The sequence below is a fragment of the Maritimibacter fusiformis genome, from assembly GCF_008086115.1.
In the GTDB taxonomy this organism is placed as follows: domain Bacteria; phylum Pseudomonadota; class Alphaproteobacteria; order Rhodobacterales; family Rhodobacteraceae; genus Muriiphilus; species Muriiphilus fusiformis.
Genome location: NZ_VSIY01000003.1, coordinates 1 through 56,502 on the forward strand (window position 1 = coordinate 1; position 56,502 = coordinate 56,502).

Sequence of the window (56,502 nt, forward strand, 5' to 3'; positions counted from 1 at the left end):
TCTTGTGGTTCAGACCGGTCAGGGCCGCCGCGCGATCGGCCGTGATATCGAGCGCAAAAAGACGCAGAAGATCGCGGAACTTCCGCTCCGAAATTCTCCCCCGAAACAGATAGCGGTTTTTCTGAGCCATAAGAGCACCTTAACATGCTCTCAGGAACACTCAGCTGGAATAGACCCTTGGATCAAGATGAAGGCAGGTGCGGCGCGCTTGCGGCCGGGGCCGTTAACCTTGATGCGGGGTTAACGCGCCGCCCGGACAAACGCGATCAGTTGCGCGGTGGAGCCATCCTTGCCCGCGGCACTCGCGTCGCCCGCGACCACGGGTTCAAGCGCGCGGGCCAACTCCTTGCCCAGTTCCACGCCCCATTGATCGAAGGAATTGATGCCCAGCACCGCACCCTCGACGAACACCCGGTGCTCGTATAGCGCCAGGATCTGCCCCAGCACGAACGGCGTGAGCTTTGGGTAGGCCAGCATGGCCGAGGGCCGGTTGCCGGGAAACACCCGGTGGCGGGCCTGGCGGTCCAACTCGTCCCCGCTCAGCCCCTGCGCCGCCATCAGAGCGCGCGCCGCCTCGAGCGAGCGGCCTTTCATCAGGGCCTCGGCCTGGGCCAGGCAGTTGGCGATCAGCAGGCGGTGCTGGTGGGCAAGCGCGGGTTCGTGCCCCTCGGCGGCGATCATGAATTCGCAGGGCACCACGCCGGTGCCCTGGTGGATCAACTGGTAGAAGGCGTGCTGGCCGTTGGTGCCGGGCTCGCCCCAGACCACCGGGCCGGAGGGGATGTCGAGCGAATGCCCGTCCATCGCCACCGACTTGCCGTTCGACTCCATCTCGAGCTGTTGCAGATAGGCCGGCAGGCGCGCGAGGCGTTGGTCATAGGGCAGCACCGCCCGGGTCGGGTAGCCGCAGACCTGGTGGTGCCAGATGCCGGTCAGCGCCAGCATCAGGGGCATGTTGTCAGCCCCCACCGCGCGCTGGAAATGCAGGTCCATCGCATGGCCACCGGCGAGGAAATCGTTGAAATGCGCAGGCCCGATGGCGATCATCAGCCCCAGCCCGATCGGACCCCAGAGCGAATAGCGCCCGCCGACCCAATCCTCGAAACCAAACACGCGCTCGGGCGCGATGCCCCATTCGGCGGTCTTGTCGGCGGCGGTCGAGACCGCCGCGAGGTGCTCGCCGACAGCCTCCTCGCCCACCGCGCGCGCCAGCCAGTCGCGGGCGGTGGCGGCGTTGGTCACGGTCTCGATGGTGGTGAAGGTCTTGGAGGCCACGATCACCAGCGTCGCCGCCGGGTCGAGCCGGGCCAGCGTGTCGTGGATATGCGCCCCGTCGACGTTCGAGACATAGTGCAGCCGTGGCCCGTCGTGGTAGGGGGCCAGCGCCAGCGTCGCCATCGCCGGGCCGAGGTCCGAGCCGCCGATGCCGATATTGACCACGTCGGTAAAGCGCCCGCCGCCGGGGGCGCACAGGTCACCGCCGCGCAGGGCGTCGGCGAAATCCGCCATCCGCGACAGCGTGGCGTGGACGCCGGACAGCACGTCTTCGTCGTCGACCATCACGGGGTCAGGGCCGGGGTCGCGCAGCGCGGTGTGCAGCACCGCCCGCCCCTCGGTCTCGTTGATCTTGTGGCCCTTGAACATCGCGTCGCGCCGCGCCGCGACACCCGTCGCCTCGGCCAGCGCCAACAGGCCGGCGCGCGCCTCCTCGTCCATCGTGGTCTTGGAGTAGTCGAACAGCAGCCCGTCCGCGCGGATCGAGAAATCGCGCGCCCGGGACGGGTTGTCCAGGAGCGTCTCGATTCGCAGATCGCCCTGCCCCGAGCGGTGGCGTTTCAGCCCGTCCCAGTCCATGCCGCCTATTCTTTCGCCCAATGCACGGTGAGGTCACGCATCACCGCCGCCACCGGCGCGACATGCCCGTCGCCCGAGGCGCGGGCCTTTTCGAGCGCTTCGCGCTTGGCGTCGCCAATGATGACCAGGTGCTTGTTCATCGCGTCGTTGATCACCCGCGCGGTCAGCGTCACCCGCGCTTCTGGCACGCCCGGCGGATGCAGCGCCAGCAGGGGCGGCGCGTTGGGCGACAGCGCGGTATCGAGGTTCTCGGCACCCGGAAACAGGCTGGCGGTGTGCATGTCCTCGCCCATCCCCAGCAGCACCAGCGTCAGGGGCATCGCCGCGCGCACCTTGTCGGCGGCGACCGGCACGCATTCCTCGGGCGCGCCGGCATCGGACCAGAAGGGTATGAAATTGGCCTTGGCCGCCTTGTCGACCAGCAGGCGTTCGCGCAGCAGGCGCGCGTTCGAGCGCGGGTCGTCCTCGGGCACCCAGCGTTCGTCGGTCAGCATCACGTCCACCCGCTCCCAGTCGAGCGAGGTGGCCGACAGCGCGTCCATCACCGGCCCCGGCGTGGTGCCGCCCGGCAGCGCCAGCGAGGCGCGTTCGCTGTGCATCAGCTTGCGGTTGATCTCGCCCGCGACGATATGGGCGAGGTCCATCATCATCAGCTCGCTGTCGGCGTATTCGATCAGGTTCATGCGCGAAGTTCCTTCCATCGGCGGCCATCCCGGTGCAGCAGGATAAGCGCATCCTCCGGCCCGGTCGACCCGGCTTCGTAGCGGTGCGGCTTTTCCTCGCGTTCCGTCCATCCGGCGATGATCGGATCGGTCCAGGCCCAGGCGGCCTCGACCTCGTCGCCACGCATGAACAGGGTCTGGTTGCCCCGGATCACGTCCATGATCAGGCGTTCATAGGCGTCGGGCACGTCCGCGGCTTCTTCGCCCAGCGCCTCGGCAAAGGTCATGTCCAGCGGCACATCGACCAGCCGCATTCCGCCCGGCCCCGGCTCCTTGATGGTGACGGTCATGTCCATCCCCTCGTTGGGTTGCAGGCGGATGGTCAATTCGTTGGCGCTCTGCCCGGTGTCGTCCTCGAAGATCGAATGCGGCGGCTCCTTGAAGCGCACCACGATCTCGGAAACCCGCGCCTTCATCCGCTTGCCGGTGCGCAGGTAGAAGGGCGTGCCGTTCCAGCGCCAGTTGGCGATGTGCAGCTTCATCGCGATGAAGCTCTCGGTGCGGCTGTCGGGGTTTTCCGCGTCCTCGCGGTAGCCCGGCCCGTCCGGTCCCGGCTGATACTGGCCGCGCACGATGTCATGCGCCGGCACCGGCTCCAGTGCCCGGATCACCTTGAGCTTTTCGTCGCGCACCGCGTCGGGGTCGAATTTCGACGGCGGCTCCATCGCGGTCAGGCACAAAAGCTGCATCAGGTGGTTCTGCACCATATCGCGCATCGCGCCGGACTTGTCGTAGTAGCTGCCGCGCCCGCCGACACCCACGGTTTCGGCCACGGTGATCTGGACATGGTCGATGTATTGCGCGTTCCACAGGGGTTCGAACAGCATGTTGGCAAAGCGCACCGCCATCAGGTTCTGCACGGTTTCCTTGCCGAGGTAATGGTCGATCCGGTAGATCTGCGTCTCGTCGAAATGCAGCGCCAGCGTCTTGTTGAGCGCGCGGGCGGTGGCCAGGTCGTTGCCGAAGGGCTTTTCCACCACGATGCGCGCGCCCGGCCCGGCGATCTTGTGGCTGTGCAACCGCTCGGCCAGGTCGCCGAACAGGCTTGGCCCGACCGAGAAATAGAACGCCTGCACCCGGTCGGGGCGCATCCGCGCGGCCAGTTCGCGCCAGCCGCCTTCGCCCGTGGCGTTGATCGCGACATAGGAAACCAGGTTCAGAAAGGCATCCAGCCGGTCGGCATCGCATTTGCGCGCCGGGACGACCTCGTTGATCGCCGCGCGCACCATGCCGCGAAAATCCTCGTCCGACATCTCGGAGCGCGCCGCACCGACGATCTGCGCGGTTTCGGGCAACTGCCCGTCCCAGAATCGCAGGTAGAGGCCCGGCAGGATCTTGCGGCGGGCCAAATCGCCGGTTCCGCCGAAAATGACCAGGTCGAATGGGTCGACCGGGATGACGCGCGATACCATGTCGTTTCTCCGTTGCCGGGCGCGTTGCCGCCCGGATCTGCCTTCGTTAGCGCTAACGAGCACGTTTCGACCCCGCTGTTATCCTCTTCACCGGGCCGAGTCTAGCACCCCCGCCGCCCTTCACAACCGCGTCACGGATACGTTGAGCGGGTTTTCCGCGCGCCGCTCTTGCGGTAGCCCTGCTGGACCGGCAGACACAGGCGGAGCGACAGGTGGATCAACGAGTAACGAACGCGAACGCGGGCAAGTTCCGTGACCCGGCGGTCACCGCCGATGGTTCGCCGCGCGCCACCGTGGCGCTGACCAATCCGACAACCCTCTGGTTCAACACCGGCACGCTGTGCAACATCGCCTGCGTGGGCTGCTATATCGAAAGCTCGCCCACCAACGACCGGCTGGAATACATCACCGCCGCCGAGGTGCGCGACTATCTTCGCCAGGTCGAAACACTCGGCTGGCCCGTCACCGAAATCGGCTTCACCGGCGGTGAGCCGTTCATGAACCCGGAGTTCCCCGCGATGATGCGCGACGCGTTGTCGGCGGGCCATTCCGTGCTGGTTCTGACCAACGCGATGAAGCCGATGATGCGCCCGCGGGTGCAGGCGCTGACCGCGCAACTGATCAAGGGTTTCGGCGACAGGATCACTTTCCGGGTCTCGCTCGACCACTGGACCGAGGCCGAGCATGACGCGGTGCGCGGGCCGGGCGGGTTTGCCGAAACGCTCAAGGGAATGCGCTGGCTTCAGGCGCAGGGCGCACGGCTTGCCATCGCCGGGCGCGCGCGCTGGCATGACCCCGAGCCCGAAGCGCGCGCCGGCTATGCCTGCCTGATCGCCGCCGAGGGCTTTGCCATCGACGCCTTTGATCCCGCCGCCACCGTGATCTTTCCCGAGATGGACGAAACCGTCCCCGTCCCCGAAATCACCACAGCCTGTTGGGACATCCTCGACACCTCTCCCGACGCGGTGATGTGCGCCTCGTCGCGCATGGTGGTGAAACGCAGGGGCGCGGCGCCTTCGGTGGTGGCCTGCACGCTGCTGCCCTACGCACCCGAATTCGACCTTGGCGCGACACTGGCCGAGGCCGACCGCCCGGTCGCGCTGAACCACCCGCACTGCGCCCGCTTTTGCGTGTTGGGCGGCGCCTCGTGTTCAGGCTGAAAGCGCACGGCGCTGATTGCAGCGAAACTCACATGGACAAACCCCTGGCCGGGTCCACGATGCATCTCGGCCAATTCGCCGTCATGGGCATTGCGGCCTGCTGACATGCCCCTTGCCCAGCGCTGCGCGCCGTGGTCAACCCGGGGCCATGACTGAGACCTACGACTGCGTGATCATCGGCGCCGGGGCCGCCGGCCTGTTCTGCGCCGCCCGGGCCGGCGCCACCGGCAAGCGTGTGCTGCTGCTCGACCATGCCCGCGCGCCGGGCGAAAAGATCCGCATCTCCGGCGGCGGGCGCTGCAATTTCACCAATCTCGCTGTGACGGCGGCCAATTTCCTGTCGGAAAACCCGCATTTCGCGAAATCCGCGCTGGCTCGCTTCACCCCTGCCGATTTCCTCGATCTTGTGGCCCGCCACCGCATCGCCTGGCACGAAAAGACCCTGGGGCAGTTGTTCTGCGACGGCAAATCCACGCAGATCGTCGACATGTTGCTGGAGGAAATGCAGGCCGTGGGGGCCACGCTGCGCCTGCAAACCCCGGTCAGTACCGTCGCCCACGGCCCGGACGGTTTTCGCCTGACCACACCCACCGGGCAGATCGGAGCAAAGACTCTGGTGCTGGCCACCGGCGGCAAGTCGATCCCCAAGATGGGCGCGACCGGCTTTGCTTACGACATCGCCCGCCAGTTCGGCCACCGCGTCACCGAGACCCGCCCGGCGCTGGTGCCGCTGACCTTCGGCGACAGCTTCGCGCCGCTCGCCGGCGTCTCTACCCCCGTCATCGCCTCGAACGCCCGCGCCAGCTTTGCCGAAAGCCTGCTTTTCACCCATCGTGGCCTGTCCGGCCCGGCGATCCTGCAGCTTTCCTCCTACTGGCGCGAGGGCGAGGCGATCTCGATCGACCTGATCCCCGGCATCGCGCTGGCCGACAGCCTGCGCGCCCAGCGCCAGCGCGAAGGCAAGCGCGCCATCACCACCCATCTCGCCCACCACCTGCCAACCCGGCTGGTCGAGGCGCTGACCCCGGAGCTTGGCCTGACCGGCAACCTCGCCGACCACAGCGACAAGCGGCTGATGCAGATTGAGACCGCCCTGAAAAACCGGACCCTCACGCCAACCGGCTCGGAAGGCTACCGCACCGCCGAGGTCACGCTGGGCGGCGTCGCGACCGAGGGGTTGGATTCGCAAAGCATGATGTCGAAAACCGTCCCCGGGCTGTTCATCATCGGCGAGGCGGTGGATGTCACCGGCTGGCTCGGCGGCTACAATTTCCAATGGGCCTGGGCCTCGGCCGACGCCGCCGGACGCGCCATTGCCGCGATGTGAACCCGTCACCGCTGGCGCCGGGGCGAGCGGGCGGCTAAGGATGGGCGGGCACAGACCCGGAGGCCCACGGCGATGAGAATCGCAAGTTTCAACATCAACGGCATCAAGGCACGCCTGCCCGCCGTCACCGAATGGCTGAACGAAACCCGCCCGGACGTTGCCATCCTGCAAGAGATCAAGACCGTCGACGAAGGCTTCCCGCGCGAGCCTTTCGAGGACATGGGCTACAACGTCGCGACCCACGGCCAGAAATCCTTCAACGGCGTGGCGCTTTTGTCGAAATACCCGCTCGAGGATGTGACCCGCGACCTGCCTGGCGCCGAGGGCGCCGGGCGCGAGGGCGCGGACGACACCGAGGCGCGCTATATCGAGGCCACCGTGGTCGGCGATGCGGCGGTGCGCATCTGCGGCCTTTACCTGCCCAACGGCAACCCCGCGCCGGGGCCGAAATACGACTACAAACTCAAATGGATGGCCCGGCTCGAGGCCCGCGCCCGCGACCTCCTGGCCAGCGAACAGCCCTTCCTGATGGCCGGCGATTTCAACGTCATCCCCCAGGCCGAGGATGCCGCCCGCCCCGAAGCCTGGCGCGACGACGCCCTGTTCCTGCCCCAGACCCGCGCCGCGTTTCGCCGCCTCACGAACCTCGGCCTGACCGACGCCCTGCGCGCCCGCACCGGGGCACCCGGCCTCTACACCTACTGGGATTTCCAGCGCGGCGCCTGGCAGCGCGACGACGGCATCCGCATCGACCACCTCCTGTTGTCGCCGCAATGCGCCGACCTCATGACCGACTGCCAGATCGACAAGGACATAAGGGCGCGCGAAAAACCCTCGGACCACACCCCGATCTGGATTGAGCTTGCAGCATAAGGCCCTGACATGACACGAAAGATCATCATCGACACCGACCCCGGCCAGGACGACGCCGTGGCCATCCTGCTGGCGCTGGCCAGCCCCGAGATCGAGGTTCTGGGCATCACCGCCGTGGCCGGCAACGTGCCGCTGGCGCTGACGGCCAAGAACGCCCGCATCGTCTGCGAGGTCGCGGGGCGCACCGATGCCCTGGTCTTTGCCGGCTGCGACGCGCCGATGACGCGCCCGCTGGTCACCGCCGAGCATGTCCACGGCAAGACCGGGCTGGACGGCCCCGACCTGTGGGAACCCGAGATGCCGCTTCAAGCCGCCCACGGCGTCGATTTCATCGTCAAAACCCTGCGCACCGAGCCCTCCGGCAGCGTCACGCTCTGCGCCCTCGGCCCGCTCACCAACCTGGGCACGGCCCTGACCCGCGCCCCCGATATCGCGGGCCGGATTGCCGAGATCGTGTTGATGGGCGGCGCCTATTTCGAGGTCGGAAACATCACCCCGGCGGCCGAGTTCAACATCTACGACGACCCGGAAGCCGCTGATATCGTGCTGCATTCCGGCGCAAAGATTACCATGATGCCGCTCGATGTCACGCACAAGGCCCTGGTCACCCGCCCGCGTCTTGCGGCCTTCGGCGGCCTTGGAACCCGCACCGGGCGCTTCACTGCCGAGATGCTCGACTTCTTCGAACGCTTCGACATCGAGAAATACGGCTCCGAGGGTGGCCCGCTGCACGACCCGACCACCGTGGCCTGGCTCCTGCGCCCCGACCTCTTTTCCGGCCGCTTCGTCAATGTCGAGATCGAAACCGGCTCGGACCTCACCCGCGGCATGACGGTCGCCGACTGGTGGGGCGTGACCGACCGCGCGCCGAATGCGACGTTTATAGGCGACATCGACGCCGACGGGTTCTTCGATTTGCTGACCGAACGGCTGGCCCGCCTGCCCTGAAACCCCGCGTCTGGACAAATCCCCGGCGCATCCCCATGTCCCCGACATGCGCGCGACATTCGACAATTCCTATACCCGCCTCCCGGCCCGGCTCTATTCCCCGCAGCCGCCCGTTCCGGTCGCGGCCCCGGACCTCATCACCGTCAACGCCCCGCTCGCCCGCGAGCTTGGCATCGACCCCGACAGCATCACCGCCGAGGACCTGTCGGGCAACGTGATCCCCAAGGGCGCCGAGCCGATCGCCCAGCTCTATGCCGGCCACCAGTTCGGCAACTGGGTGCCGCAGTTGGGCGATGGGCGCGCGGTGCTTCTGGGCGAGGTGATCGACATCCACGGCAACCGCCGCGACATCCAGCTCAAGGGCGCCGGGCGCACCGCCTATTCTCGCGGCGGCGACGGGCGGGCCTGGCTGGGGCCGGTCTTGCGCGAATACGTTGTGTCCGAGGCGATGCACGCCTTGGGCATCCCCACCACCCGCGCACTGGCGGCGCTCACCACCGGCGAGACCGTGTATCGCGAGACATCCCTGCCCGGCGCCATTCTCGCGCGGGTCGCGGCCAGCCATATCCGCGTCGGCACCTTCCAGGCACTGGCCTCGCGCGGCGATACCGAGGGATTGCGGGCGCTGACCGATCACGCCCTTGCCCGCCACGCGCCGGACGCCGAGGGCGCGCTTGGCCTGCTCGCTCACACCGTTACCGCACAAGCCAGGCTGATCGCCGACTGGATGAGTGTGGGCTTCATCCACGGCGTGATGAACACCGACAACATGACGATTTCGGGCGAAACCATCGACTACGGCCCCTGCGCCTTCATGGATGCCTATCACGGCGCCACGGTGTTCAGTTCGATCGACCGGATGGGGCGCTATGCCTTCCAGAACCAGCCCGACATCGCGCTGTGGAACCTGGCGCAACTGGCCTCGGCGCTGGTGCCGCTGATCGACCCCGACCAGGAGGCCGCCGTGACCGCCGCGACCGAGGTGCTCGACCGCTTCGCGCCGGCCTTCCGGGCGGCCTGGCTGGCCCGGTTCGCGGCCAAGATCGGCATCGCCGCGCCGCGCGCCGAGGATGAAGACCTGATCGTGCGCCTGCTCAAGGCCATGTCCGCCTCGGGCGCCGATTTCACCAACACCTTCCGCGCGCTGGCCGAGGGCGACGCCTCGGCCCATGTCACCGAGGGCTGGGCCGACTGGGCCGCCGACTGGCAGGCGCGGCTGGCGCAGGAACCTGGCGATCCGGCCACCACCATGCGCGCCGCCAACCCCGCCGTGATCCCCCGCAACCACCGGATCGAGCAGATGATCGAGGCCGCCGTGACCGGCGATTACGCACCGTTCCACGCGCTGAACGCGGTGCTGGCGCGGCCCTTCGACGACACCCCGGACAGTGCGGCCTTCGCCGCCCCGCCGAAGCCCGAGGAAGAGGTGCAGCAGACCTTTTGCGGCACCTGAGCGTTGCAAACGGCCCGGCGCGGCGATCAAATCCGCGTTGGCGCGACAACAGGGGCCTTCCCTCGGCGGCCCATCCTCCCCATATTGGGGGTGAGCAGTAGGACACGCATGAAACTTGCAAGCTACAACATCCGCAAGGCCGTCGGGCTTGACCGCCGGCGCGATCCGGGCCGCGTGATCGACGTGGTCAACGGGATCGAGGCGGATGTGGTGGTGCTGCAGGAGGCCGACCGGCGGCTCGGCATGCGCCCGACCGCGCTGCCCTTCCACCTGATCGCCGAACACACCGATTTCACCTTTGCGATGCTGGCGACCAACCGGGTCTCGCTGGGCTGGCATGGCAATGCCATCCTGGTGCGCAAGGGCATCGAAGTGAGCGAGGTGACGCGGATCGACCTGCCGGGGCTTGAGCCACGCGGCGCGGTTTCAGCGGTGATCGGGGGGCGGCTGCGGGTGGTCGGCGTGCACCTCGGGCTGATGCGCCGCCACCGCCACGGGCAGCTTCGCCAGATCCGCCGCGCGCTGGATCATTGCAGCCTGCCGACCGCGGTGCTGGGCGACTTCAACGAATGGTCGCCCCATGCCGGGCTTGAGGAATTCCAGGACGACTACGTGATGCACGCGCCCGGCCATTCCTTCCACGCCGCGCGCCCGGTGGCCGCGCTGGACCGGATCGGACTGACCCATGACATCGGCTTTCAGGGCGCCGGCGTGGTCGAGACGCAACTGAGCCGCGTCGCCTCGGATCACCTGCCGGTCTGGGCCGACATCGACCTGCCCCCGGCCCCGGCAGAGTTGACCTGCAAGCCTGACGAGCGGCTGTCACAGCACGCCTCGCCCCGCGCCCTCAGCGCCGCGCTGGCCGGTTGATCAACACGATCCCGACCGCCACCAGCGCCAGCTTCACCACCAGCGATGCGGTCAGCGGCTCATCCAGGAACAGCCAGCCGGCGGCGACCCCGATCACCGGTGACAGGAAGGAAAACGAGGCCACCGGCGCGGCCTTGTAGCGGTTGAGCAGCCAGAACCACACCAGGAACCCGACCGCGACCACCACCACCATCTGGTAGCCGACCCAGAACAGATGCACCGGCTCGAAGTCACGCACCCAGGGGCCGAAAAACACCGACGCGCCCAGCAGGAGCGGGGTCGAGATCAGCACCTGCCAGAAGATCTGCATGTTCGACGACACCACGCGCAATGGCGACATCCGCGCCACCAGCACCAGCATCATCCAGGCCAGCGCCGCCCCCAGCGCGAACAGATCGCCCAGAAGGCTGGCCTCGCCCGCCACGCCGCCGCGGTCGACGATCGCCCAGACAACGCCGGCAAACGCCAGCGCCAGCCCCAGCGCCTTGGCCGCAGTCAGCCGCTCGCCCGGCAGCAGGAAATGCGCCGCCCCCGCCAGCCAGACCGGCATCGAATAGAAGATCACCGAGGTGCGGATCACCGTCGTCATGTCGAGCGCGAGAAACAGAAGCAGGAATTCCAGCCCGAACAGCGACCCGATCAACAGCCCGGCGCGGATCGTGCCGGGCCTGAAATCCAGCCGCTGGCCGCGCATCAGCATCCAGCCCAGCACCAGCAGCGTCCCGCCCGCCGAGCGCAGCCCGGCCGCAAAGACCGGCTGCAGGCCGTCGTTCACCAGCTTGATGATCGCCTGGTTGGTGCCCATCACCGTGGCCGCCAGCACCAGGAGCACGACGCCAAAGCCGTCGAGATTCCGTTTTTCTTCCATGATCGCGAGAGGATGGGCCCGGCCCGGCGAAGTCAACCCGTTTCCCGGCCCGACGCCGCGTGCTAGCCTGAGCCGATTGCAACCCCGGGACGGTCCATGAACATCCTCCAGATCGCGTCGCTGCTGATCGTGCTCGCGGGCGCGTTCGGCGCGATCAACTACTTCTTTCTCAAGCTGCCGTCCTCGATCGGCATCCTGGTCGTTGCCTTCGTGTCGTCGCTGGCGGTGCTGGGGCTCGACGCGCTGATCCCGGCGTTCTCGATGGACGACGAGGCGCGGGCCTTCGTGCGGTCGATCCATTTCTCGGACACGCTGCTCGAGGGGATGCTGGGCCTTTTGCTGTTCGCCGGCGCGCTGCATGTGAAACTGGCCGACCTGCGCGAACAATGGTTGGTCGTCGCGCTGATGGCCACGCTGGGCGTGGGGTTGTCCACGCTGATCGTGGGGGTCGGGTTTTCCTGGATCACCGGCATGCCGCTTCTGGTGGCACTGGTGTTCGGCGCGCTGATCTCGCCGACCGACCCGGTGGCGGTGCTGGGGGTTCTGCGCGGCGCCAGCCTGCCCAAATCGCTGGAGATCAAGATCGCGGGCGAATCGCTGTTCAACGACGGGGTCGGCTATGTCGTCTACCTGGTGCTGGTCGGGCTGGCGTTTCCGGCGATCACCGGCGACCATTCCGAGACCGTCCACGGCAGCGGCGGGCTGGCCGATGCAGCCCGGCTGTTCTTTAAGGAGGCGGTGGGCGGCGCGGTTCTGGGCGTGGCGCTGGGCTGGCTGGTGTTTCGCGTCATGCGCCGGATCGACGACTACCCGCTCGAGGTGCTGCTGACGCTGGGGCTGGCCTTCGGCGGCTATGAGCTGGCGGTGGCGCTGCATGTGTCGGCCCCGATCATGGCGGTCTCGGCCGGGCTTCTGATCGGCGATGTCGGCACCCGGCACGGCATGAGCGAAGAGACTCGCCGCTATGTCGATGCCTTCTGGAAACTGGTGGACGAGATCCTGAACGCGGTCCTGTTCCTGGTCATCGGGTTCGAGGTCTTCGCCATCGCCTTCACCCTCGACACGCTGACCGCCGGGGCGCTGGCGGTCGGGCTGGCGCTGGTCGCGCGGCTGGCGGCGGTGTCGATCCCGGTCGTCCTGCTCAAGCCGTTTCGCGGGTTTTCCGACGGGGTGATCCCGATCATGACCTGGGGCGGGCTGAAGGGCGGCATCTCGGTCGCGCTGGCGCTGGCGCTGCCGGACAGCGAATGGAAACCCCTGATCCTGACCGCCACCTATGTCGTGGTGCTGTTCTCGATCATCGTGCAGGGGCTGAGCGTGGCGCGCGTCGCCAAACGCTTCGGGCGCGAGCGCGAATTGGTCTGAGCACGGTTGCCATCGCCCCGCCGCCGCCTTACCCCTGACCGGCACGAATACGGGAGATGACGATGGACGTTCGCGTGAAATGGATCGAGGAACGCAGCTTTGTCGGCACCGCCGGCAGCGGCCACAAGATCGCCTTCGGCGCGGCCGGCAGCGACGGCAAGAAGCCCGGGCCAAGCCCGATGGAACTGGTCCTGATCGGCACCGGCGGCTGTTCGGCCTATGACGTGGTCTCGATCCTCGAGAAGGGCCGCGAGGCGGTCGACAGCGTCGAGGTCGCGCTCGATGCCGACCGCGCCGACACCGACCCCAAGGTGTTCACCCGCATCCACATGCATTTCATCGTCAAGGGGCGCGGGCTCAACCCGGCCAGGGTCGAGCGCGCCATCGCGCTGTCGGTCGACAAGTATTGCTCGGCCTCGGCGATGATGGCCGCGACCGCGACGCTGACGCACGATTTCGAGATCGTGGAGACCGGCGCCTAACCCCGCGCCAGCCCAAGCGCATAGGCGTCAAGCTGGTCGGCCACGATGCCCCAGCCGTCGAAGAACCCCATGTCCTCGTGCTGCTTGCGCGTCTCGGGCGAGCGGTGGCGGGCGATCGCGGTATAGCGCGTGCCGCCGCCCGCATCGTCCTCGAGGATCAGGATCGAGGTCAGGAACGGGTCCGGCGCGGGTTTCCAGCCCTCGGTATAGGTGTCGGTAAACACCAGCTTGCGCTCCGGCACGATCTCGAGAAAGACGCCCCGGTTGCTCATCTCGTCGCCCTCGACGTTGAAGGTGGTGTTGAACCGCCCGCCGACGCGCAGGTCGATGTCGCAATCCGTCACCTGGTGCGGTTCGGGGATGAAGAAGTGCAGGATATGCGCGGGCGTGGTCCAGCATTCCCAGATCAGGCCGCGCGGGGCCTTGAGGTTGCGGGTAAAACTGAGGTCGGTGTCGGGGTCGAGGTCCATGAACTGCCTTTCCGGTTGTCACATGCAGCCTAGCGCCAACGCGCCGCAGTCGCACGCACAACTGCGCGACCGGACCGCCCCAACCGACCTGAACCACCATCGGCTCGAAATCCTCGACCTCGGACAGCTCGATGATTTTGGCTGGCGGCGCAAAACTGCGCTCTTCAGGACACGCCCCGCCATTAGTCCACGAAAACCGCCGCCCCCCTTCCCTTTCCCCGCGCCCGGGCGTATCGCGGGGCCGTTCCCAACCCTGCCCGACCCCCGGAGGCCGACATGGACAACCTGCGCGGCGCGCTTTTGATGATCCTCGCGATGCTCGGCTTTTCCGCCGAGGATGCGTTCATCAAGACCATCACCCAGACCGTGCCGCTGGGCCAGGTGCTGATCTACATGGGGGCGGCGGGCGGCTTTCTGTTCGCGATCCTGGCCAACCGGGCGGGATACTGCATCTGGTCGCGCGCCTTCTTTCACCCGATGATCCTGTTTCGCAACGCCGGCGAGGTCGTCGGCACCTCGGCCTTCGTGATGGCGCTGACGCTGATCCCGCTGTCGCTGGCCTCGGCGCTGTTGCAGGCCAACCCGATCTTCGTCGCGCTGGGGGCGATCCTGTTCTTTGGCGAGCGCGTCGGCTGGCGTCGCTGGATGGCGATCGGGGCGGGGCTGGCCGGGGTGCTGATCATCCTGCGCCCCTGGGCAAACGCGTTCGACCCCGGCGCGGTGGTTGCCATCATCGCGGCCCTCGGCCTGTCGGTGCGCGACCTTGGCAGCCGCCACCAGCCGCGTTCCGTTCACCCTCTGCAAACCTCGACCTGGGGCTTCATGCTGCTGGTCCCGATTGGCGCGGTGATGCTGTCGATCTCGGGCGGCGCGGTGCGCCTGAACGGCACCGAGATGGCGATGATCGCGGGCGCCGTTGCGCTGGCGATGATCGGCTATCACGCGCTGACGCTGGCGATGCAGGCGGGCGAAGTCGGCGTCGTCACCCCGTTTCGCTATGTCCGGCTGGTGTTCGGCATCCTGCTTGGCTGGGCGCTGTTTGCCGAACGCCCGGACGCCTGGATGCTGATCGGCGCGGCCATCGTGGTCGGCGCCGGGCTCTACACCCTGATCCGCGAGCGTCGGGCGATGGCGCGCGCGCCCTTCCAAAGCCCGGCCGCGCAGGGTATGACGCCCCCGACCGACACCTGACCACCCAAAGCCCACCACCAGCCTACCGGGAGCCGCCATGAGCATCATCATCGACATCTTCGCCCGTGAAATCCTCGACAGCCGCGGCAACCCGACCGTCGAGGTCGACGTGATCCTCGACGATGGCACCATGGGCCGCGCGGCGGTGCCCTCGGGCGCCTCGACCGGTGCGCACGAGGCGGTGGAGCGGCGCGACGGCGACAAGGCGCGCTATGGCGGCAAGGGCGTCCTCGAGGCCGTGGCCGCCGTCAACGGCGAGATCGCCGAGGCGCTGGCCGGCATCGACGCGACCGAGCAGGAGGCGCTCGACGCCACCATGATCGAGCTTGACGGCACCCCCAACAAGGCCCGCCTCGGCGCCAACGCGATCCTCGGCGTGTCGCTGGCAGCGGCCAAGGCGGCGGCGGATTTCTCGACCCTGCCGCTCTATCGCTATGTCGGCGGCTCGTCGGCGCGCATCCTGCCGGTGCCGATGATGAACATCATCAACGGCGGCGAACATGCCGACAACCCGATCGACATCCAGGAATTCATGATCATGCCGGTCGCCGCAGCCAACATCCGCGAGGCGGTGCGCATGGGCGCCGAGGTGTTCCATACCCTCAAGGCGGAACTGTCGGCAGCCGGCCACAACACCGGCATCGGCGACGAGGGCGGCTTTGCCCCCGGCCTGTCCTCGGCCCGCGAGGCGCTGGATTTCATCCTCAAGGCCACCGAGAAGGCCGGCTACAAACCCGGCCAGGACATCTACCTCGCCCTCGACGCCGCCTCGACCGAGTATTACCGGGGCGGCAAATACGAGATGAAGGGTGAGGGCCTGTCGCTGACCTCCGAGGAAAACGCCGACTACCTGGCAGCTCTCTGTGCCGACTACCCGATCATCTCGATCGAGGACGGCATGGCCGAGGACGATTGGGACGGCTGGAAGTTGCTCACCGACAAGCTGGGCGACAAGGTGCAACTGGTGGGCGACGATCTGTTCGTCACCAACCCGACGCGGCTGGCCGACGGGATCAGGAAGGGCGTGGCCAACTCGATGCTGGTCAAGGTCAACCAGATCGGCACCCTGTCGGAGACGCTGCGCGCCGTCGATATGGCGCACCGCGCCGGATACACCAACGTGATGAGCCACCGCTCGGGCGAGACCGAGGACGCCACCATCGCCGACCTCGCCGTCGCCACCAACTGCGGCCAGATCAAGACCGGCTCGCTGTCGCGCTCGGACCGGCTGGCGAAATACAACCAGCTGATCCGCATCGAGGAACAACTCGGCGAAACCGCCGAGTATGCCGGGCGCTCGGTTTTGAAGGGCTGAGGCGGATGGCGGGGGTCGCAGGGGGCTGTCTGCCCCCCATGTTCAATTCGCGGCGCGAATTGAACTTCCCCCCGAAGGTATTTTTCGAGCAAAGAAGCATTGCAACAAGGGGCGGGTGGCCGTTGCCATTGCCGACCCGACAAAGCCCGCGTAAACCATTGCCATGACCAACGTGCTTGACCGGATAAAGGCCTACAAGCTCGACGAGGTGGCCGCGCGCAAGGCCGCCCGCCCGCTTGTCGAGGTCGAGGCCGCCGCTCGCGCCGCCGCCCCCGTGCGCGGCTTTGCAAAGGCGCTGCAAGAGGCCACGCGCACAGGCTATGGCCTGATTGCCGAGGTGAAAAAGGCCAGCCCCTCCAAGGGCCTGATCCGCGCCGACTTCGACCCGCCCGCACTGGCGCGCGCCTACGAGGCCGGCGGGGCGACCTGCCTGTCGGTGCTGACCGACACGCCCAGCTTTCAGGGCGCGGACGAGTTCCTCGTCGCGGCGCGCGCGGCCACCCGCCTCCCGGCGCTTCGCAAGGATTTCCTCTACGACCCCTACCAGGTCGCCGAGGCCCGCGCGTTGGGGGCCGACTGCATCCTGATCATCATGGCCAGCGTCACCGACGCCCAGGCCGCCGAACTGGAAGACGCCGCGTTTTCCTGGGGCATGGATGTGCTCGTCGAGGTCCACGACGCCCCCGAGCTTGAGCGCGCCACGGCGCTGAAATCGCCGCTTCTGGGCATCAACAACCGCAATCTCAAGACCTTCGAGACCTCGCTCGACACCACCCGCGTGCTGGCCCGCCTGGCCCCGCCCGACCGGCTTCTGGTCTGCGAAAGCGGCCTTTCCACGCCGTCCGACCTGGCCGAGATGGCCGCCACCGGCGCGCGCGCCTTCCTGATCGGGGAAAGCCTGATGCGACAGCCCGATGTCGAGGCCGCGACCCGCGCGATCCTGGCCAATCCGGTGCCGGCATGACCGACAAGCTCAGCCATTTCGACGCCGAGGGCCAGGCGCATATGGTCGATGTCTCGGACAAACCCGTGACCGACCGCACCGCCGTGGCCGAGGGCTGCGTGGTGATGACGCCCGAAACCCTCGACCTGGTGATGCAGGGCACGGCCAGCAAGGGCGACGTGCTGGGCATTGCGCGGATCGCGGGCATCATGGGGGCCAAGAAGACCGCCGACCTGATCCCGCTGTGCCACCCGCTGCCGATCACCAAGGTGGCGCTGGACCTGACCCCCGACACCGCCCTGCCCGGCGTGCGGATCTCGGCCACGGTCAAGACCTCGGGCCAGACCGGCATCGAGATGGAGGCGCTGACCGCCGTGACCACGGCAGCACTCACGGTCTATGACATGCTCAAGGCCGCCGAGAAGGGGATGCGCATCGAGGGCATCCGGCTGGTGACGAAAACCGGCGGCAAATCCGGCACTTACGAGGCCGACGCATGATCTCGGTGGCCGAGGCGCTGGAGGCGCTGTTCGCCCTGTCGCGCCCCCTCGGCACCGAACGCGTGCGCCTTGCCCAGGCCGCGGGCCGGGTTCTGGCCCAGCCGGTGGTGGCCGAGCGCAACCAGCCCCCGTTCGCCGCCGCCGCGATGGACGGCTATGCGCTCAAGGGCGTCGAGGCCGAGCCCGGCGCGATGTTCAAGGTGGTCGGCACCTCGGCCGCCGGTACGCGTTTCGAGGGCAACGTGGGCGCGGGGCAAGCGGTGCGCATCTTCACCGGCGCGCCGGTTCCGGTCGGCACCGACCGGGTGATCATCCAGGAGGACGTGACCCGCGAGGGCAACCTGATCACGCTGGGCGCCGAGCTTGACCGCGGCCCTTACGTGCGGCCCCTCGGCATGGATTTCACCATCGGCGCGACGCTCGATGCACCGCGGGTGCTGGGCGCGCGCGACCTTGCCCTGATCGCCGCCATGAACCACGCCGAGGTCACCGTGTCACGCCGCCCCGAGGTCGCCCTGATCGCCACCGGCGACGAGTTGGTGATGCCCGGCGAGACCCCCGGCCCCGACCAGATCATCGCCTCCAACGCCTTCGGACTTAAGGCCATGGTCGAGGCCGCCGGCGCCCGCGCCCGCCTGCTGCCGATTGCCCGTGACAACGTGGAAAGCCTGCGCACGATTTTTAGTCTGGCCGAGGGCGCGGACCTTGTCGTGACCATCGGCGGCGCCTCGGTGGGGGATCACGACCTGGTCGGTCCGGTCGCCGCCGAACTGGGTCTCGAGCAGAGTTTCTACAAGGTGGCAATGCGCCCCGGCAAGCCCCTGATGGCCGGGCGCATGGGCGGCGCGGTCATGGTCGGACTGCCAGGTAATCCCGTGTCATCCATGGTTTGCGGCACGATCTTCATCCTGCCGATGCTGCGCGCCATGCAGGGCCTCGGCGCCCATCCGGCGCCCCGCAAAAGCGCGCCGCTGGCCGTTGACGTGCCCGCGAACGGGCCCCGCGAACACTACATGCGCGCCAGCCTCACGCCCGAGGGCATCCGGCCCCTCGCCCGCCAGGACAGCGCCATGCTCAGCATCCTGCACAAGGCCGACGCGCTCCTGGTGCGCCCGACGGGCGATGCGGCGCGCAAGGCGGGCGAACTGGTCGACTACGTTTCCTTCTGATCGCGAAGCGCACCCGGCCCGGCAGGTATTGTTGACACGAAACGGGAACGCGGCTAGAACATTCCCCGAACAAGCCCGCATTCCCGGGCGCGACAGGTTCGGAGGACTGGCGCCATGCTGACCCGCAAGCAACTCGATCTATTGGCATTCATCCACAAGCGGGTGAGCCGCGACGGCGTGCCGCCTTCGTTCGACGAGATGAAAGAGGCGCTGGACCTGCGCTCCAAATCCGGCATCCACCGGCTGATCACGGCGCTCGAGGAACGCGGCTTCATCCGCCGGCTGGCGCACCGGGCGCGGGCCATCGAGATCGTCAAGCTGCCCGAGGCGCTGGACCCGTCCGGCCACGCCGGGTTCGAGCCGCGGGTGATCGACGGCGACCGTCCCGACCGCACGCCCCCGGCCGCGATACCGCTGGGCGGGGCACAGGCGATGGAATTGCCGCTGCTGGGCCGGATCGCCGCCGGCACCCCGATCGAGGCGATCGAGGACGGCGAAACCCAGGTTGCCGTGCCCGGGTCGATGGTCGGCAAGGGGCCGCATTACGCGCTTGAAGTCAAAGGCGATTCGATGATCGACGCCGGCATCAACTCGGGCGACGTGGTGATCATCCGCGAGACATCCCACGCCGACAACGGCGACATCGTGGTGGCGCAGGTCGACGGCTACGAGGCGACGCTGAAGCGGTTCCGCAAGTCGGGCGAGATGATCATGCTCGAGGCCGCGAACCCGGCCTATGAAACCCGCCTGCTGCGCGCCGGTCAGGTCAAGGTGCAGGGCAAGCTAGTCGGCCTGATCCGCAGCTACTGACTCAGCGCCGCGTCCAGGGGCGCTGGCCGGACATCTCGGCTTCGGTCACGATCCGCAAGCCCTCACCGTCCACGTGCAGCGCCAGCGCGCCGGTCTCGGCCAGCCGCAGCTTGTCATAGACCGCACAGCCCGCCGGCGGCTCCGGCACCTCTGCGGTGACGACGACGATATCGGCCTCGGCGCAGGCCGCCGCCACGCGCGCCGCCGCGCCCTGGCCGGTCAGGTGCACCAGCCGCGCGGCCCCGATCCGAAACGCGCCGTCCCTGTCCTGTCCCCGGCGAAAGGCCACCACCTGCGCCACCGCGTCGCCGTCGTTTTCCAGCCAGCTTGCCGCGGCGAAACCCTCGCCCCGCTCTTTCGACAGCGCCCGACCGGCCGGTGTCATGCTGCCCACCAGCCCGCCACCCGACGACACCAGCACGTCAGGACGTGTCGTGTCGGACCAGATCGCGAAGCCCAGAACCAGGGGCGCCAGCGCCAGCGCCCGCAGCCGACCGGTGGCCAGAACCGCGAACAGGCCCCCGGCGGTGATCAGCCCCAGCACCACCGGCGCCGGGCTTGGCACGTGCCCAAGCGCGCCCTCCATGCCCGACACCCGCTCGGCCACCGCGAGAATCCAGGCGATCGGCCAGCGGATCAGGTTGAGCGCCAGACCGGCCAACCCGGCCGGCGTCAGCACCGCCGCCAGCACTGCGCCGGGCATCACCAGCGTGCCCATCACCGGCACCGCCAACAGGTTGGCGACCAGCCCGAAATGCGACACCTGGTTGAAATGTGCCGCCGCATAGGGCGCCGTCGCCGCCCCCGCCACCGCCGACGAGATCACCACCGCCGACACCGGGCGCAGCCAGCGTGGCAGGCGCGGCCCGTCCCAATCGCGCAGCCAGCCGAACACCGCGACCAGCGCCGTGGTGGCCGAGAACGACATCTGAAAGCCGGGTTCGGCCAGCGCCTCGGGCTGCGCCGCCAACAGGATCAGCGCCGCCACGGCCACCGCCCTGAGCGTCAGCGCGCGTCGGTCCAGCAGCACCGCGCCGAACATCACCGCGACCATCACGAAGGCGCGCTCGGTCGCCACGTTGCCGCCCGACAGGGCCAGGTAGAATGCCCCGGCCTGAAGCGCGCCCACCGCGGCGATCTTGCGGATCGGGTAGTGCGCCGCGAAGCCCGGGATCAAGGCCATGACATAGCGCAGGGCGGTGAAGACGAAACCGGTCAACAGCCCCATGTGCAACCCCGAAATCGCCAGCAGATGCGACAGGTTCGAGCCGCGCAGCGCCGCCAGCGTGGCCGGTGCGATGCCGGTCCGGTCGCCGGTCAGGATGGCCGCGGCGAAGGCGCCTTCCTCGCCCGGCACGATGGCCTGAACCGCCTGCGCAATGCGCGCCCGAAGCCGGCTGATGACCAGCCCGCCGAGGCCGGTTTCGGCCGGGGCCAGCATCAGGGCCGGCGCCCGGGTGTAGCCGACCGCGCCGATCCGGTCGAACCAGGCCATGCGCCGGAAATCGAAGCCGCCCGGCTCGACCGGCCCTTCGGGAGCCGACAGAAACGCCGTCATTGCAATGCGTTGGCCGGGTTCGGGGATCAGAAAGCCCTGTGTGCCATGCAGCGACACCCGCACCCGCACCGGCAGTTCGTCCGGGCGCACCCGGTCCAGCCGCAACCGGTCCAGCGTCAGCCGCACCGCCTCGGAGGCCGAGCGGTCGATGGTCACGATGCGGCCCTCCACCGGCCCGTAGTAGCGAAAATCGAGCACCGGCGCCCGCGTCGTCTCGGTGCGCAGACCCCCGGCAAGCAGCCCGCCCAGCACCAGCGCCAGCCCGAAGGCAAGGCTGGCCAACCCGGTCCAGCGCGTCGGCCAGTAGCGCAGCCCGATGAGCATGAGCGCCAGCGCCCCCAGCCCGATCAGCGCCCAGGCCAGCGCGCCGGGCTCGACCGGCAGGCGGAAATAGGTTGCGATGCCGCTGCCCAGACAGACCGGCGCAAACAGCAAGAGCCGTCCGCGCAACCGCTCCAGCCGTCCCGAGATCAGCGCCAGACGGCTCACCCTTGTTCTCTCCCTTGGCAAGGTCTAGACCTGCGCCACATTCACCCGAACATGGTTTCCAAAAGGTTAACGCGCCCATGACTTCGCAGCAGACGCCCCCGGTCGTGACCCGCTTCGCCCCCTCGCCGACCGGCTATCTGCACATCGGGGGCGCACGCACGGCGCTGTTCAACTGGCTCTATGCCCGCGGGCGCAGCGGCAAGTTCCTGTTGCGCATCGAAGACACCGACCGGGCACGCTCGACGCCGGAGGCGACGGCGGCGATCCTCGAGGGGATGCGCTGGCTTGGGCTCGACCACGATGGCGAGGCGATCAGCCAGGCCGCCCGCGCCGACCGCCACGCCGAGGTGGCGCACGAGATGCTGGCGCGCGGCCATGCCTACAAGTGCTTCGCCAGCCAGGACGAAATCGCCGCATTCCGCGAGGCCGCCCGCGCCGAGGGCCGCTCGACGCTGTTCCAGAGCCCGTGGCGCGACGCCGACCCCGCCGACCACCCGGACGCGCCGTTCGTCATCCGCCTCAAGGCCCCGCGCGACGGCGCCACTGTGATCGCGGACCGGGTGCAGGGCGACGTGACCATCCGCAACGACCAACTCGACGACATGATCTGCCTGCGCTCGGACGGAACGCCGACCTACATGTTGGCCGTGGTGGTCGACGATCACGACATGGGCGTGACCCACGTGATCCGGGGCGACGACCACCTCAACAACGCGGCCCGCCAGATGCTGGTGTATCAGGCGATGGATTGGGACGTGCCGGTCTGGGCGCATATCCCGCTGATCCACGGCCCCGACGGCAAGAAACTGTCGAAACGCCACGGCGCGCTCGGGGTCGAGGAATACCGCGCCATGGGCTACCCGGCGACCGCGATGCGCAACTATCTCGCGCGGCTGGGCTGGAGCCACGGCGACGACGAGGTGTTCACCGACGCCCAGGCGCGCGACTGGTTCGATCTCGACGGAATCGGCAAGGGCGCGGCGCGTTTCGACTTCAAGAAGCTCGACAATATCTCGGGCAAGCACATCGCCATGACGGATGAGGCGACCCTGGTTTCGCAGGTGCAGGATTACCTTGCGGCAGCCGGTCGCCCGTCTTTGACCGAGGCCGAATGCGGCGCGCTGGCCCGCGCCCTGCCCGCAATCAAAAGCGGCGTCAAGACCCTGCCGCAACTCCTTGACAAGGCGCATTTTATCCTGACATCGCGCCCGATGGTGCCGGATGAGAAGGCAGCAGCGGCGCTGGATGATGTATCCCGTCGTATACTGAAAGAATTGACGCCGCATTTGCAAACTGCTAGCTGGGTGCGCGAAGAACTCGAGAGTGTGCTGAACGCTCTGGCCGAAGCTCATGACACGAAGTTTGGCAAACTTGCCGCGCCGCTCCGGGCGGCGCTTGCCGGGAGGGTTGCGACCCCCAGCGTGTTCGACATGATGCTGTTGCTCGGCCGAGAAGAAACCGTGGCGCGGCTGACGGACGCCGCCGCCTAACCTCGACCGGTCGATCCGGACCGGCGGGCCTCAACGAAAGGGACAAAGATGGCGAACCAGACGGGAACGGCAAAGCTCAGCTTCGGCGACACGAACCTCGAACTGCCGATGTATTCGCCCACCGCCGGGCCGGACGTGATCGACATCACCAAGCTCTATGCGCTGGGCAATGTCTTTACCCACGACCCCGGGTTCACCTCGACCTCGGCCTGCGAAAGCGAGATCACTTTCATCGACGGCGACAAGGGCGAGCTTCTGTATCGCGGCTATCCGATCGACCAGCTGGCCGAGAAATCCCATTATCTCGAGGTCTGTTTCCTGCTGCTCTACGGCCATCTGCCGACCGCGCAGGAGCTCGAGGATTTCGAGATGCGCGTGACCCGTCACACGATGGTGCATGAACAGATCACCAAGTTCTTCTCGGGCTACCGCCGTGACGCGCACCCGATGGCCACCATGGTCGGCGTGGTCGGCGCGCTGTCGGCCTTCTACCACGACAGTCTCGACATCAACGACCCCTGGCAGCGCGAAGTGGCGGCGGTGCGGATGATCGCCAAGGTTCCGACGATCACCGCGATGGCCTACAAGTATTCCATCGGCCAGCCGTTCATGTATCCGAAGAACTCGCTCGATTATGCGTCGAACTTCCTCTACATGTGCTTCGCCGTGCCGGCCGAGGATTACGAGGTCAACCCGATCCTCGCGCGCGCGATGGACCGGATCTTCACGCTGCACGCCGACCACGAACAGAACGCTTCGACCTCGACGGTGCGGCTGGCGGGCTCGTCCGGCGCCAACCCGTTTGCCTGCATCGCCGCCGGTATCGCCTGCCTCTGGGGCCCGGCGCATGGTGGCGCCAACCAGGCCAGCCTCGAGATGCTGCGCGAGATCGGCACCGTCGACCGCATCCCGGAATACATCGCGCGCGCCAAGGACAAGGACGATCCGTTCCGGCTGATGGGCTTTGGCCACCGGGTCTACAAGAACTTCGACCCGCGCGCCAAGGTGATGAAGGAAAGCGCCGACGAGGTGCTGGGCCTGTTGGGCATCGAGAACAACGAGACCCTGAAGGTCGCCAAGGAGCTTGAGCGGATCGCGCTCGAAGACGAATATTTCGTCTCGAAAAAGCTCTATCCGAACGTCGATTTCTATTCCGGCATCATCCTCGAGGCGATGGGCTTCCCGACCTCGATGTTCACGCCGATCTTCGCGCTGTCGCGCACCGTCGGCTGGATCTCGCAGTGGCGCGAAATGCTCGCCGACCCGGCGCAGAAGATCGGCCGCCCGCGCCAGCTCTACACCGGCGCGACCCGGCGCGACTACATCGACGTCGAGGACCGCTGACAGCTCGTCCGAGCCGAAAACGCCAAAGGCCGCCCACATCGGGCGGCCTTTTCGTCTTGCACGACCGTATGACGCGCTTGGCCCCCGCGGTTCACCCTGACGCACATGCTCCGGGGGCAGCGCCCACCTACCGCCCTTCGAACCTGGCCACGCGCGACTTGTCCAGAAACGCCAGCACGCCTTCCTTGAAATCGCGCGAACGCCCGCATTCGCCCTGTAACCGGGCCTCCAGCGCCAACTGGTCGTCGTAGGAATTGCCGTGCGACGCGCGCAACGCCTGCTTGGTCGCGGCAAAGGCCAGGGTCGGCCCGGAGGCCAGGTGATCGGCCCGCGCCCGCCAGGTCTCGGCAAAGGCGTCGTCGTCCACCGCCTCCCAGATCATGCCCCAGTCGGCGGCCTGCTCGGCCCCGATCTTGTCGGCGAACAGCGCAGCCCCCATCGCCCGCGCCAGCCCGATGGTGCGCGGCAGCGCATAGGTGCCGCCCGCATCCGGCATCAGGCCCACCCGGGCGAAAGCCTGCATGAAATAGGCCGAGCGCGCCGCGATCACCACGTCGGCGGCCAGCGCAAGGTTGGCCCCGGCCCCGGCGGCGGCACCGTTCACCGCCGCGATCACCGGCACCGGCGCCTCGGCGATGGCGCGCAGGATCGGCTCGTATTCCTCGCGCAGCACGCGTTCCAGATCCACATGTGCGGCATCGACCGGATCGCCCAGGTCCTGGCCCGAGCAGAACGCCCGGCCCGCCCCGGTCAGCACGATCACCCGCGCCGCCCCCGCCGCGGTCTTGACCGCGTCGACCAGTTCTGCCCGCATCTGGGTATTGAGCGCGTTCATCTTGTCGGGCCGGTTCAGCGTGATCACCGCCACCCCTGCCGTCAGGTCGTATTCAATCGTCTGGTAGCGCATCCGCCCCTCCGCAAATCGGTTTCGCGGCAGACTAGCGGTTTCGCGCGCGAAGAAAAGCCGGACGCCCCGTCACCCGGCAATGACGGCCCCGTCGCGGACGCCGCCGATCAGTCGCGCATCAATTCCGACAGCCGGGCCTCTTCCTCGGGCGACAGCCGGGCCGCCGGCTCGTCGGCGCGGGACCGGCGGCGCAGGTAAAGCCCCGCCCCCACCGCCGCGACCAGCAACAGCCCCGGCCCGGCCCACCACAACAGCACGTTGGCCCCATCGACGGTCGGCTTCATCAGCACGTATTCGCCGTAGCGCTCGACCAGGTAGGCGATCACCTCGTCGTCGCTGTCCCCCGCGACAAGCCGTTCGCGCACCAGAAGCCGCAGGTCGCGGGCGATGGTGGCGTTGCTTTCGTCGATGTTCTCGCCCCGGCAGACGACACAGCGCAACTCGGCGGATATGCCGCGCGCCCGCGCTTCCAGTTCCGGGTCGTCGAGCACCTCATCGGGGTTCACGGCAAACGCCGGGGCCGCGATCAGGGCGAGGATCAGGGCCAGGCGCTTCATTCCGCCGGCACCCCGCCCACGACATTGCGCCGGGTCGCGCCGGCGGCAACGCGGTAGCGCCGGTCCGACAGGCTCAGCGTGCCGCCGAGAGCCATCAGCAGCGATCCGGCCCAGATCCAGTTGGCGAAGGGCTTGATGAAGGTGCGCACGGCCCAGCCGCCGCCCTCCTGCGGATCGCCGATCACCATGTAGAGGTCGCGCCAGAAGCCGTTGGCGATGGCCGCCTCGGTGGTCGGCATCGACTGCACCGGATAGACGCGCTTTTCAGGGCGCAGCGACGCCACCAGCTTGCCATCCCGGCGCAATTCCATCAGCCCGACCGTCGAGAAATAGTTCGGCCCTTCCTCGCGCGTCACATCGGCCAGCGTCACCTCATAGCCCGCAACCTCGAAGGTTTCGCCGACCTGGGCGACGCGGATATCCTCGACCTGCCAGGCCATCAGGCCCGCGATGCCCATGAAGGTCACGCCCAGCCCGGCATGCGCCACCACCCGGCCCCAGTCGGCCCGTGGCACCCGGCCAGCCCGGCCCAGCCGTGCCCCGATACCGCCCGCGCCAAGCCGGCGCCAGATGTCGGTCGCCGCCCCCGCCACCAGCCAGACGCCCAGCAGAAAGCCCACCGGGCCGAGGATCGTGCGTTCGCTCTGGATCGCCCAGACCAGCAGGAAGGTAAGCACCGCCAGCACCATCGCGGGCACCAGCGAGCGCACCACCCGGCCAAGCCGCGCGCGTTTCCACGGCAGCATCGCGCCGATCGGCAGGATGATCGCGATGGCGACCATGAAGGGGGTGAAGGCCGCCTCGAAGAACGGCGCCCCGACCGACAGCTTGCGGTCAAAGAACATCTCGGCCACCAGCGGCCACATGGTGCCGATGAAGACCACGAACGAGGACACGGCCAAGAGGATGTTGTTGACCACCAGCGCGCTTTCGCGGCTGACCACGGCGAACACGCCCTTGGCCTCCATCGCGCTGGCGCGGAACGAGTAAAGCACCAGCGCGCCGCCGGTAAAGAAAAGCAGGATCAACAGGATGAAGATGCCGCGCGACGGGTCCGAGGCGAAACTGTGCACCGAGGTGATGATGCCCGAACGCACGATGAAGGTGCCGATCAGCGAAAACCCGAAGGCCAGAATGGCCAGCAGGACCGTCCAGCTTTTCAGCGCCTCGCGCTTTTCCACCACGATGGCCGAATGCAGCAGCGCGGCGGCGAACAGCCAGGGCATGAAGCTCGCATTCTCGACCGGGTCCCAGAACCAGAAACCGCCCCAACCCAGCTCGTAATATGCCCACCACGAACCCAGCGCGATGCCGATGGTCAGGAAGATCCAGGCCGCCAGCGTCCAGGGCCGCACCCAGCGCGCCCAGGCGGCATCGACCCGGCCCTCGATCAGGGCCGCGACGGCGAAGGAAAACGCCATGCTCAGCCCGACATAGCCGAGGTAGAGGAACGGCGGGTGAAAGGCGAGGCCGGGGTCTTGCAAAAGCGGGTTCAGGTCCTGCCCGTCGAACGGCGGGCGGGCGAGGCGCAGAAACGGGTTCGAGGTAAGCAGGATGAACGCGAGAAACGCGACGCTGATGGCGCTCTGCACCGCCAGCGCGCGGGCGCGCAGCCGTGGCGGCAGCCCGGAGCCGAAGCCCGCTGCCATCGCCCCGAACAGCGTCAGGATCAACACCCACAGCAGCATCGAGCCCTCGTGGTTGCCCCAGACGCCGGAAATCTTGTAAAGCATCGGCTTGGCCGAATGCGAGTTCGCCCAGACCAGCCGGAGCGAGAAATCCGAGGTCACGAAAGCCCAGGTCAGCGCCCCGAACGCCGCCAGGGTAAAGGTGAATTGCAAGAGCGCGGCCGGGGCGGCCACGGCCATCCAGCCGGTCCAGCCCTTCTGCGCCCCGATCATCGGCACCACCGCCTGCACGATGGCAACCCCAAGCGCCAGGATCAGCGCGACATGTCCAAGTTCTGCGATCATGCGGCGACCATATGCCGGATCGACGGCGGCGCCAATGCCATGCGCGCCGATGTCGCGGAAATGTAATCGGGCGCACGGATGGCCGGTCTTGTGTCGGTTTTCCCACAGGGCGCCACATCTGGCAGGTGGGCGATAGCCTGTCGGCGCAAATCATGCGATAATCTGGGCATTGAGCAGGAGTAGCGATCAAATGAAAAAAACAATGAAATCCGTTCTGCTGGCCTCGGGGTTGACGCTCGCCGCGATCGCCCCGGCTGAGGCCCAGGGCTTCGAAGGCGCCTATGCCGGGATCTACGCCGGCACATCGTTCAGTTTCGTCGGCTGGATGGGCGGCGTGCAGGCCGGCTACAACTTCGCCTTTGCCGGCGACGCGATCGCGGGCGTCGAGGGGGACGTGTTCGTCACCAACGGCGGCCAGGTCTGGGGCACGGCGGCGGGACGGCTGGGATATGCGCTCAGCCCGGAGATGATGCTGTTCGCCACGCTCGGTGCGGGCACCAACGGCGCCAACACCTACTACCAGATCGGCGGCGGCGGTGAATTCAACGTGACCGACCAGGTCTATCTGCGCGCCGATCTCGACCGGCTGCGGCAATTCTCGGGCGGCGTGCCGATCTACTACGGCAAGATCGGCGCCGGCTACCGGTTCTGAGCCGGCCGCGCCGACCGACCTCGGCACAACCGCCGCCAATCGGGTGGCATCGCCCGGCCCCACTGGCCGGGCGCAGGGATTCGTGACACACTGGCGCCAACCACGGAGGTGCCCCGCATGCGCATGCCTGTCAGACCCGCAATCGTCGCGCTCGCCCTTTGCCTTCCGGCGGCGCTCAACGCCGAGACCGCGCGTTCGTGCTGGCAACCCGGCACGGCGGTCGGTCTGTTCGACTGGGCCGGTTCGCCCTCGACCACCTGCCGCGACGGCACCTGGACGCGGGCCGGGGCCGGGACCACCGCCCCCAAGCCCGCGCCTGCCCCGGCGAAGACGCGCGCAGCGTCCGCGCCCACGGGTTTCAGCTTTTCCGGTGAGGTCTATGTCGGCCTCGCCTGGGCGAAGTGACAACCCGATCCGCACGCGTCACACCGCGACGAAAGCCAACACCGACAGCGCCACAGACACCGCCACCGGCCACAGGAACCCCGCGCCGTGGCGGCCGAACGAGCGGTGGATCACCGAGAAATGCAGCACCGCGCCGACCACGTAGAGCGCGAGCAGCGCCAGCACCGCCGGATGCCCCAGCGCCCCGCCGGGCCGCCCCAGCAACTCGAAGAACCAGCCCCAGCCCGTCACCAGCGCGATTCCCGACCACGACACCGCCATGCCAAGCGCCAAGGGCGTCGCGCGCACCGCCCAGAGCCAGAAGAACGTTGCCGCGATCATCGCGGCCATCGCGGCAATCGCGCCGTAGACCAGCGTGAACACCGCCGCGAACCCTGCCAGTTCATGCGCCGCCGCCAGCGTCGCGCCGACCAGCACGATCAATGCCAATGCCTGTTTCATCGGGCCAGAACCTCTCTCACCGCGCGGTCGAGCGCCGCGGCCGCCCGCCTGTTTCGTTTGATCGCCTCGTCCAGCCGCGCCCCGGCCAGACGGCGGCGCAACCACCGGGTGGCGCGTTTCAACCGGCCCATCACCGCACCCCGTTCCCGGCGGGCAGACGCTCGCGGATGATGGTGGTGATCTCGATCAGGATAGACGAGTTCTTGTCGAGCACGGCCCGCGTGGCCTGGTCCTTTTGCAGATCGCGCCACAAAAGGTAGAAAACCAGAACCACCCAGGGCCCGTGCTCGGCCACCAGCGAGACCAGGAAATCAGGCGCCATTGCCGGCCCGCCAGTCGTCCAGCGCCGGGTTGGCATCGCCGGCCGCCGAGGCCCCGGCCTCGAGCGCACCAAGCGCGGCGAGGTTGCGCGTCACCATCGATGTGCGCAGCATGGTCTGGGTCAGCGCGCGCTGGAACTCCTGCCCCTTGAGCTGGTGGCGCGCGCCGAAATAAAAGCTGACGATGGCGCCCATCAGCCACCACAGCGGCTCGGGCACGAGGGCGAGGCCCTGCATCCGGGCGGCGAACCAGATCGGGTCGGTCATCGCGGCCAAGAACAGCCCCAGCGTGCCGATCGCCAGCGCCGGGCGCGGCAGCCGGTTCAGCCCGTCCATCAGCCGGTCGAACCAGCCCCGCCGCTCTCCCGTAAACTCCGCAGCGAACTCGGCCAGCGCGGCGGCGCGCCAGTCGGCCTCGCGGGCCGCACCCGCTTCGGTGTTTTCGAAAAACACCTCGGCGGTTTCGCGCACCACGTTGCGGCCACCGCCAAAGAGCGCCCCCAGGATCGTGCCGATCAGTCCCATGCCGCCACCCGGGCGCGATGCTCGGCCTCCGACAGGTGATATTTCGGATCGATCATCGCCTCGGCGCGCAGGATCCAGCCGCCCTTGCCGCCATCGCGGCGACGGGCGTATTTGCGGCTGGCGGGGCGCTGATCGGCCAGCCGGTAGTAGTAGTTGCGCCGGGCGATGCCGTAGGCGTCGGCGATATGGCCGGGGGCGGCGCGCGCGGCGGCGCGTGCGGCGGCGATGGTTTCCGGCCCGATCAGCCCGTCGACGGCAACGCTTTGTCCCATCTCGCCCAGCATCCGCTGCAACAGCCGCACCGCGTTGGCACCGGCGTTGATATACATGTCGAACACCCCCGGATGCAGCGCCTCCGGCAGTGCGGCGATGCCCGGAGCCTCGAAATAGTGCCGGATGAAGATGTCGCGCGCCTGCGCGCGGCTCAAGGCGCGCACATCGGCGGTGGTGACGCTGCCGTCGCCGTCCAGATCGAGGCCCAGCCGGCGCATGGTGTGGATCGTCACGCCATGATTGGTGGCGCCGCCCGGATCGTCCGGGTCGTTCACATAGCCGCCCTCGCGGGTGAGAATCTCGTCGGCAATGTCGTGAATGGTCTGCATCGGCCTGCCCCTTTTCGCGGTTTGGGGCAGGATGACGTATTCAGGTTAACGTCTTTGAAAGCATGCGTGCGGTAGGGTTAGGCGGGGCTCAGTCCTCGATCTCGACCACCACCAGATCCCGCTCGGAGGCACCGCGCGCATGATCGAGCGCGGCCTGGTATTCGTCCGAGTGATAGCAGGCCTCGGCAGCCTCCAGGCTGGGGAATTGCGCCACCACCTGGCGGGCGTGATCGCGCCCCTCAAGCTGGACGTAGCGCGCCGAGCGGGCGATGAAATGGCCGCCGTGAAGCGCGATGGCGGGCCCGGCCAGTTCGGCGTATTTGCCGTAGGCCTCGGGGTCGGTGACGGTCACATGGGCTATCCAAAGTGCGGGCATTCTATCCTCCGATCAAGGTTTCAACGGCGGCGATGGCAGCCGCGGCATTGGCGGCATCCTTGCCACCACCCTGGGCCAGGTCGGGGCGGCCACCGCCGCCCTTGCCGCCCAGTTCGGCCACCGCGGCGCGCACCATGTCGACCGCCGACAGCCGCCCGGTCAGGTCGTCGGTGACACCGGCGGCCACCGCCGCCTTGCCCTCGACATCCGCGATCAGCAGCACCGCGCCCGACCCGATGCGCGCCTTGTGTTCGTCGATCAGCGGCGGCAGGTCGCGGCCCGAAACCCCGGACAGGGATTGCGAAATGAAGGCCACCCCGTTGATCTCCTTCGGTTTTTCCTCGGCCTGATTGCCGCCGCCGGCCATCGCCAACTCGCGGCGCAACTGCGCCACCTCGCTGGCCAGCGCCTTGCGTTCCTCGGCCAGCGCGCGCACCCGGTCGACCAGGTCGGCGGGCTGGGTCTTGAGCACGGCGGCAACTTCGGACAAGCGGCGCGCCTCGGCCTCGAGATGCGCGAAAGCGGCCTTGCCGGTCAGTGCCTCGACCCGGCGCACCCCCGCCGAGGACGCGCTGTCGCCCAGGATCACGCACAGCCCGATATCGCCGGTGCGCCGCACATGCGTGCCGCCGCACAACTCGATCGAATAGGTCTGCCCGTCGGTCCCCTTGCCGGTCGCCGCGCGGCCCATCGACACCACCCGCACCTCGTCGCCGTATTTCTCGCCAAAGAGCGCCTGCGCCCCGATCTCGCGGGCCTCGTCCGGCGTCATGATCCGGGTCTCGACCGGCGCGTTCTGGCGGATGTAGGCGTTGACCTCCATCGCCACGTTATCAAGCTGTTGCCGGGTCAGCGCCGAGGAATGGCTGAAGTCGAAGCGCAGCCGGTCGGGGGCATTGAGCGAGCCGCGCTGCGCGACATGTTCGCCCAACTCCTGGCGCAACGCCTCGTGCAGCAGGTGCGTGGCCGAGTGGTTGGCGCGGATCGCGGTGCGGCGCAGGTGGTCGACCGCCAGTTCCGCCCCCTGCCCGCGCCGGATCTCGCCATCCTCGACTTCGGCGTGGTGAAGGAACACCCCCGCCACCTTGCGGGTGTCGGTGACGCGCGCATTGCCGGTCTCGGTGCGGATCAGCCCGGCATCGCCGACCTGGCCGCCGGCCTCGGCGTAGAACGGCGTCTGGTTAACCACGATCTGCACGCTGTCACCGGCCCGGGCCACGTCGGTTTCCGCCCCGTCGGCCACGATCGCGATCACCTGCCCCTCGGCATGTTCGGTGTCGTAGCCCAGAAACTCGGTGGCACCGTGGGCCTCGGCGATGTCGTACCAGATGGTCGCATCCGCCGCCTCGCCCGACCCGGCCCAGGCGGCGCGCGCCTTGGCCTTCTGCTCGGCCATCGCCGCGTCGAACCCGGCGACATCGACCGCGCGGCCCTTTTCGCGCAGCGCATCCTGCGTGAGGTCGAGCGGGAATCCGTAGGTGTCATAGAGCTTGAACGCGGTCGCGCCGGGCAGATCGCCTTGGTCGGGAAGCGCGGCCAGTTCCTCGTCCAGCAGCTTGAGCCCCCGGTCCAGCGTCGCCTTGAACCGGGTTTCCTCGGTCAGAAGCGTGTCCTCGATCAGCACCTGGGCGCGGCCCAGCTCGGGATAGGCCTGGCCCATCTGGCGCACCAGTTCGGGCACCAGCCGGTGCATCACCGGGTCCTGGGCGCCCAGAAGATGCGCGTGCCGCATCGCCCGGCGCATGATCCGGCGCAGCACGTAACCGCGGCCCTCGTTCGACGGCATCACCCCGTCGGCAATCAGGAACGAGGTCGAGCGCAGATGGTCGGCGATCACCCGGTGGTGCACATTGCCCGCGCCATCGGGATCGGCACTGGTGGCATGGGCCGAGGCCTCGATCAGCGCGCGCATCAGGTCGGTGTCGTAGTTGTCGTGCTTGCCCTGCAACAGCGCGCCGATCCGCTCCAGCCCCATGCCGGTGTCGATCGACTGCATGTCGAGCGCGCGCATCGAGCCGTCCTCGAACTGCTCGTTCTGCATGAAGACGAGGTTCCATATCTCGATGAAGCGGTCGCCGTCCTCGTCGGGGCTGCCCGGCGGGCCGCCCGGGATATGCTCGCCGTGGTCATAGAAGATCTCGGTGCAGGGGCCACAAGGGCCGGTCGGCCCCATCTGCCAGAAGTTGTCGCTGGTCGGGATGCGGATGATGCGCTCATCCGGCAGGCCCGCCACCTTCTTCCAGATCGCCGCCGCCTCGTCGTCGGTATGGTAGACCGTGACCAGCAGCTTGTCGGCGGGAATGGCGAAATCCCGCGTCAGCAATTCCCAGGCGAAATGGATTGCCTGGTCCTTGAAGTAGTCGCCGAACGAGAAGTTGCCGAGCATCTCGAAAAAGGTGTGGTGGCGGGCGGTATAGCCGACGTTGTCGAGGTCGTTGTGCTTGCCACCCGCACGCACGCATTTCTGCGCCGTGGTGGCGCGGTTGTAGTCGCGGTGCTCGACGCCGGTGAACAGGTTCTTGAACTGCACCATGCCCGAGTTGACGAACATCAAGGTCGGGTCGTTGCGCGGCACGAGGGGCGAGCTGTCGACGACGCGGTGCCCGTTCTGTTCGAAATAGGTCAGGAAGGTGGATCGGATGTCGTTCAGGCTGGCCATGTCTGTGTCGGTTCCGGCGATGGATTGGCGCCCCGTCGGGCATGGCCCCCGGTTTAGAACCCGCGTTCGCGACTGTCCACAGCAGATGGCGGACCGGGATTGCCGGGGCGGCGTTTTCGATACGCCGCCCCGTCAGAAGATCGGCCCGGCGGATCAGGCCTCCATCAGGTCGTCGCCGGCATCGCCCTTGTCGCCGTCCGGCGCGTTGAAATCCAGCCCGTGGGCAGCGCGGATCTTGTCCTCGATCTCGAGCGCCATCTGCGGATTGTCCTTGAGGAAGGTCTTGGCGTTCTCGCGGCCCTGCCCGATGCGTTCGTCGCCATAGGAAAACCAGGCGCCGGACTTGTCGACCACGCCGGCCTTGACACCGAGGTCGAGCAACTCGCCGGTCTTGGAAATGCCTTCGCCATACATGATGTCGAACTCGACCTGCTTGAACGGCGGCGCCACCTTGTTCTTGACCACCTTGACGCGGGTGGCGTTGCCGACCACCTCGTCGCGGTCCTTGACCGCGCCGATCCGGCGGATATCGAGCCGCACCGACGAGTAGAACTTGAGCGCATTGCCGCCGGTCGTGGTCTCGGGGCTGCCGAACATCACGCCGATCTTCATCCGGATCTGGTTGATGAACACCACCATGCATTTCGAACGGCTGATCGAGCCGGTCAGCTTGCGCATCGCCTGGCTCATCAGTCGGGCCTGCACGCCGACGCTGGAATCGCCCATGTCGCCTTCGAGTTCCGAGCGCGGGGTCAGGGCGGCGACCGAATCGACCACCACCATCGACACCGCCCCCGAGCGCACCAGCGTGTCGACGATTTCAAGCGCTTGCTCGCCGGTGTCGGGCTGCGAGATCAGCAGCTCGTCCAGGTTGATCCCCAACTTGCGTGCATAAAGCGGGTCAAGCGCGTGTTCGGCGTCGACGAAAGCGCAGACGCCGCCCTTTTTCTGCTCTTCGGCAATGCAATGCAGCGTCAGCGTGGTCTTGCCCGAGCTTTCCGGGCCGTAGATCTCGATGATCCGCCCCTTCGGCAACCCGCCGATGCCCAGCGCGATATCGAGCCCGAGCGATCCGGTCGGGGTCGCTTCGATTTCCTGCACCGGGTTGTCCGCGCCCAGCTTCATGATCGAGCCCTTGCCGAACTGCCGTTCGATCTGGGCCAGCGCCGAGTCGAGCGCCTTCTGTTTGTCGCCGTCGCGTTTCTTGTCCATGTCGAATATATCAGCCGTTGCCATTGTTCGGTTCCTTATTCCATACCCGGGGGCAGGCGGCAATCACCGCTCGTGTTCGCCTCTTGTTCTAGATTTCCCTTATGAGATCAAAATGCGAACATTGCAAGTGTTTCCCGTGCCCAGCCTAAGACGGAATTGGTTAACCGAAGGTTTCCGCGCCGAAAAAAAGCGACCGTTTGGCGTTCAGTGAAGCTGTCGGGAAACCGTTTGCGTCAGCTCCGACAGGGAAAACGGCTTGGGCAGGAACACGGAATTCGGGATTCGCGCCTGGTGTTCGCTGATCGCATCCTCGGAATACCCCGAAACGAACACCACCCTCACCCCCGGTCGGGCGCGCAGCGCCTCGGCGACCCAGGTCGGACCATCCATGCCTGGCATCACCACGTCGGTGACAAAGACATCGATCTCGAGGCTGGGGTCGTCCAGCCGGGCCAGCGCCGCCTCGGCGCTGTCGGCCTCGATCACCGTATAGCCGCGCAACCTGAGCGCCCGGGCGGCGAAGGCGCGCACCGCCGCCTCGTCCTCGACCAAAAGCACGTTGCCGCCCGCCCCGGTCCCCAGGTGCGTGGGCGCTGGGAGATCGCCATCATTCGGCGGGCCGGGGTCCGCAAGCAGGATGGGCGCTGCCGGGTCGTGGGCTTGATCGGGCTCGGAATCGGGGCGGTCGAGCACGGGCATCGCGGCTGCGGCCTCGATGTCTTCCAGGTCGGGCGCGTCAAGCCCGGCCATCGCCTCGGCCACACGCGCATCCTCGGCCCGGCTGACCGGCAGGTAGAGGGTGAAGGTCGTGCCCGACCCCATCACCGAATCGGCGAAGATGAAGCCACCCGACTGCTTGACGATACCGTAGGCCATCGACAGGCCCAGCCCGGTGCCCTTGCCGGCGCGCTTGGTCGTGAAAAAAGGCTCGAATATCTTGGCGAGGTGTTCCGGCGCGATGCCGTCGCCCTCGTCGATCACCCGGATGGTGGCGTATTCCCCCGCCGGCACCACGGCCTGATCGCGTTTGAGCGGGGCTTCGAGAAAGACGTTGTTGAGCACCAGCCGGACCCGCCCCGCACCCCCGACCGCGTCGCGGGCGTTCACCACCAGGTTCATCACCACCTGTTCCAACTGGCGCTTGTCGGCGCGCACCGGCAGGATTTCGGACTCGGCCTCGAAATCGACCTGGACCTTTTCGCCGACCAGCCGCCCCAGAAGATGTGTCAATTCGCCCATCGTTTCGGCCAGGTCGAGCTGTTCGGGGCGCAGCGTCTGCTTGCGTGAAAACGCCAGCAACTGCCCGACCAGCGCGGCGGCGCGGTTGGCGTTTTGCGAGATCTGGGTCAGGTCGCTGAAATCCGGGTCGTCGCGCTGGTGACGCAGCAGCAACAGGTCGCAGTGGCCGGAGATCGCGGTCAGCAGGTTGTTGAAATCATGGGCCACGCCCCCGGCAAGCTGACCGATCGCCTGCATCTTCTGGCTTTGCACGAACTGGGTTTCGAGCGACTTGAAGGCAGTGGCGTCGTTCAGAACCGCGACCACCGCCGGCCCGTCTTCGTCGCGAATCTGCTCCAGCGAGATTTGCAGGAACCGTTCGTCGGTGCGCGTCGCGCGCAGGGTTTCGGCGCGCCCCAGGTTGCGCCCGCTCCAGGCTTCGCGCAGCCAGTCCGAGACCGGGCGGCCAAGCCCCTCGACCAGGTCGGAAAGATGCTCGCCTGCCGGTCCGGTCTGGAGCAGCGCCCGGGCGCGGCGGTTGGCGCTCTGGATGCGGCCGTTCTTGTCGAGCTTGACCAGCGGCACCGGAAGCGCCTCGACCAGGCCCCATTCGTCGGGGTCGACGGCGGGGTGCTCGGGCGGCGGCAGCAGGTAGATCTCGCGCCGTCCCGCCGACTTTTCGGACTGGTGCAGCAGCACCCGCTGGGCGCCATCGGCACCGGCGATATGGTGCACCTCGCCGGGGCGCAGCGGCAGGTCGGTGATCACCCCCTCCAGCGTGGTCTCGCGCCCGCCCAGAACGCGGCGCAGCGCGTCGTTCATGTAGAGGATGGTGCCGGCGCGCGACACCACCATCATCGGCAGGCTGATCGATTCGCCGGCGCGGCTGGATGCGCCCGGGCCGGTGATATCCTCGATCCGCCACAGAAAGCCGCGGGCGCCGATCCGGTGCACCGATAGACGGATGCCGCCACCGCGCACCGCCAGATCCTCTTGCGCGGCGCCGATCGCGGCGGCGCGGTTCTGGAGCCGGTAGATCAGGGCGGCGGGGGCCGCGACGTGATCGTCGAGGAGCGCCACCAGCGTTGCCGCATCGCCCGGCCCGAACCGCGACCGGGCGGCGCCATTCAGGTGCAGGATCTGCCCGTCGGTATCGGTCGTGATCGAGGGGGTGGCGTCATCGGCGGTGAATTCGTCAAGAAACCCCGCAACCACCGCCTCGGCGCGCCTGTGACGGGCGGCGATGAGGCGCACGAGGACCAGCAGGGCCAGGAAAATCGCGCCGGTCGCGGCCAGCGCCAGCGCGGCCACCGGGTGCGGCGCGACCCAGGCCCCGGCGAGCAAAACCGCCGAGATCAGCGCAATGGGCAAGGCCCTTGGTGCAAGATCGAGCGCCGCCTGCGTGAGCGGTCGCGGTGACAAGGCGGAATGCGCCAATCCGGGCCCCCTGGTTCGATTCGGTCCGGTGCCATTAGACCGCATCCTCTCTTAATGGAGGCTTAAGCCCACGCGCCCGAACGGGGAGCGATTTTGACAACTTGCAGTTGTTCTACTTTCACTTTTCCAACCGCGTCAAGTGTGCGACGTAAAATCCGTCGCCACCGTCCAGCGGGGTAAACTGCCGTTCCGCCACGGTTTTCCACCCGGGATGGCGTGCATGGAAGGCGGTTATCTGGGCTTGGTTTTCGCGCGCCAGCAGCGAGCAGGTGGCATAGGCAAGCCCGCCACCGGGCGCCACGAAAGGCACGATTTCATTCAGAATTCCGGCCTGTATGCGGCAAAGTTCATCCAGACGCTCCAGCGTCAGATCCCATTTTCCCTGCGGCGCGCGGCGCCACGCGCCCGAGCCGGAACAGGGCGCGTCGGCGAACACCAGATCATGGCCGCCGCGCGCAGCCCCCGGCGCAAGGCGGTCGATCTCGACCCCGGCGCGGGCTGCGCGCGCTGGCAGGTCGGCCATGCGGCGCGGTTCGGAATCATGTGCCGACACCGCCGCCCCGAGGGCCGCGAGCGCGAGGCTCTTGCCGCCGCCGCCCGCGCAGTAGTCAAGCACGCGCATCCCCGGCGTCACCCCCAACAGGTCCACCACCGCCTGGCTGGCCACGTCCTGCAGCTCGACCAGCCCCGACTGATAGGCCCGGCTTTGCGCGACCCGGCGCGCGCCCTCGGTCACCTCGAGCGCAGTCGGGGACAGCGGGTGCGGCGTGGCAACGATGCCCTCTTCGGCCAGGGCTTCGCGCGCCTGCGCCCGGTCGGTCCTGGCAAGGTTCACCCGCAGGAACACCGGCGCGCGGTGGCGCAGGGCCTCCATGACCGGGGCGAAATCCGCGCCAAGCGCGTCCTTCAGCGGGGCAACCAGCCAGTCGGGGCAATCCAGCCGCTCGGCCTCGGACATCGCGCGCGCCTCGCCTTCGCCGGGGGCCAGCGGCGCGGGGGCGTAGCCCTGCCCGGTGAAGACCTCGCCCGGATCGCACCCGGCCGCCGTCAGCGCACCGATCATCAGCCCGCGCCCGGTTTCGGCCCCGCCAAGGGCGGCAAAGCTGCGACGGCAGCGGATCGCGTCGAACACATGGTCGCGGATCGCGGCGCGGTCTTTGGAGCCGGCATAGCGGTTCCTGCGCGCCCAATGGGTCAGCGCCTGCTCGGCATTGGCGCCGCCCAGCCACAGGTCGATCAGGTCGATGGCCGCCGCGACCCGGGCTTCGGGGGTCACGGGTTCACCTTAATATCGGCCCTCAACCCATTCATTTTCCTACCCGATACGGTAGTTCGGGCTTTCGCGTGTGATCTGCACGTCATGGACGTGGCTTTCCTTCAGCCCGGCCCCGGTGATGCGCACGAAATTGGCGTTCTTGCGCATGTCGGGCACCGTGGCGCTGCCGGTGTAGCCCATCGCGGCACGTAGGCCCCCGACCAGTTGGTGCACCACCGCGCCAGCCGATCCCTTGTAAGGCACCTGGCCCTCGATGCCCTCGGGCACCAGCTTGTCGGAGGCCGCGTCGGCCTGGAAATAGCGGTCGGCGGAACCCCGCGCCATCGCGCCGAGGCTGCCCATGCCGCGATAGGATTTGAACGACCGGCCCTGATACAGGATCACCTCGCCGGGGCTTTCATCGGTGCCCGCGATCATCGAGCCGACCATGGCGCAGGATGCGCCCGCCGCGATCGCCTTGGCGAAATCGCCCGAGAACTTGATGCCGCCATCGGCGATCACCGGGACCTCGCCCGCCGCCTCGGCGCAATCCATGATCGCGGTCAGTTGCGGCACGCCGACGCCGGCCACCATCCGCGTGGTGCAGATCGAGCCCGGCCCGATCCCGACCTTGACCGCATCCGCGCCCGCGTCGATCAGGGCCCGCGTCGCCTCGCCCGTGGCGACGTTGCCGGCGACCACCTGCACCTCGTTCGACAGCCGCTTGACCCGCTCGACGGCCAGCATCACGCCCTCGGAATGGCCATGCGCGGTGTCGATCACGATCAGATCGCAGCCCGCGTCGATCAGCGCCTCGGAGCGCTCGAACCCGGCGTCGCCCACGGTGGTCGCCGCCGCCACGCGCAGGCGGCCAAGCTCGTCCTTGCAGGCGGTGGGGTTCAGCACGGCCTGTTCGGTGTCGCGCAGCGTCAACAGCCCGGTCAGGCGGCGATTGCCGTCATGCACCAGCAGTTTCTCGATCCGCCGCGCCCGCATCAGGCTCTTGGCTTCCTCGAGGTCGGCGGGCTCGGCCAGCATCGCCAGGTTGCTGGTGGTCATCATCACATGCACCGGCGTGCTGTCGTCCTCGGCAAAGCGCATGTCGCGGTTGGTGAGGATGCCGACAACGCGGCCTTGTTCGTCGACCACCGGAAAGCCGGTGAAATTGTAGCGGTCGATCAATTCCCTGGCGTCGGCCAGCGTCTGGTTTGGGGTCAGCGTCACCGGGTTGTAGACGATACCGCTCTCGAACCGCTTGACGCGGCGCACCTCGCGGGCCTGCTCCTCGATGGACAAGTTGCGGTGAATGACCCCCATGCCGCCGGACTGGGCCATGGCGATGGCCATGCGCGCCTCGGTCACGGTGTCCATGGCAGAGCTCAGCAGCGGGATGTTGAGCCGGATCTTGCGGGTGACATGGGTGCGGGTGTCGGCGGTCGAGGGCAGCACGCGGCTGGCGGCAGGAACCAGCAGCACGTCGTCGAACGTCAGAGCCTCACGAATCCTCATGGCAGCCTCCTTTGAAGCTTCGTTTGGCGCTTCCCTATTTCACGCATGGGGCGGTTTGGAAAGGGTCTTCGGGCATTTTCCGGCCCGCTTTTGCCGGGCAGGGTCGACAAACCGCCCGGCGCGCGCCCACCATGGCGCAGCGGCGCCGGCCCGACCGGCGCGGATGTGGAAAGGACGATGCCATGACAGACGATATCGGCGCGCGGTTTCGCGCCCTGCACCGGCCGCATGACCCCTTCATCCTCGCCAATGCCTGGGACCGGGGCTCGGCCCGGATGCTGGAGGCGCTGGGAGCCGAGGCCATCGCCACATCGTCGGCGGCGCATGCCTTCACGCTGGGCCGCCCCGATCTGGGCCATGTCAGCCGCGACGAGGCGCTGGCCCATGCCGAGGACATGGTGGCCGCCGTCAACCTGCCCGTGTCGGGCGATTTCGAGAACGGCTATGGCGCATCCCCCGAGACCTGCGCCGAGACCGTGCGGCTGGCTTGCGAGGCCGGGCTGGCGGGGATCTCGATCGAGGACATGGACCTGCCCGAGGGCGTGCCCTACCCGCGCGACCTGGCGATCGAGCGCATCCGCGCCGCTGCCGCCGCCGCCCGGGCGCTGCCGCGTGATTTCGTGCTGGTGGGGCGCGCCGACGGGGTGATGCACGGGAAATACGACCTAGACGAGGCGCTGGCGCGGATGGCGGGCTTTGAGGCGGCGGGGGCCGATTGCCTCTATGTGCCGGTGCCGGGGTCGCTGGAGGCGCAGGCGCGGGTCTGCGCGGCGACGCGGCTGCCGGTCAACGTGCTGGTCGCGGGCGATTTCGCCTCGGTGCCGCAATCCACCTTCGCCGGGATGGGCGCGGCGCGGCTGTCGCTGGGCTCGGCGCTGGCGCGGGCCACGCACCGGGTGATCGCCGATGCGGGCCGCGCGATGTTCGGTGACGGCGATTTCACACCGCTCACACGCAGCATCGCGGGGGCAGAGGTCGACCGGATGCTGAGCCGCGATTAGAGCGTCACGTTGACCTCGCCGCCGTCGATGAGGATGTTCTGGCCGACGATGAACGCGGCCTGGCGCGAGCACAAAAAGGCGCAGGCGGCGCCGAATTCCTCGGGCGTGCCATCGCGCCCGACCGGGTTGCCGGCGACGCGCGCGGCCTTGTGCTCCTCGGGCGTGATACCTTTCGCGTCGGCGTTGTGCGCGTCCAGCCCCCTGATCCGGTCGGTGTCGTGCGAGCCGGGCAAGAGGTTGTTGACCGTCACCCCGGCGCCCGCCACCTGGCGCGACATGCCCGCGACATAGCCGGTCAGCCCGGCGCGGGCGGAATTGGACAGGCCAAGGGCGGCCAGCGGCGCCTTGACGGCGCGCGAGGTGATGTTGACCACCCGGCCCCAGCCCCGGTCCATCATCCCCGGCACCAGCGCCTTGATCAGCGCGATCGGGGTCAGCATGTTGGCATCGAGGGCGGCGATGAAATCGTCCCGCTCCCAATCCGACCATACGCCCGGCGGCGGCCCACCCGCGTTGGTCACGAGGATGTCGACCGCGCCCGCCACCGCCAGAACCGCGGCGCGGCCTTCTCCGGTGGTGATGTCGGCGGCGACTGTCTCGACCGTGACGCCGTAGCGGTCGCGGATCTCGGTCGCCGTGGCCTCCAGCGCCTCGGCCCCGCGCGCGTTCAGGACAAGGTGAACGCCCTCGCCAGCCAGCGCCTCGGCACAGCCGCGCCCCAGCCCTTTGGACGACGCGCAGACCAGCGCGCGTTTGCCTCTGATACCGAAATCCATCTCCGCCTCCCGTGTCCGACTGCCCGTGGACTAACACCGCAGCCTCGATTCGCCCATGCGCCCGTCGCGCGCCCGGCAACAATGCGCGGTGCCGGCCGCAATTGCGCGCGAAACGGCGACAACCCGCTGGCGAGGCCCATGCCACGTGGCAACGATGCCCGCCAAGTTGCGGAAATCATTGACCGGACCGGGGCGCGGCGGCTAGTGTCTCCGAGTCAGCGGTGGGGGTCGCGGGCGGGAGTTGCAATGTCATTTCAACCAACTCATGTGGACGCGCCGGTCCGCCAACTGGCGGTGTTTCCGGCTGAATGTTTCCGTGTCCTGCGCGGCGCCAACCAGGGCGACGCGCTGGGCGACGCCAGCGAGCTGGTGCATGACGATGTCTATGAACTGGATGCCAAGGCCCGGCCAAGCCGCCTTGGCCTGGCGATGGCCCAAGACGGGCGGAGCTTTCACATCGGCCGCGACAGCGCCCTGGGACAGCCCGGCGCGCCGGTCTATCTCGACAGCCTGCTGACCTTCATGGGCAGGGGCGGCACGCTGGAGGCGCTGGTGTTCGTCGAGGTCGACCCGGCCTCCAGCACCATTGCCCGCGTCTACCTGCACCCGCTCGACCGGATCAGGCCGAAATCCGACTATGCGCTGGTCACCATCGACCGCGAGGGCGCGGGCGCGCGTCTGGCCGCCTCGGCGATGGTCGCCTTCACCCGCGGCACGCGGATCAGCATGGCGGACGGGCGTCAGGTGCCGATCGAAGAGCTCGGCGCGGGCGACAGGGTGCTGACCCGCGATTCCGGGCCGCAGGAAGTGCGCTGGATCGGGATGCAGACGGTGCGCGCCACCGGGGCTTTCGCCCCGATCACCATTGCGGCGGGGGCGCTCAACAACGACCGCGCGCTGGTGGTCAGCCCCAATCACCGGCTGTTCATCTACCAGCGCATCGACGCGCTGGGGGCCGGGCAGAAGGAAGTGCTGGTCCGCGCCGGTCTGCTTGTGAACGGCACCACGGTGACGCAGGAGCCGGGCGGCTTTGTCGACTATTTCCAGATCCTGCTGGACCACCATGAGATCCTCTATGCCGAGGGCATCGCCGCCGAGAGCCAGTTCCTCGACACCGCGACCCGCCCGGCGCTGCCCGAGGAGGTCACGCGCCGGCTGAAAGCCGCCACGCCCGACAGCGCCCCCCTGCCCGGCCGCGAGTTGAGCGACCGGGACCTGGCACATCGCCCCGACGCGGCGGCGATGCTGAAACGGGTGTCGATGCTCTGAGGCGCCTACTCGCGGGCGACGATCATCTCCATCTGCGCGTCGTCGGGCCTCACCCCGTCGATGAGCACGGCCTGGCCAAATCCCTGGTCGCCCCGCGCGCGGAGATAGGCACCGTCCGGGCCGTGGAACAGGCCCCAGAGACCCCCGTTGAGCGTATAGACATGCTGCGCGGTCGTGATGTCCCCGGCGAAGTCGGCGTAGATGTTCTTGGTGTTTTCCAGCCGCCCGTTGGCCAGCACCAGTTGCCCGGCAGCGGGCTCCCAGTCTTCAAGGCCCTGGAAGCTGGGGTCGTCGAGATCGGCGATCAGGAACTCGGCCACCTCGAAATCGTCCATCGTTCCCGTCACACTGGCATCGCCGAAATCGACGACCAGATGGGCGTCGCCCAGGATGGCGGTGCCATCCCGATAGATCACGTCGCCGCCCTCTTCCTCGGGCAATTGGCGAACGAAGCCATCTTGCAGAAAAAAAACGCGACGTTGCCCGCATAGCGCGCCTCGCCGTCCGCCGGCACGCCGTCGTCGGGGTCATAGTCCGGCAGGTCTTGCTCAAGCTCTGCCAGCGCTCCGGCCTTGGCGCCAAGGTCCGCCGGATCGATGCCGGTGAGGACGCAGGCGGAGGTGAAGGTGAGGGCGCCGAGGGCGGCGGCGGTGGGGATCAAGCGCATGGGAAATCCTCGCAAGGTGGGATGCTACTCAGTGACCGCGATCAGGTCGAAGCGGCCGTCAAGCGGGGTCTCGCCGTCGATGGTGACATTGTCCCCGAAGTCCCGGTCGCCGTGGGCTAGGATGTATTCGCCGTTCGGCCCGCGGAACATGCCCAGCATTTTCCCGTTCAGCCTGTAGACATGCAGCGCGGTGGTCAGGTCGCCCGCGAAATCGGCATCGAAACGCGTCGTGTTCACCATCGTGCCATTGGCAAGCACGATCTGCCCGGTCGCGGGTTCCCAGTTTTCGAGGTTCTGGAAGCTGTCATCGTCGAGATCGGCCATCAGGAACTCGGCCACCTCGAAATCGTCCATCACGCCCCCAACCGTGCGCGCGCCGAAATCGACCGTCAGGCGGGCATCGCCAAGGATCGCATGGCCGGTGACGGGCGGCGCCTGCGGGTTCGGCCCGTCTTGCAGGTAGAAGGAGGCGACGCCGTCATAGACCGCCTGCCCGCCCTGCGGCGTTTCGACATCGCCGCCGGGGGGCAGCGCATTGTTCAGGGCCGACATCTCGCCCGCTTTTTCGCCAAGCCCGGCCGGGTCGATGCCGGTGAGGACGCAGCCCGGAAGCGCGGCCAGCATGGCCGCCGAAATCAATGCCCGCATGTCGAAATCCCGTTTTTTACCCTTTGGACAATTGCGGCACCGCGCGGGCTTCCTGTCAATCACGCATCTTTGAATGCGACGGGCCAGTGACTGCAAAGCCACACATTTCTTGAACGGTTCTAAGGTGTTATGCCTCAGTCGGCCTCGGCCGCCAGATACAGCTCCACGTCTTCGGCCCCGCTTCCGTTCCGCCGCAAGAGCATGTCGGCGGCATCCGCCCGCGCCTCGATCAACTGGCCGTTGGCGCCGAGAAAGTCGCCGTAGAGTTCGCCCTTTGCATAGTAGGCGTTATCGTCGGTGGTGACGGTGCCCTCGAAATCGGCAAGGAAACCGGTGCCGGCGATGGAGCCGCCGGTGACGCCGATCTCGCCATCCGCGGTCCGGAAGCTGAACGCCGCGCCGATCGGGTTGCCGAGGAACTCGTCGATATCGACATCGCCGTCGAGTTCGGCGACGATGAAGTCGTCGAGCCTGCCGTCGATCGTGGCGGCGTCGAAATCCGCCGTCAGCGCCGCGTCGCCCAGCATCATCACGCCGCCATCGCGGTAGCGCGCGCCGATCCCGACCACGCCGTCATAGTCCGCGGTGCCGCCCTCCGGCATGTCGACCGCAACGCCCTCGGCATCGTCAAGCTCGCCGGAGATGTCCATGTATTCGACCGCTTTGGTCATCAGGCTGATCTGGGCGCAGCCGGCAAGGCCGCTGGCTCCGGCCAGAAAGGCCACCATCGTCGTCATTCGCATGTTTCGGTCCTGCTCTTTTCTTGCTTTTTTTCGCAGAAGGTTACGCCCTGCACCGGTGCGGGGCAATCAGGCCGAAAAAATCGGCGCGCGACTGAGTCCGCAGGGCAACGCTGCCGCTTGCCCCGCCCCCGGCCCGTCGCTATATCGCGCCCATGCTGGACACCGCCACAAACCGCCCGCCCCTGCCGCCCGAGATCGCGCGGCGCCGCACCTTTGCGATCATTTCGCATCCGGATGCGGGCAAGACCACGCTGACCGAGAAATTCCTGCTCTATGGCGGCGCGATCCAGATGGCGGGACAGGTGCGCGCCAAGGGCGAGGCACGGCGCACGCGCTCGGATTTCATGAAGATGGAGCAGGACCGGGGCATCTCGGTCTCGGCCTCGGCGATGTCTTTCGATTTCGGCCCCTACCGCTTCAATCTGGTCGACACGCCTGGCCACTCGGACTTTTCCGAGGACACCTACCGCACGCTGACCGCCGTCGATGCCGCGATCATGGTGATCGACGGCGCCAAGGGCGTGGAAAGCCAGACGCAGAAGCTGTTCGAGGTCTGCCGGATGCGCGACCTGCCGATCCTGACGTTCTGCAACAAGATGGACCGCGAGGCGCGCGACACCTTCGAGATCATCGACGAGATCCAGGAGATGCTGGCGATCCACGTCACGCCCGCAAGCTGGCCGATCGGCATGGGGCGCGACTTTCTCGGCTGCTACGACATGCTGAACAACCGGCTGGAACTGATGGACCGGGCCGACCGCAACAAGGTGGCGGAATCGATCCGCATCGAGGGGCTGGACGATCCGAAACTGGCCGATCACGTGCCGCCGCACCTCTTGGAAAAGCTGCGCGAAGAGGTCGAGATGGCGCGCGAGCTTTTGCCCGCCATCGACCCGGACGAGGTGGCGGCGGGGATGATGACGCCGATCTGGTTCGGCTCGGCGATCAACTCGTTCGGGGTCAAGGAGTTGATGGACGGCATCGCCAAATACGGCCCCGAACCACAGCCGCAATCGGCCGAACCACGCCAGATCGCGCCGGATGAGAAAAACGTGACCGGCTTTGTCTTCAAGGTTCAGGCCAACATGGACGCCAAGCACCGCGACCGGGTGGCGTTCCTGCGCATGGCCTCGGGACATTTCAAGCGCGGCATGAAGCTGACCCATGTGCGCACGAAAAAACCGATGGCGATCTCCAGCCCGGTGATGTTCCTCGCCTCCGACCGCGAACTGGCGGAAGAGGCCTGGGCGGGCGACATCATCGGCATTCCCAACCACGGCCAGCTGCGCATCGGCGACACCCTGACCGAGGGCGAGGCCCTGCGCGTCACGGGCATCCCGTCCTTTGCGCCGGAGCTGTTGCAGACCGTGCGCGCCGGCGACCCGATGAAGGCCAAGCACCTGGAAAAGGCGCTGATGCAGTTCGCCGAGGAAGGGGCGGCCAAGGTGTTCAAGCCGGGCATCGGCTCGGGCTTCATCGTGGGCGTCGTCGGCCCGCTTCAGTTCGAGGTGCTGGCCAGCCGGATCGAGCTGGAATACGGGCTGCCGGTGCGCTTCGAGGCGTCGCAATTCACCTCGGCGCGCTGGGTGACCGGGCCCAAGGCCGCGATGGACAAGTTCGTGAACGCCAACAAGCAGCACATCGCCCATGACCATGACGGCGACGTGGTGTTCCTGACCCGCCTGCAATGGGACATCGACCGGATCGAGCGCGACTATCCCGACCTGACCCTGACCGCGACCAAGGAGATGCACGGGGGATGAGCGCCGACCATACCCGGCGCCCCGCCCCGGTGCGACGTTGAAAGGCCAGCCATGATCCAGACCCTTCTGACCTTCGCGGCCTTCTGGGCGGCAAGCTATGCGCTGCACCTGGCGTTCTACTTCGGACAGGGCGGGCTGATGATCGCGATCAACAACCGCCACCCGGAGCGCCGCATCCAGCCCAGGCGGCGCGGCGAGAAACGGGCGCGGGTCGAGATCATCGCCTCGCTGAAATCGCTGGTGGTGACATCGGGCTGCGTTGCCGGCGGGGTGTTCCTGGCCTGGAACGGCTGGACGCTGTGGGGCCATGTCGAACTGACCTGGTTCAGCGCCATCGGCGGGTTCGTGCTGTCGGTGGTGGTCTATGACGCCTGGTTCTACTGGGGCCACCGCATCATGCACCTGCCCAGGCTCTACAAGCACCATTTCCTGCACCACAAGTCGGTCGCGCCGACGGTCTGGTCGAACTATTCCGACACGCTGATCGACGCCTTCGCGATGCAAAGCTACTACCTCGTCGCGCCGATCTTCCTGCCGCTGGCACCGCTGGTCCTGATCGCGCACAGGCTGCTCGACCATATCAACGGCCAGATCGGACACGCGGGTTTCGAGTATTTCGCCGACCGCACCACGCGCTTTCCCTCGCCGATGCTGTGCACCACGTTTCACGACCAGCATCACGAGTATTTCAACTACAATTTCGCCAATTTCTTTTCGATCTGGGACCGGCTGTTCGGCACCATCCACCCCGACTACGACAAGACCGTGGCCCGGTTCGAACAGGGCTCGCCCACAAAACAGCCCTGAGACAGGCGCGCGCGCCATTTCCTTGACCTTTTCACCGACCCGCAGTAAGCCGCTTTGCATCGAGACGTTTGGCAATCCGGCCGAACGGGCCGCGCGGGTATTGCGGCCGTCCGACAGCCGCAACGCGAAAGGCCCCACTTGACCAAGTTTTCAGACCTGAAACTCAGCCCGAAAGTCCTCAAGGCCGTCGAGGAGGCGGGCTATGAGACCCCCACCCCGATCCAGGAAGGGGCGATCCCGCCCGCGCTCGAAGGCCGTGACGTGCTGGGCATCGCCCAGACCGGCACCGGCAAGACTGCGTCCTTCACCCTGCCGATGATCACCCTACTTGCCCGTGGCCGCGCCCGCGCGCGGATGCCACGCTCGCTGGTGCTGTGTCCGACGCGCGAACTGGCCGCCCAGGTGGCCGAGAACTTCGACACCTACGCCAAGCACGTCAAACTGACCAAGGCGCTGTTGATCGGCGGCGTGAGCTTCAAGGAGCAGGACCAGCTGATCGACCGGGGCGTCGACGTGCTGATCGCCACGCCGGGCCGCCTGCTCGATCATTTCGAACGCGGCAAGCTTCTCTTGACCGGCGTGCAGATCATGGTGGTGGACGAGGCCGACCGGATGCTCGACATGGGGTTCATCCCCGATATCGAACGCATCTTCGGGCTGGTGCCCTTCACCCGCCAGACGCTGTTCTTCTCGGCCACGATGGCGCCCGAGATCGAGCGCATCACCAACACCTTCCTGTCCAACCCGGCCCGCATCGAGGTGGCGCGCCAGGCCACGGCCTCGGCCACCATCGAACAGAAGCTGGTGATGTTCAAACCCAGCCGCCGCGACCGCGCCGCAAGCGAGAAAACCGCCTTTCTGCGCGCGCTGATCGACGGCGAGGGCGACGCCTGCACCAACGCGATCATCTTCTGCAACCGCAAGACCGATGTCGATATCGTCGCGAAATCGCTGCAGAAACACGGCTACAACGCCCAGCCGATCCACGGCGACCTCGAGCAATCGCGGCGCATGGAAGTGCTGCAGGGCTTTCGCGACGGCACCATCAAGTTTCTCTGCGCCTCCGACGTGGCCGCGCGCGGGCTGGATATTCCCAACGTCAGCCACGTGATCAACTACGACGTGCCCGGCCATGCCGAGGATTACATCCACCGGATCGGCCGCACCGGGCGCGCCGGACGCAAGGGCAAGACCCTGATGATCTGCGAGCCGCGCGACGAAAAGAACCTCGACGCGGTCGAGCGGCTGATCGAAGGCAAGATCGACCGGATCGACCCGCCGGGCCAAGCGAGCAAGAGCGATGCGCCGCGCGAGGAAAAACCCCGCGAGGACAAGCCGCGTGACGAGGCGCCGCGCGAGGCCAAGCCGAAAGGGCGCAAGCCCGCCGCCAAGGCCGAGCCGAAACCGGAGGCCAGGCCCGACCCTGCCCCGCAGCCGGAAACCCCGCAAGCCCCGGCGGCAAGCGAGCCGCGCCAATCCGGCTCGTCGCGCGGATCGGCGTCGAAACGATCCGGCGGCCGCGACAAGGGTGTGGTCGGCATGGGCGATCACCTGCCCGGCTTCATCGCCAAGAGCTTCGAAGAACGCCTCGACTGAAGCGCATATTGATCACCTCATCCCGGCCCCGCGCCGGGATGGCCATCGCTCTCCACCCTACCCGCCGGAATCCTGCCCCGCTTCCAGCGGCTCCATCCGGACCAGCCGCGGGGTCTTGACCGCCGCCTGACGGTGCATCATCGCCGCGCGGTATTCACGGTCCTTGACCATCGCGCTGAAAGCCTTGGCCGAGGGGTGTTCGGCGATGAAGGCCAGATCCCAACGCTCGTCCGCCGGACCGATCAGCACCAGTTCCGGCCGCCCGCGCCAGACGATGCGCCCGCCCCCGGCGCGCGCGGCAACGAAAAAGGCCGCCCCGGAGGAGCGGCCTTTCTGTCGGATCACCGGACCCTTATTCCTGGTCGAGCGCCTCAACCGCCTTTTCGAGGTCTTCCTTGCTGACCTCCTTGTCGGCAACCTTGGCCTGCTCGGCGATGTGGTCGATCACCTTGTCCTCGAAGATCGGCGCCTGGATCTGCTGGCGCATCTGGTCGTTCTGCTGGACGAATTCGAAGAACTGACGCTCCTGCCCCGGATACTGCCGGGCCTGGTTCATCACCGCCTGGGTCATCTCGGCGTCGGACACCTCGATCTCGGCGGCGCGGCCGATCTCGGCCAGCAACAGCCCCAGCTTGACCCGGCGCTCGGCCAGCTTGGTGTGCTCGTCGGTCACCTCGATCTCGCCGTGGTCGTGGCCGTGATCCTCGGGGTGTTCGTCGTGGTAGAGCTGATGCGCGATCTGCTTGGCCTCGGCCTCGACCAGCGACGGCGGCAAATCGAAGCTGACGGTCTCATCGAGCAGGTCGAGCATCTTGCGCTTCATCACCGCGCGGGCCGCACCGGCATATTCGGCCTCGAGCCGCTCGGTCACCTGCGCCTTGAGCTGCGCCAGGTCTTCCGCGCCGAATTTCTTGGCCAGATCGTCGTCGATCGCGGCGGGCTTGGGCGCCTTCACGGCCTTGATCGTGCAGGAAAACACCGCTTCCTTGCCGGCCAGGTGCTCGGCGCCGTATTCCTCGGGGAAGGTGACGGTCACGTCCAGCTCGTCACCGGCCTTCACGCCGACCAGTTGCTCCTCGAAGCCCGGAATGAACTGGCCCGAGCCCAGCGTCAGCGGGAAATCCTCGGCCGCGCCGCCCTCGAACTCCTCGCCGTCCACGCGGCCCACGAAATCGAGCACGACCTGGTCGCCGTCCTTGGCCTTGGAGCCCTTCTTGCGGTCCTCGAAGTCCTGCGCGTTCTCGGCCAGCGATTTCAGCGCCCCGTCGACCTCGTCATCCCCCGCCTTGACCACCATCCGCTCGAGCTTGAGCTTGGCAAAATCCACCTCGGGCACGTCGGGCAGTTTCTCATAGGCCAGCTCGACATGGACATCGTCGCCCTCGGACCAGTCCTCGTTGGTCATCTTGACCTCGGGCTGCATCGCCGGGCGGTCGCCGGTTTCCTCGAAATGGCTTCCCATCTTGGCGTCGATGGCTTCCTGCATCGCCTCGCCCATCAGGCGCTGGCCGAATTGCTTCTTGAGCAGCGCCATCGGCACCTTGCCCTTGCGAAAGCCCTTCATCTCGATTTCGGGCTGCGCCTCGGTCAGCTTTTCGTTGACCTTGTCGTCCAGCTCCTGCGCCGTGACAATCAGCTTGTAGGCGCGCTTGAGGCCTTCGTTCAGGGTCTCGGTGACAGACATGTGTTCGTCCTTTGCTCGGGTCAGGCGAAGGGCCGCTGCCCCCCACGGAAAATTTCACGCCCTTCTATGGGGCGATGCACGCCGGTGCAAGCAATTTGCCGGGCAGAGGCACCGCAGGGCGGCACTGGTGCGGGTGAAGGGACTCGAACCCCCACGGATTGCTCCGCCAGAACCTAAATCTGGTGCGTCTACCAGTTCCGCCACACCCGCACGCCGCGCCTTCTAGCAGGACCGCACAAGGCCGCAAAGAGGGGAAGCGGCAAGGTCGGGGCAGAAAATGCTCGCCCGTGAGGCGATCCTTAACTATTCTCGGGCTAACAAGACCGTAATGGCAGCCGAGCAGGCCTTCGATGACACAGACCACGCCTTGGCGGATGCGGCAGGAGTGCCGCGGCCTCTCCGGTATCGGGGCGGGCACCCCGGTGATGACGCCGGGTGGGCCAGTCGCCGCCGGGCGGCTGCGGGCGGGCGATCGGGTCATCACCTTTGACGCCGGGGCGCAGCGGCTGGCGCATGTGTCGGCGAGCGATCTGCCGGTCGCGGCAATGTTGCGGATCTCGCCCGTCGTGCTCACCCCCGGGGACGGGGCGCCCGACATGCTGGTTGCCGCCGGGCAGATGCTGCTGGTCCGGGGCTGGCGGGCGCGGGCGATGTTCGGGCGGGACGCGGCACTGGTGGCCGCCGCACGCATGGCCGACGGCGCCTATATCGCCCCGGTCGGCGGCGTTGGCACGGCGCGGCTGATCACGCTGGGCTTTGCCGGGGCGGCGCGCATCGTCCAGCTTGGCGGCGGCATCGAGGTTCAGGGCGCATGCGTCACGGCCCCGGCAATGGCACCGCCAACCCGCGCGCGGTGATCCGCGCTCAGGTGTTGGCCGGCGGCTTGCCCAGGTGTTTGCGCAACCGCGAAGGCGTCGACTTTTTCTTGTTCTTGAACGGGTTCTTGTCCGCCTGGCTGCGCATGGTCAGGCGAATCGGTGTCCCCGGCATGTCAAAGTCGTCGCGCAACCCGTTGACAAGATAGCGCGAATAGCTTTCCGGCAGCTTCTCGGGATGCGAGCACATCACGACGAACCCCGGCGGCCGCGTCTTGACTTGTGTCATGTAGCGCAGCCGGATGCGCCGCCCGCCGGGCGCCGGGGGCGGATGCGCCGCGATCATGCCCTCGAGCCAGCGGTTGAGCCGCGCGGTCGACACCCGCCGGTTCCAGGTCTCGTAGACCTGCATCACCGCATCGTGCAGCCGGTCCAATCCTTTTCCGGTCTTGGCCGAGATCGTCACCAGAGGCGCGCCGCGCAACTGCGGCAACAGCCGCTCGAACGCCTCGCGCAGGTCGCGCAGCTTTTCCTGCTTGTGGCGCTCGGCATCCCATTTGTTGACCGCGATCACCACCGCCCGGCCCTCCCGCTCGGCCAGGTCGGCGATGCGCAGATCCTGCTGCTCGAATGGCGCTGCGGCATCCAGAAGAACGATCACGACCTCGGCGAACTTGACCGCCCGCAGCCCGTCCGCGACCGAGAGTTTTTCCAGCTTTTCCTGCACCTTGGCCTTCTTGCGCATCCCCGCCGTGTCGAAGATGCGGGTCGGCGTGCCGGACCAGTCGAAGCTGAGCGAGATCGCGTCGCGGGTAATCCCGGCCTCCGGCCCGGTCAGCAGGCGTTCCTCGCCGATCAGCCGGTTGATCAGCGTCGACTTGCCCGCGTTTGGCCGCCCCACCACCGCGACCTGAAGCGGGCGGGCCTCGGTCGGAAGGCGCAGTGCCTCGCCGTCCTCGTCGTCGTCGCCGTCCTCGGGCAGCGCCACGTCGGTCTCGGGGGCCTCGGCCTCGATCAGCGCGGTGCGTTCGGCCATCGCGTCGACCAGCGGCGTCAGCACACTGAGAAGCTCGGCCATGCCCTCGCCATGCTCGGCTGACAGCGGGATCGGATCGCCCAGGCCCAGACCGTAGGCCTCGATCAGCCCGGCCTCGGCGGCGCGGCCCTCGGCCTTGTTGGCGCCCAGGATCACGTGCGCGTTCTTACGCCTGAGGATGTCGGCAAACACCTCGTCGGTCGGCAGCACCCCGGCGCGGGCGTCGATCAGGAACAGGCAGGCATCGGCCATCTCGACCGCGCGTTCGGTCAGCCGCCGCATCCGGCCCGGCAGGCTTTCGTCGGTCGCCTCCTCGAGCCCCGCGGTGTCGATCACGGTAAAGCGCAGCGACCCCAGCCGCGCCGTGCCTTCGCGCAGGTCGCGGGTGACGCCGGGCTGGTCGTCGACCAGGGCGAGCTTCTTGCCGACAAGGCGGTTGAACAGCGTGGACTTGCCCACGTTCGGGCGGCCCACGATGGCGAGGGTAAAGGTCATGGCGTCAGGTCCAAAGGCGTCAGGCAGCCCGCTTACACCGGATCGCCGGTTAACGCAAAGCCACGAGGTCGCCGCGCGTCGTCATCATCACCAGCATGCCGCCCACGGTGATTGGCCGGCTGGCCGCCCCGTCGGGCAGTTCGGTGATCGACACCATGCTGCCGTCCACCGGATTGAAGGCGCGCAGATAGCCGTCGCCCGAGGCGACCCAGAGCTTGCCGCTGGCCAGAACCGGGCCGTAGCTGGGGAAGATCGACTTGAGCCGGCGCGGCTTGTCCTTGGTGTAGCGCGGCAGGTCGACCGACCAGATCTTGTCGCCGTCGCGGGCCGACAGGCGCACCAGCTTGGCCTCGTCGGTGACGAAGAAGACCGCGCCGCCCGCCACCGCCATCATGCCCTGCGCGCCCTCGTCGGCGGTCCACAGGATGTCGCCGCCGAGGCTGACCGCAACCGCGCGGCCCGCCGGAGTCGCGGCGTAGACGGTCGAGCCCGAGACCACGGGTTCGCCGGTGAAGTCCTGCAACACCGCGCTGCCCCGGCCCGGGCGCGAGCCTGCGACGCGCGCCGCCCAATCGGCGCTGCCGTCGCCCCGGTCGATGCCCAGAAGGCTGCCGTTGGCCAAGGGGAAGATCGCGAGGTTGCCCGCCGCCGCCGGTGCCGCAACGCCGGAGACGCCGTGATGCGTCGGCATCCCCGAGATGCGCCAGACGATCCGCCCGGTCGCGGTGTTGACCGCGTAGCCGTTGGAGTTCGCGGTCGCGACATAGACCTGCCCGTTGGACACCGTCGGCGCACCTGTGACCGGCGCGTCGAAATCCTGCCGCCACAGCACCGCGCCGCTGGCCGGGTCGAGCGCGATCAGCTCGCCGAACGTGGTGGTGGCAAAGAGCTTGCCGTCGCCCAGCGCCAGCCCGCCGCCGGTGCCCGCGCCGGCGCGTTCGCGCGCCGGAACGAGGCTCGTGCTCCAGACCGCGCCGCCGCCCATGCTGACGGCGGTGACACTGGCCTCGGCGCCCATCGCATAGATGCGGCTGCCGTCCGAGACCGGCTCGGCGGTGATGCGGGCCTTGCGGCTGTTGCCCGCGCCGGCCTTGGTCGACCAGATCAGCTGCGGCTGCGCCGACAGGGTGGCGTGCGACACCAGGTGGGCGGCATTGCCGCCACGGTGCGTCCAGCTTGCCACATTGACCGCCGGGCCGAGGTTCACCGGCACCGCGCGATTTGCCGCAGGCTGCAAGGCCTCGGCATCACGTGCTGCTGCTGCGGCCACCGCGGCGGGGTCGCTCACGTCATAGCCCGGGCTGCGCGGCTCTTCCCGCATCCCTTCGAGGATGACCTCTTTCGAGCAGCCGGCAACCGCCAGCGCCATGAAAGACACCAGTGCCAGGTTCCGGATCACCGTATTCTGTTTCACGCGCTTGCCCCCCAAGCTCTGCCCTTTTTCGTTGTCTCGCCGCGGCATTGGGCCATCAGGCCCCGTCCGGGTCGCCGCCCAGTGCCACAATCAACTGTGAAGCCCTTTCGCGCAAGGCCCCAGATGCGTCCTGATCGGCAAAAAGCGCCCCGAGACGGGCCAAGGCCGCGTCGGTTTCGCCCAATTCGATCTCGGCCAGCGCGATCTGTTCCTCGGCCAATGCCCGGAACGGCGCCCCGGCCGCGGTCAACGGCGCCAGGTCGGCCTTGCGCTCATCCGCCGGCACCGGGCTGCCCGGCAGCATGGCGCGTTTCAGCGTGGCCAGGTCGCGGTAGAGTGCCGGCAGGGTCGCATCGGCGGCGATCGCCTGCAGCCGCTCGGCGGCAAGTCCGGTGTCGTCGGCCTCGGCGGCGACGATCAGGTCGATCAGCGCGGCCCGGTCGCCGGTGGCCCCGATCGCATCGAGCGCGGCAATGCGCGCCGCCGGGCTTTCTGCCGCCACCGCGGCCAGGATCGCGTCGCCTGCGGCCTGCGCCTTGGCCCGCTCGCGCGCCTTGAGCCATTCGTTGACCGCCGCGCCGCCGACGATCAGCACCACCGCCAGCACCCCGATCCAGCCGTATTTGCGCAGGTAGCCATAGAGCTTGTCGCGGCGGACCTCTTCGGTCACTTCGTCGATGAAGGAGTCGGTGCTGCTCACGGGGTCGGTCTCCGGGTTTCGTGTCGCCTCTCTTTAACGCGAAGCCCGCGCGCTTGCCAAGGGTTGCGGTAAAAGTGATCCAAAGCCGCAACATCTGCCTATAACGCGTCAGAAGCGGTTGAGCCGAAAGCGCAATCGTCTTATCTGAGCAGCACATTGTTCCGTGCGGCCGAGAAAGTGCCGAAAACCCCCGGGGGGCCCATGCGCATTATTCCGATCCTGACCGCGATTGTGGTGGTCGTCGGGTTGTTCCTGTTCGTGTTCGAGCGCGAGGCGGTCCTGCGCTTTGCCGGGATCGAGGCGGCAGAACCTGCGGCAGACGGCACGACGCCCGCCCCTGCCCCCGAGACCGGCACGACCGACACCCCCGCCGGCGTTGCCGTCATCGCCATCGACTCGGAGGCGCGCGAGATCGACAGCGCGGTGA

General features: G+C 67.8%; 55 protein-coding genes, 1 tRNA gene and 1 pseudogene (1 of these 57 only partly in view). 25 read left to right on the top strand and 32 right to left on the bottom strand.

Going from position 1 to position 56,502, the window contains the following annotated elements:
• The 4 genes and pseudogenes from FVF75_RS17685 to zwf form a co-directional block, all read right to left on the bottom strand.
• Positions 1–130, bottom strand: a pseudogene (locus tag FVF75_RS17685) (IS1595 family transposase); the annotation flags it as partial.
• 110 nt (positions 131–240) lie between these two features.
• A complete protein-coding gene (pgi, locus tag FVF75_RS00740; protein ID WP_148375834.1) occupies positions 241–1,854 on the bottom strand; it encodes a glucose-6-phosphate isomerase in 1,614 nt (537 codons plus the stop codon).
• Between the two features lie 5 nt (positions 1,855–1,859).
• A complete protein-coding gene (gene pgl, locus FVF75_RS00745) occupies positions 1,860–2,537 on the bottom strand; it encodes a 6-phosphogluconolactonase (RefSeq protein ID WP_148375835.1) in 678 nt (225 codons plus the stop codon).
• A complete protein-coding gene (zwf, locus tag FVF75_RS00750; RefSeq protein WP_148375836.1) occupies positions 2,534–3,988 on the bottom strand; it encodes a glucose-6-phosphate dehydrogenase in 1,455 nt (484 codons plus the stop codon). Before zwf ends, pgl begins: the two co-directional genes overlap by 4 nt.
• Before the next feature lie 212 nt (positions 3,989–4,200).
• Here zwf and FVF75_RS00755 point away from each other — a divergent pair, with 212 nt between their 5' ends.
• The 6 genes from FVF75_RS00755 (at position 4,201) to FVF75_RS00780 (ending at position 10,619) form a co-directional block, all read left to right on the top strand.
• On the top strand, positions 4,201–5,148 hold the full coding sequence (locus tag FVF75_RS00755) for a radical SAM protein (RefSeq protein WP_148375837.1): 948 nt from the start codon (positions 4,201–4,203) through the stop codon (positions 5,146–5,148).
• 148 nt (positions 5,149–5,296) lie between these two features.
• Positions 5,297–6,475: a BaiN/RdsA family NAD(P)/FAD-dependent oxidoreductase gene (locus FVF75_RS00760; RefSeq protein ID WP_148375838.1), complete on the top strand. Its 1,179-nt coding sequence runs from the start codon at positions 5,297–5,299 to the stop codon at positions 6,473–6,475.
• Between the two features lie 72 nt (positions 6,476–6,547).
• A complete protein-coding gene (xth, locus tag FVF75_RS00765; RefSeq protein ID WP_148375839.1) occupies positions 6,548–7,348 on the top strand; it encodes an exodeoxyribonuclease III in 801 nt (266 codons plus the stop codon).
• A 9-nt stretch (positions 7,349–7,357) separates the two neighbouring features.
• A complete protein-coding gene (locus FVF75_RS00770; RefSeq protein WP_148375840.1) occupies positions 7,358–8,296 on the top strand; it encodes a nucleoside hydrolase in 939 nt (312 codons plus the stop codon).
• A 46-nt stretch (positions 8,297–8,342) separates the two neighbouring features.
• The gene (locus FVF75_RS00775; protein WP_148375841.1) at positions 8,343–9,749 is read left to right on the top strand and encodes a protein adenylyltransferase SelO; all 1,407 of its coding nucleotides are present in this window, start codon (positions 8,343–8,345) and stop codon (positions 9,747–9,749) included.
• 108 nt (positions 9,750–9,857) lie between these two features.
• A complete protein-coding gene (locus FVF75_RS00780) occupies positions 9,858–10,619 on the top strand; it encodes an endonuclease/exonuclease/phosphatase family protein (protein WP_148375842.1) in 762 nt (253 codons plus the stop codon).
• Here FVF75_RS00780 and FVF75_RS00785 read toward each other — a convergent pair.
• Positions 10,597–11,487: a DMT family transporter gene (locus FVF75_RS00785; protein WP_148375843.1), complete on the bottom strand. Its 891-nt coding sequence runs from the start codon at positions 11,485–11,487 to the stop codon at positions 10,597–10,599. The genes FVF75_RS00780 and FVF75_RS00785 overlap by 23 nt on opposite strands.
• A 96-nt stretch (positions 11,488–11,583) precedes the next feature.
• On the opposite strand from FVF75_RS00785, the gene FVF75_RS00790 reads away from it, so the two are divergent.
• Together FVF75_RS00790 and FVF75_RS00795 are read left to right on the top strand one after the other, a co-directional pair.
• Positions 11,584–12,852 (top strand): cation:proton antiporter, encoded by a 1,269-nt coding sequence (locus FVF75_RS00790; RefSeq protein ID WP_148375844.1) that lies wholly within the window; start codon positions 11,584–11,586, stop codon positions 12,850–12,852.
• 62 nt (positions 12,853–12,914) lie between these two features.
• Complete coding sequence (locus FVF75_RS00795) at positions 12,915–13,334, top strand: OsmC family protein (RefSeq protein WP_148375845.1); 420 nt, start codon at positions 12,915–12,917, stop codon at positions 13,332–13,334.
• Here FVF75_RS00795 and FVF75_RS00800 read toward each other — a convergent pair.
• Positions 13,331–13,804, bottom strand: a complete 474-nt coding sequence (locus FVF75_RS00800; RefSeq protein ID WP_148375846.1) for an SRPBCC family protein — start codon at positions 13,802–13,804, stop codon at positions 13,331–13,333. The two genes, FVF75_RS00795 and FVF75_RS00800, sit on opposite strands and share 4 nt — an antisense overlap.
• Positions 13,805–14,080: 276 nt before the next feature.
• Between FVF75_RS00800 and FVF75_RS00805 the strand changes: the two genes are divergently transcribed.
• The 6 genes from FVF75_RS00805 to lexA all read left to right on the top strand — a co-directional run bounded on the left by FVF75_RS00805 (position 14,081) and on the right by lexA (position 19,732).
• Complete coding sequence (locus FVF75_RS00805) at positions 14,081–14,995, top strand: DMT family transporter (protein WP_148375847.1); 915 nt, start codon at positions 14,081–14,083, stop codon at positions 14,993–14,995.
• Positions 14,996–15,032: 37 nt separating this feature from the next.
• Entirely contained in the window at positions 15,033–16,310 is a 1,278-nt protein-coding gene (eno, locus tag FVF75_RS00810; RefSeq protein ID WP_148375848.1) for a phosphopyruvate hydratase, read from the top strand.
• A gap of 163 nt (positions 16,311–16,473) precedes the next feature.
• Entirely contained in the window at positions 16,474–17,274 is an 801-nt protein-coding gene (trpC, locus tag FVF75_RS00815) for an indole-3-glycerol phosphate synthase TrpC (RefSeq protein WP_148375849.1), read from the top strand.
• Positions 17,271–17,753, top strand: a complete 483-nt coding sequence (gene moaC, locus FVF75_RS00820; RefSeq protein WP_148375850.1) for a cyclic pyranopterin monophosphate synthase MoaC — start codon at positions 17,271–17,273, stop codon at positions 17,751–17,753. Before trpC ends, moaC begins: the two co-directional genes overlap by 4 nt.
• Positions 17,750–18,922, top strand: coding sequence for a molybdopterin molybdotransferase MoeA (locus FVF75_RS00825; protein WP_148375851.1), 1,173 nt, complete (start codon positions 17,750–17,752; stop codon positions 18,920–18,922). Before moaC ends, FVF75_RS00825 begins: the two co-directional genes overlap by 4 nt.
• A gap of 114 nt (positions 18,923–19,036) precedes the next feature.
• A complete protein-coding gene (gene lexA, locus FVF75_RS00830; RefSeq protein ID WP_148375852.1) occupies positions 19,037–19,732 on the top strand; it encodes a transcriptional repressor LexA in 696 nt (231 codons plus the stop codon).
• Between the two features lies 1 nt (position 19,733).
• On the opposite strand, the gene FVF75_RS00835 is transcribed toward lexA, so the two are convergent.
• Positions 19,734–21,779, bottom strand: a complete 2,046-nt coding sequence (locus FVF75_RS00835) for a ComEC/Rec2 family competence protein (protein WP_148375853.1) — start codon at positions 21,777–21,779, stop codon at positions 19,734–19,736.
• 77 nt (positions 21,780–21,856) lie between these two features.
• On the opposite strand from FVF75_RS00835, the gene gltX reads away from it, so the two are divergent.
• Entirely contained in the window at positions 21,857–23,269 is a 1,413-nt protein-coding gene (gene gltX, locus FVF75_RS00840; protein ID WP_148375854.1) for a glutamate--tRNA ligase, read from the top strand.
• 48 nt (positions 23,270–23,317) lie between these two features.
• Complete coding sequence (gene gltA / locus FVF75_RS00845) at positions 23,318–24,613, top strand: citrate synthase (RefSeq protein ID WP_148375855.1); 1,296 nt, start codon at positions 23,318–23,320, stop codon at positions 24,611–24,613.
• 127 nt (positions 24,614–24,740) lie between these two features.
• On the opposite strand, the gene FVF75_RS00850 is transcribed toward gltA, so the two are convergent.
• From FVF75_RS00850 to FVF75_RS00860, 3 genes are all read right to left on the bottom strand, one after another.
• Positions 24,741–25,520, bottom strand: coding sequence for an enoyl-CoA hydratase-related protein (locus tag FVF75_RS00850; protein ID WP_148375856.1), 780 nt, complete (start codon positions 25,518–25,520; stop codon positions 24,741–24,743).
• A 107-nt stretch (positions 25,521–25,627) separates the two neighbouring features.
• The gene (locus tag FVF75_RS00855; protein WP_148375857.1) at positions 25,628–26,077 is read right to left on the bottom strand and encodes a cytochrome c-type biogenesis protein; all 450 of its coding nucleotides are present in this window, start codon (positions 26,075–26,077) and stop codon (positions 25,628–25,630) included.
• Positions 26,074–28,050, bottom strand: coding sequence for a heme lyase CcmF/NrfE family subunit (locus FVF75_RS00860; protein ID WP_148375858.1), 1,977 nt, complete (start codon positions 28,048–28,050; stop codon positions 26,074–26,076). Before FVF75_RS00860 ends, FVF75_RS00855 begins: the two co-directional genes overlap by 4 nt.
• Before the next feature lie 202 nt (positions 28,051–28,252).
• Here FVF75_RS00860 and FVF75_RS00865 point away from each other — a divergent pair, with 202 nt between their 5' ends.
• Positions 28,253–28,702 carry an outer membrane protein gene (locus tag FVF75_RS00865; protein ID WP_148375859.1) on the top strand — a complete coding sequence of 150 codons (450 nt, stop codon included), beginning with the start codon at positions 28,253–28,255 and terminating at the stop codon, positions 28,700–28,702.
• A gap of 123 nt (positions 28,703–28,825) precedes the next feature.
• Positions 28,826–29,107 (top strand): hypothetical protein, encoded by a 282-nt coding sequence (locus FVF75_RS00870; protein ID WP_148375860.1) that lies wholly within the window; start codon positions 28,826–28,828, stop codon positions 29,105–29,107.
• 18 nt (positions 29,108–29,125) lie between these two features.
• On the opposite strand, the gene FVF75_RS00875 is transcribed toward FVF75_RS00870, so the two are convergent.
• From FVF75_RS00875 to guaB, 11 genes are all read right to left on the bottom strand, one after another.
• Complete coding sequence (locus tag FVF75_RS00875) at positions 29,126–29,548, bottom strand: hypothetical protein (RefSeq protein WP_148375861.1); 423 nt, start codon at positions 29,546–29,548, stop codon at positions 29,126–29,128.
• Complete coding sequence (locus tag FVF75_RS17805) at positions 29,545–29,679, bottom strand: hypothetical protein (protein ID WP_281289555.1); 135 nt, start codon at positions 29,677–29,679, stop codon at positions 29,545–29,547. The genes FVF75_RS00875 and FVF75_RS17805 overlap by 4 nt, the downstream gene beginning before the upstream one ends.
• The gene (locus FVF75_RS00880; RefSeq protein WP_148375862.1) at positions 29,679–29,870 is read right to left on the bottom strand and encodes a hypothetical protein; all 192 of its coding nucleotides are present in this window, start codon (positions 29,868–29,870) and stop codon (positions 29,679–29,681) included. The genes FVF75_RS17805 and FVF75_RS00880 overlap by 1 nt, the downstream gene beginning before the upstream one ends.
• Positions 29,860–30,393, bottom strand: a complete 534-nt coding sequence (locus FVF75_RS00885; RefSeq protein ID WP_148375863.1) for a holin family protein — start codon at positions 30,391–30,393, stop codon at positions 29,860–29,862. Before FVF75_RS00885 ends, FVF75_RS00880 begins: the two co-directional genes overlap by 11 nt.
• Positions 30,384–30,995 (bottom strand): holin-associated N-acetylmuramidase, encoded by a 612-nt coding sequence (locus FVF75_RS00890; RefSeq protein WP_148375864.1) that lies wholly within the window; start codon positions 30,993–30,995, stop codon positions 30,384–30,386. Before FVF75_RS00890 ends, FVF75_RS00885 begins: the two co-directional genes overlap by 10 nt.
• Before the next feature lie 88 nt (positions 30,996–31,083).
• A complete protein-coding gene (locus FVF75_RS00895; RefSeq protein WP_148375865.1) occupies positions 31,084–31,371 on the bottom strand; it encodes a DUF1330 domain-containing protein in 288 nt (95 codons plus the stop codon).
• A 1-nt stretch (position 31,372) separates the two neighbouring features.
• Positions 31,373–34,030: an alanine--tRNA ligase gene (gene alaS, locus FVF75_RS00900; RefSeq protein ID WP_148375866.1), complete on the bottom strand. Its 2,658-nt coding sequence runs from the start codon at positions 34,028–34,030 to the stop codon at positions 31,373–31,375.
• A 153-nt stretch (positions 34,031–34,183) separates the two neighbouring features.
• Positions 34,184–35,266, bottom strand: a complete 1,083-nt coding sequence (recA, locus tag FVF75_RS00905; RefSeq protein WP_148375867.1) for a recombinase RecA — start codon at positions 35,264–35,266, stop codon at positions 34,184–34,186.
• Between the two features lie 180 nt (positions 35,267–35,446).
• Positions 35,447–37,942: a hybrid sensor histidine kinase/response regulator gene (locus FVF75_RS00910; RefSeq protein WP_148375868.1), complete on the bottom strand. Its 2,496-nt coding sequence runs from the start codon at positions 37,940–37,942 to the stop codon at positions 35,447–35,449.
• Positions 37,943–38,015: 73 nt separating this feature from the next.
• Positions 38,016–39,173 carry an RsmB/NOP family class I SAM-dependent RNA methyltransferase gene (locus FVF75_RS00915; RefSeq protein ID WP_148375869.1) on the bottom strand — a complete coding sequence of 386 codons (1,158 nt, stop codon included), beginning with the start codon at positions 39,171–39,173 and terminating at the stop codon, positions 38,016–38,018.
• A gap of 39 nt (positions 39,174–39,212) precedes the next feature.
• Entirely contained in the window at positions 39,213–40,661 is a 1,449-nt protein-coding gene (gene guaB / locus FVF75_RS00920) for an IMP dehydrogenase (protein ID WP_148375870.1), read from the bottom strand.
• Positions 40,662–40,843: 182 nt separating this feature from the next.
• On the opposite strand from guaB, the gene FVF75_RS00925 reads away from it, so the two are divergent.
• Positions 40,844–41,662 (top strand): isocitrate lyase/PEP mutase family protein, encoded by an 819-nt coding sequence (locus FVF75_RS00925; protein ID WP_148375871.1) that lies wholly within the window; start codon positions 40,844–40,846, stop codon positions 41,660–41,662.
• Here FVF75_RS00925 and FVF75_RS00930 read toward each other — a convergent pair.
• Entirely contained in the window at positions 41,659–42,438 is a 780-nt protein-coding gene (locus FVF75_RS00930) for an SDR family oxidoreductase (RefSeq protein ID WP_148375872.1), read from the bottom strand. The two genes, FVF75_RS00925 and FVF75_RS00930, sit on opposite strands and share 4 nt — an antisense overlap.
• A 267-nt stretch (positions 42,439–42,705) precedes the next feature.
• Between FVF75_RS00930 and FVF75_RS00935 the strand changes: the two genes are divergently transcribed.
• Entirely contained in the window at positions 42,706–43,707 is a 1,002-nt protein-coding gene (locus FVF75_RS00935) for a Hint domain-containing protein (protein ID WP_246137961.1), read from the top strand.
• A gap of 5 nt (positions 43,708–43,712) precedes the next feature.
• Here the strand turns inward: FVF75_RS00935 and FVF75_RS00940 are convergent, their stop codons facing one another.
• The 4 genes from FVF75_RS00940 to FVF75_RS00955 all read right to left on the bottom strand — a co-directional run bounded on the left by FVF75_RS00940 (position 43,713) and on the right by FVF75_RS00955 (position 45,765).
• Positions 43,713–44,147 carry a hypothetical protein gene (locus FVF75_RS00940; RefSeq protein ID WP_187392944.1) on the bottom strand — a complete coding sequence of 145 codons (435 nt, stop codon included), beginning with the start codon at positions 44,145–44,147 and terminating at the stop codon, positions 43,713–43,715.
• Positions 44,120–44,374, bottom strand: coding sequence for a hypothetical protein (locus tag FVF75_RS00945; protein WP_148375875.1), 255 nt, complete (start codon positions 44,372–44,374; stop codon positions 44,120–44,122). The genes FVF75_RS00940 and FVF75_RS00945 overlap by 28 nt, the downstream gene beginning before the upstream one ends.
• Positions 44,375–44,398: 24 nt before the next feature.
• Positions 44,399–45,022, bottom strand: coding sequence for a transferrin-binding protein-like solute binding protein (locus FVF75_RS00950; RefSeq protein WP_148375876.1), 624 nt, complete (start codon positions 45,020–45,022; stop codon positions 44,399–44,401).
• A gap of 134 nt (positions 45,023–45,156) precedes the next feature.
• A complete protein-coding gene (locus FVF75_RS00955) occupies positions 45,157–45,765 on the bottom strand; it encodes a HupA family protein (RefSeq protein ID WP_148375877.1) in 609 nt (202 codons plus the stop codon).
• Positions 45,766–45,917: 152 nt separating this feature from the next.
• Between FVF75_RS00955 and FVF75_RS00960 the strand changes: the two genes are divergently transcribed.
• The 3 genes from FVF75_RS00960 (at position 45,918) to FVF75_RS00970 (ending at position 49,931) form a co-directional block, all read left to right on the top strand.
• Positions 45,918–47,528 (top strand): peptide chain release factor 3, encoded by a 1,611-nt coding sequence (locus tag FVF75_RS00960; protein ID WP_148375878.1) that lies wholly within the window; start codon positions 45,918–45,920, stop codon positions 47,526–47,528.
• Positions 47,529–47,579: 51 nt separating this feature from the next.
• Entirely contained in the window at positions 47,580–48,335 is a 756-nt protein-coding gene (locus FVF75_RS00965) for a sterol desaturase family protein (RefSeq protein ID WP_148375879.1), read from the top strand.
• 138 nt (positions 48,336–48,473) lie between these two features.
• Positions 48,474–49,931, top strand: a complete 1,458-nt coding sequence (locus FVF75_RS00970; protein WP_148375880.1) for a DEAD/DEAH box helicase — start codon at positions 48,474–48,476, stop codon at positions 49,929–49,931.
• 57 nt (positions 49,932–49,988) lie between these two features.
• Here the strand turns inward: FVF75_RS00970 and FVF75_RS00975 are convergent, their stop codons facing one another.
• The 3 genes from FVF75_RS00975 to FVF75_RS00985 form a co-directional block, all read right to left on the bottom strand.
• Positions 49,989–50,276: a DUF1330 domain-containing protein gene (locus tag FVF75_RS00975; RefSeq protein WP_246137962.1), complete on the bottom strand. Its 288-nt coding sequence runs from the start codon at positions 50,274–50,276 to the stop codon at positions 49,989–49,991.
• Positions 50,277–50,283: 7 nt separating this feature from the next.
• Complete coding sequence (gene tig, locus FVF75_RS00980; protein ID WP_148375882.1) at positions 50,284–51,615, bottom strand: trigger factor; 1,332 nt, start codon at positions 51,613–51,615, stop codon at positions 50,284–50,286.
• Between the two features lie 125 nt (positions 51,616–51,740).
• A tRNA-Leu gene (locus FVF75_RS00985) sits at positions 51,741–51,825 on the bottom strand.
• 140 nt (positions 51,826–51,965) lie between these two features.
• On the opposite strand from FVF75_RS00985, the gene FVF75_RS00990 reads away from it, so the two are divergent.
• Complete coding sequence (locus FVF75_RS00990) at positions 51,966–52,472, top strand: Hint domain-containing protein (RefSeq protein ID WP_148375883.1); 507 nt, start codon at positions 51,966–51,968, stop codon at positions 52,470–52,472.
• Between the two features lie 7 nt (positions 52,473–52,479).
• Here the strand turns inward: FVF75_RS00990 and der are convergent, their stop codons facing one another.
• The 3 genes from der to FVF75_RS01005 are packed head-to-tail and all read right to left on the bottom strand — an operon-like array spanning position 52,480 to position 56,075.
• Positions 52,480–53,961, bottom strand: coding sequence for a ribosome biogenesis GTPase Der (gene der, locus FVF75_RS00995; RefSeq protein ID WP_148375884.1), 1,482 nt, complete (start codon positions 53,959–53,961; stop codon positions 52,480–52,482).
• A gap of 49 nt (positions 53,962–54,010) precedes the next feature.
• Positions 54,011–55,375, bottom strand: a complete 1,365-nt coding sequence (locus tag FVF75_RS01000) for an outer membrane protein assembly factor BamB family protein (protein ID WP_187392945.1) — start codon at positions 55,373–55,375, stop codon at positions 54,011–54,013.
• Positions 55,376–55,430: 55 nt separating this feature from the next.
• Entirely contained in the window at positions 55,431–56,075 is a 645-nt protein-coding gene (locus FVF75_RS01005) for a hypothetical protein (RefSeq protein WP_148375886.1), read from the bottom strand.
• Between the two features lie 201 nt (positions 56,076–56,276).
• Here FVF75_RS01005 and FVF75_RS01010 point away from each other — a divergent pair, with 201 nt between their 5' ends.
• Positions 56,277–56,502 carry the 5' portion of an efflux RND transporter periplasmic adaptor subunit gene (locus FVF75_RS01010; RefSeq protein ID WP_148375887.1) on the top strand. 1,016 nt of this gene lie beyond the right edge of the window, so 226 of the gene's 1,242 nt are visible here — the first part of the coding sequence; the start codon lies at positions 56,277–56,279; its stop codon lies beyond the right edge, outside the window.

Coding starts and splice junctions, on each gene's coding strand:
- pgi (WP_148375834.1), bottom strand. CDS start 1,854: ATGGACTGGGACGGGCTGAAACGCCACCGCTCGGGGCAGGGCGATCTG.
- pgl (WP_148375835.1), bottom strand. CDS start 2,537: ATGAACCTGATCGAATACGCCGACAGCGAGCTGATGATGATGGACCTC.
- zwf (WP_148375836.1), bottom strand. CDS start 3,988: ATGGTATCGCGCGTCATCCCGGTCGACCCATTCGACCTGGTCATTTTC.
- FVF75_RS00760 (WP_148375838.1), top strand. CDS start 5,297: ATGACTGAGACCTACGACTGCGTGATCATCGGCGCCGGGGCCGCCGGC.
- xth (WP_148375839.1), top strand. CDS start 6,548: ATGAGAATCGCAAGTTTCAACATCAACGGCATCAAGGCACGCCTGCCC.
- FVF75_RS00770 (WP_148375840.1), top strand. CDS start 7,358: ATGACACGAAAGATCATCATCGACACCGACCCCGGCCAGGACGACGCC.
- FVF75_RS00775 (WP_148375841.1), top strand. CDS start 8,343: ATGCGCGCGACATTCGACAATTCCTATACCCGCCTCCCGGCCCGGCTC.
- FVF75_RS00780 (WP_148375842.1), top strand. CDS start 9,858: ATGAAACTTGCAAGCTACAACATCCGCAAGGCCGTCGGGCTTGACCGC.
- FVF75_RS00785 (WP_148375843.1), bottom strand. CDS start 11,487: ATGGAAGAAAAACGGAATCTCGACGGCTTTGGCGTCGTGCTCCTGGTG.
- FVF75_RS00790 (WP_148375844.1), top strand. CDS start 11,584: ATGAACATCCTCCAGATCGCGTCGCTGCTGATCGTGCTCGCGGGCGCG.
- FVF75_RS00795 (WP_148375845.1), top strand. CDS start 12,915: ATGGACGTTCGCGTGAAATGGATCGAGGAACGCAGCTTTGTCGGCACC.
- FVF75_RS00800 (WP_148375846.1), bottom strand. CDS start 13,804: ATGGACCTCGACCCCGACACCGACCTCAGTTTTACCCGCAACCTCAAG.
- FVF75_RS00805 (WP_148375847.1), top strand. CDS start 14,081: ATGGACAACCTGCGCGGCGCGCTTTTGATGATCCTCGCGATGCTCGGC.
- eno (WP_148375848.1), top strand. CDS start 15,033: ATGAGCATCATCATCGACATCTTCGCCCGTGAAATCCTCGACAGCCGC.
- trpC (WP_148375849.1), top strand. CDS start 16,474: ATGACCAACGTGCTTGACCGGATAAAGGCCTACAAGCTCGACGAGGTG.
- moaC (WP_148375850.1), top strand. CDS start 17,271: ATGACCGACAAGCTCAGCCATTTCGACGCCGAGGGCCAGGCGCATATG.
- FVF75_RS00825 (WP_148375851.1), top strand. CDS start 17,750: ATGATCTCGGTGGCCGAGGCGCTGGAGGCGCTGTTCGCCCTGTCGCGC.
- lexA (WP_148375852.1), top strand. CDS start 19,037: ATGCTGACCCGCAAGCAACTCGATCTATTGGCATTCATCCACAAGCGG.
- gltX (WP_148375854.1), top strand. CDS start 21,857: ATGACTTCGCAGCAGACGCCCCCGGTCGTGACCCGCTTCGCCCCCTCG.
- gltA (WP_148375855.1), top strand. CDS start 23,318: ATGGCGAACCAGACGGGAACGGCAAAGCTCAGCTTCGGCGACACGAAC.
- FVF75_RS00850 (WP_148375856.1), bottom strand. CDS start 25,520: ATGCGCTACCAGACGATTGAATACGACCTGACGGCAGGGGTGGCGGTG.
- FVF75_RS00855 (WP_148375857.1), bottom strand. CDS start 26,077: ATGAAGCGCCTGGCCCTGATCCTCGCCCTGATCGCGGCCCCGGCGTTT.
- FVF75_RS00860 (WP_148375858.1), bottom strand. CDS start 28,050: ATGATCGCAGAACTTGGACATGTCGCGCTGATCCTGGCGCTTGGGGTT.
- FVF75_RS00865 (WP_148375859.1), top strand. CDS start 28,253: ATGAAATCCGTTCTGCTGGCCTCGGGGTTGACGCTCGCCGCGATCGCC.
- FVF75_RS00870 (WP_148375860.1), top strand. CDS start 28,826: ATGCCTGTCAGACCCGCAATCGTCGCGCTCGCCCTTTGCCTTCCGGCG.
- FVF75_RS00875 (WP_148375861.1), bottom strand. CDS start 29,548: ATGAAACAGGCATTGGCATTGATCGTGCTGGTCGGCGCGACGCTGGCG.
- FVF75_RS17805 (WP_281289555.1), bottom strand. CDS start 29,679: ATGGGCCGGTTGAAACGCGCCACCCGGTGGTTGCGCCGCCGTCTGGCC.
- FVF75_RS00880 (WP_148375862.1), bottom strand. CDS start 29,870: ATGGCGCCTGATTTCCTGGTCTCGCTGGTGGCCGAGCACGGGCCCTGG.
- FVF75_RS00885 (WP_148375863.1), bottom strand. CDS start 30,393: ATGGGACTGATCGGCACGATCCTGGGGGCGCTCTTTGGCGGTGGCCGC.
- FVF75_RS00890 (WP_148375864.1), bottom strand. CDS start 30,995: ATGCAGACCATTCACGACATTGCCGACGAGATTCTCACCCGCGAGGGC.
- FVF75_RS00895 (WP_148375865.1), bottom strand. CDS start 31,371: ATGCCCGCACTTTGGATAGCCCATGTGACCGTCACCGACCCCGAGGCC.
- alaS (WP_148375866.1), bottom strand. CDS start 34,030: ATGGCCAGCCTGAACGACATCCGATCCACCTTCCTGACCTATTTCGAA.
- recA (WP_148375867.1), bottom strand. CDS start 35,266: ATGGCAACGGCTGATATATTCGACATGGACAAGAAACGCGACGGCGAC.
- FVF75_RS00910 (WP_148375868.1), bottom strand. CDS start 37,942: ATGCGGTCTAATGGCACCGGACCGAATCGAACCAGGGGGCCCGGATTG.
- guaB (WP_148375870.1), bottom strand. CDS start 40,661: ATGAGGATTCGTGAGGCTCTGACGTTCGACGACGTGCTGCTGGTTCCT.
- FVF75_RS00925 (WP_148375871.1), top strand. CDS start 40,844: ATGACAGACGATATCGGCGCGCGGTTTCGCGCCCTGCACCGGCCGCAT.
- FVF75_RS00930 (WP_148375872.1), bottom strand. CDS start 42,438: ATGGATTTCGGTATCAGAGGCAAACGCGCGCTGGTCTGCGCGTCGTCC.
- FVF75_RS00945 (WP_148375875.1), bottom strand. CDS start 44,374: ATGCGCTTGATCCCCACCGCCGCCGCCCTCGGCGCCCTCACCTTCACC.
- FVF75_RS00950 (WP_148375876.1), bottom strand. CDS start 45,022: ATGCGGGCATTGATTTCGGCGGCCATGCTGGCCGCGCTTCCGGGCTGC.
- FVF75_RS00955 (WP_148375877.1), bottom strand. CDS start 45,765: ATGCGAATGACGACGATGGTGGCCTTTCTGGCCGGAGCCAGCGGCCTT.
- FVF75_RS00960 (WP_148375878.1), top strand. CDS start 45,918: ATGCTGGACACCGCCACAAACCGCCCGCCCCTGCCGCCCGAGATCGCG.
- FVF75_RS00965 (WP_148375879.1), top strand. CDS start 47,580: ATGATCCAGACCCTTCTGACCTTCGCGGCCTTCTGGGCGGCAAGCTAT.
- tig (WP_148375882.1), bottom strand. CDS start 51,615: ATGTCTGTCACCGAGACCCTGAACGAAGGCCTCAAGCGCGCCTACAAG.
- FVF75_RS00990 (WP_148375883.1), top strand. CDS start 51,966: ATGACACAGACCACGCCTTGGCGGATGCGGCAGGAGTGCCGCGGCCTC.
- der (WP_148375884.1), bottom strand. CDS start 53,961: ATGACCTTTACCCTCGCCATCGTGGGCCGCCCGAACGTGGGCAAGTCC.